Source organism: Acinetobacter sp. CIP 102529 (assembly GCF_000368325.1).
GTDB classification, from domain to species: Bacteria; Pseudomonadota; Gammaproteobacteria; order Pseudomonadales; family Moraxellaceae; genus Acinetobacter; species Acinetobacter parvus.
Genome location: NZ_KB849355.1, coordinates 989,255 through 1,042,070 on the forward strand (window position 1 = coordinate 989,255; position 52,816 = coordinate 1,042,070).

General features: G+C 41.9%; 55 protein-coding genes, 3 tRNA genes, 1 other RNA gene and 2 pseudogenes (1 of these 61 only partly in view). 26 read left to right on the forward strand and 35 right to left on the reverse strand.

Annotated elements, in window-relative coordinates; translation table 11 throughout:
• From F972_RS09960 to F972_RS09990, 7 genes are all read right to left on the reverse strand, one after another.
• Positions 1–483 carry the 5' portion of a class II glutamine amidotransferase gene (locus F972_RS09960; RefSeq protein WP_004682790.1) on the reverse strand. The gene continues 366 nt to the left of window position 1, outside the view, so the window shows 483 of its 849 coding nt (coding positions 1–483); the start codon lies at positions 481–483; the stop codon falls past the left edge of the window.
• Between the two features lie 98 nt (positions 484–581).
• Positions 582–1,358: a GNAT family N-acetyltransferase gene (locus F972_RS09965; protein ID WP_004757387.1), complete on the reverse strand. Its 777-nt coding sequence runs from the start codon at positions 1,356–1,358 to the stop codon at positions 582–584.
• A gap of 123 nt (positions 1,359–1,481) precedes the next feature.
• On the reverse strand, positions 1,482–2,381 hold the full coding sequence (gene argB / locus F972_RS09970; RefSeq protein ID WP_004682793.1) for an acetylglutamate kinase: 900 nt from the start codon (positions 2,379–2,381) through the stop codon (positions 1,482–1,484).
• Between the two features lie 14 nt (positions 2,382–2,395).
• Positions 2,396–3,814, reverse strand: coding sequence for a phosphomannomutase/phosphoglucomutase (locus F972_RS09975; protein WP_004769655.1), 1,419 nt, complete (start codon positions 3,812–3,814; stop codon positions 2,396–2,398).
• Positions 3,815–4,007: 193 nt separating this feature from the next.
• The gene (gene dut / locus F972_RS09980; RefSeq protein ID WP_004682795.1) at positions 4,008–4,460 is read right to left on the reverse strand and encodes a dUTP diphosphatase; all 453 of its coding nucleotides are present in this window, start codon (positions 4,458–4,460) and stop codon (positions 4,008–4,010) included.
• A gap of 23 nt (positions 4,461–4,483) precedes the next feature.
• The gene (locus F972_RS09985) at positions 4,484–6,523 is read right to left on the reverse strand and encodes a UvrD-helicase domain-containing protein (protein ID WP_004757385.1); all 2,040 of its coding nucleotides are present in this window, start codon (positions 6,521–6,523) and stop codon (positions 4,484–4,486) included.
• A 223-nt stretch (positions 6,524–6,746) separates the two neighbouring features.
• On the reverse strand, positions 6,747–7,400 hold the full coding sequence (locus F972_RS09990) for a YiaD family glycine zipper/OmpA-like lipoprotein (RefSeq protein WP_004769658.1): 654 nt from the start codon (positions 7,398–7,400) through the stop codon (positions 6,747–6,749).
• A gap of 383 nt (positions 7,401–7,783) precedes the next feature.
• On the opposite strand from F972_RS09990, the gene F972_RS09995 reads away from it, so the two are divergent.
• From F972_RS09995 to F972_RS10020, 6 genes are all read left to right on the forward strand, one after another.
• Complete coding sequence (locus F972_RS09995) at positions 7,784–8,701, forward strand: acyltransferase (RefSeq protein ID WP_004682798.1); 918 nt, start codon at positions 7,784–7,786, stop codon at positions 8,699–8,701.
• Between the two features lie 23 nt (positions 8,702–8,724).
• Positions 8,725–9,786 carry a hypothetical protein gene (locus tag F972_RS10000; RefSeq protein WP_004682799.1) on the forward strand — a complete coding sequence of 354 codons (1,062 nt, stop codon included), beginning with the start codon at positions 8,725–8,727 and terminating at the stop codon, positions 9,784–9,786.
• A 119-nt stretch (positions 9,787–9,905) separates the two neighbouring features.
• The gene (minC, locus tag F972_RS10005) at positions 9,906–10,625 is read left to right on the forward strand and encodes a septum site-determining protein MinC (RefSeq protein ID WP_004682800.1); all 720 of its coding nucleotides are present in this window, start codon (positions 9,906–9,908) and stop codon (positions 10,623–10,625) included.
• A gap of 73 nt (positions 10,626–10,698) precedes the next feature.
• Positions 10,699–11,511: a septum site-determining protein MinD gene (minD, locus tag F972_RS10010; protein WP_004682801.1), complete on the forward strand. Its 813-nt coding sequence runs from the start codon at positions 10,699–10,701 to the stop codon at positions 11,509–11,511.
• Positions 11,512–11,513: 2 nt separating this feature from the next.
• Complete coding sequence (gene minE, locus F972_RS10015) at positions 11,514–11,786, forward strand: cell division topological specificity factor MinE (protein WP_004676585.1); 273 nt, start codon at positions 11,514–11,516, stop codon at positions 11,784–11,786.
• Positions 11,787–11,909: 123 nt separating this feature from the next.
• Entirely contained in the window at positions 11,910–12,197 is a 288-nt protein-coding gene (locus F972_RS10020; protein WP_004676583.1) for a PA4642 family protein, read from the forward strand.
• A 45-nt stretch (positions 12,198–12,242) separates the two neighbouring features.
• Here F972_RS10020 and rhtC read toward each other — a convergent pair whose 3' ends face one another.
• A complete protein-coding gene (gene rhtC, locus F972_RS10025; RefSeq protein WP_004676581.1) occupies positions 12,243–12,860 on the reverse strand; it encodes a threonine export protein RhtC in 618 nt (205 codons plus the stop codon).
• Between the two features lie 127 nt (positions 12,861–12,987).
• A complete protein-coding gene (locus F972_RS10030; RefSeq protein ID WP_004682804.1) occupies positions 12,988–16,071 on the reverse strand; it encodes a DNA translocase FtsK in 3,084 nt (1,027 codons plus the stop codon).
• 293 nt (positions 16,072–16,364) lie between these two features.
• Between F972_RS10030 and trxB the strand changes: the two genes are divergently transcribed.
• From trxB to F972_RS10050, 4 genes are all read left to right on the forward strand, one after another.
• On the forward strand, positions 16,365–17,315 hold the full coding sequence (trxB, locus tag F972_RS10035) for a thioredoxin-disulfide reductase (RefSeq protein ID WP_004682805.1): 951 nt from the start codon (positions 16,365–16,367) through the stop codon (positions 17,313–17,315).
• A 111-nt stretch (positions 17,316–17,426) separates the two neighbouring features.
• Positions 17,427–18,983 carry a methyltransferase regulatory domain-containing protein gene (locus F972_RS10040; protein ID WP_004757377.1) on the forward strand — a complete coding sequence of 519 codons (1,557 nt, stop codon included), beginning with the start codon at positions 17,427–17,429 and terminating at the stop codon, positions 18,981–18,983.
• 90 nt (positions 18,984–19,073) lie between these two features.
• On the forward strand, positions 19,074–19,805 hold the full coding sequence (gene aat / locus F972_RS10045; RefSeq protein ID WP_004682807.1) for a leucyl/phenylalanyl-tRNA--protein transferase: 732 nt from the start codon (positions 19,074–19,076) through the stop codon (positions 19,803–19,805).
• A 28-nt stretch (positions 19,806–19,833) separates the two neighbouring features.
• A complete protein-coding gene (locus F972_RS10050; RefSeq protein WP_004682808.1) occupies positions 19,834–20,649 on the forward strand; it encodes an arginyltransferase in 816 nt (271 codons plus the stop codon).
• A 2-nt stretch (positions 20,650–20,651) separates the two neighbouring features.
• Here F972_RS10050 and rimI read toward each other — a convergent pair whose 3' ends face one another.
• From rimI to F972_RS10095, 9 genes and pseudogenes are all read right to left on the reverse strand, one after another.
• The gene (rimI, locus tag F972_RS10055; protein ID WP_010589318.1) at positions 20,652–21,110 is read right to left on the reverse strand and encodes a ribosomal protein S18-alanine N-acetyltransferase; all 459 of its coding nucleotides are present in this window, start codon (positions 21,108–21,110) and stop codon (positions 20,652–20,654) included.
• A gap of 101 nt (positions 21,111–21,211) precedes the next feature.
• Positions 21,212–22,096, reverse strand: a complete 885-nt coding sequence (locus F972_RS10060) for a metal-dependent hydrolase (RefSeq protein ID WP_004769662.1) — start codon at positions 22,094–22,096, stop codon at positions 21,212–21,214.
• Between the two features lie 221 nt (positions 22,097–22,317).
• Positions 22,318–23,028, reverse strand: a pseudogene (locus tag F972_RS10065) (metal-dependent hydrolase); the annotation flags it as partial.
• 290 nt (positions 23,029–23,318) lie between these two features.
• The gene (locus tag F972_RS10070) at positions 23,319–23,531 is read right to left on the reverse strand and encodes a metal-dependent hydrolase (protein WP_004757372.1); all 213 of its coding nucleotides are present in this window, start codon (positions 23,529–23,531) and stop codon (positions 23,319–23,321) included.
• Positions 23,532–23,811: 280 nt separating this feature from the next.
• Positions 23,812–25,002, reverse strand: a complete 1,191-nt coding sequence (gene tuf / locus F972_RS10075) for an elongation factor Tu (RefSeq protein ID WP_004674338.1) — start codon at positions 25,000–25,002, stop codon at positions 23,812–23,814.
• A 93-nt stretch (positions 25,003–25,095) separates the two neighbouring features.
• Positions 25,096–27,234 (reverse strand): elongation factor G, encoded by a 2,139-nt coding sequence (gene fusA, locus F972_RS10080; protein WP_004682813.1) that lies wholly within the window; start codon positions 27,232–27,234, stop codon positions 25,096–25,098.
• 177 nt (positions 27,235–27,411) lie between these two features.
• The gene (rpsG, locus tag F972_RS10085) at positions 27,412–27,882 is read right to left on the reverse strand and encodes a 30S ribosomal protein S7 (RefSeq protein WP_004638185.1); all 471 of its coding nucleotides are present in this window, start codon (positions 27,880–27,882) and stop codon (positions 27,412–27,414) included.
• A 160-nt stretch (positions 27,883–28,042) separates the two neighbouring features.
• On the reverse strand, positions 28,043–28,417 hold the full coding sequence (gene rpsL, locus F972_RS10090) for a 30S ribosomal protein S12 (RefSeq protein ID WP_004638184.1): 375 nt from the start codon (positions 28,415–28,417) through the stop codon (positions 28,043–28,045).
• 170 nt (positions 28,418–28,587) lie between these two features.
• Entirely contained in the window at positions 28,588–29,937 is a 1,350-nt protein-coding gene (locus F972_RS10095) for an EcsC family protein (RefSeq protein WP_004682816.1), read from the reverse strand.
• Positions 29,938–30,227: 290 nt separating this feature from the next.
• On the opposite strand from F972_RS10095, the gene F972_RS10100 reads away from it, so the two are divergent.
• The 3 genes from F972_RS10100 to F972_RS10110 all read left to right on the forward strand — a co-directional run bounded on the left by F972_RS10100 (position 30,228) and on the right by F972_RS10110 (position 32,516).
• Complete coding sequence (locus F972_RS10100; RefSeq protein ID WP_004757371.1) at positions 30,228–31,457, forward strand: beta-ketoacyl-ACP synthase II; 1,230 nt, start codon at positions 30,228–30,230, stop codon at positions 31,455–31,457.
• Between the two features lie 18 nt (positions 31,458–31,475).
• Entirely contained in the window at positions 31,476–31,928 is a 453-nt protein-coding gene (gene hemJ, locus F972_RS10105) for a protoporphyrinogen oxidase HemJ (protein ID WP_004676559.1), read from the forward strand.
• Between the two features lie 66 nt (positions 31,929–31,994).
• Complete coding sequence (locus tag F972_RS10110; RefSeq protein WP_004682818.1) at positions 31,995–32,516, forward strand: hypothetical protein; 522 nt, start codon at positions 31,995–31,997, stop codon at positions 32,514–32,516.
• 55 nt (positions 32,517–32,571) lie between these two features.
• Here the strand turns inward: F972_RS10110 and F972_RS16050 are convergent, their stop codons facing one another.
• Entirely contained in the window at positions 32,572–32,733 is a 162-nt protein-coding gene (locus F972_RS16050; protein ID WP_004676555.1) for a hypothetical protein, read from the reverse strand.
• A gap of 718 nt (positions 32,734–33,451) precedes the next feature.
• Between F972_RS16050 and F972_RS10115 the strand changes: the two genes are divergently transcribed.
• The 3 genes and pseudogenes from F972_RS10115 to F972_RS10125 all read left to right on the forward strand — a co-directional run.
• Complete coding sequence (locus F972_RS10115) at positions 33,452–35,077, forward strand: NAD+ synthase (protein ID WP_004757370.1); 1,626 nt, start codon at positions 33,452–33,454, stop codon at positions 35,075–35,077.
• Positions 35,070–35,264, forward strand: coding sequence for a hypothetical protein (locus F972_RS10120; RefSeq protein ID WP_004682821.1), 195 nt, complete (start codon positions 35,070–35,072; stop codon positions 35,262–35,264). Before F972_RS10115 ends, F972_RS10120 begins: the two co-directional genes overlap by 8 nt.
• Before the next feature lie 269 nt (positions 35,265–35,533).
• Positions 35,534–36,427: pseudogene (locus F972_RS10125) on the forward strand (hypothetical protein); the annotation flags it as partial.
• Positions 36,428–36,529: 102 nt separating this feature from the next.
• On the opposite strand, the gene F972_RS10130 reads toward F972_RS10125, so the two are convergent.
• The 5 genes from F972_RS10130 to coaD all read right to left on the reverse strand — a co-directional run bounded on the left by F972_RS10130 (position 36,530) and on the right by coaD (position 38,135).
• Positions 36,530–36,606 (reverse strand) — tRNA-Met (locus tag F972_RS10130).
• Positions 36,607–36,857: 251 nt separating this feature from the next.
• Positions 36,858–36,934 (reverse strand) — tRNA-Met (locus tag F972_RS10135).
• Between the two features lie 62 nt (positions 36,935–36,996).
• An RNA gene (gene rnpB, locus F972_RS14790) (RNase P RNA component class A) lies at positions 36,997–37,353 on the reverse strand.
• A gap of 26 nt (positions 37,354–37,379) precedes the next feature.
• Positions 37,380–37,643: a YfhL family 4Fe-4S dicluster ferredoxin gene (locus F972_RS10140; protein WP_004676546.1), complete on the reverse strand. Its 264-nt coding sequence runs from the start codon at positions 37,641–37,643 to the stop codon at positions 37,380–37,382.
• Complete coding sequence (gene coaD, locus F972_RS10145; RefSeq protein ID WP_004676544.1) at positions 37,644–38,135, reverse strand: pantetheine-phosphate adenylyltransferase; 492 nt, start codon at positions 38,133–38,135, stop codon at positions 37,644–37,646.
• A 129-nt stretch (positions 38,136–38,264) separates the two neighbouring features.
• Here coaD and smpB point away from each other — a divergent pair, with 129 nt between their 5' ends.
• On the forward strand, positions 38,265–38,741 hold the full coding sequence (gene smpB, locus F972_RS10150; RefSeq protein ID WP_004682825.1) for an SsrA-binding protein SmpB: 477 nt from the start codon (positions 38,265–38,267) through the stop codon (positions 38,739–38,741).
• Here the strand turns inward: smpB and F972_RS15460 are convergent.
• The 10 genes from F972_RS15460 to rluD all read right to left on the reverse strand — a co-directional run bounded on the left by F972_RS15460 (position 38,670) and on the right by rluD (position 44,104).
• Entirely contained in the window at positions 38,670–38,987 is a 318-nt protein-coding gene (locus F972_RS15460) for a hypothetical protein (protein ID WP_004682827.1), read from the reverse strand. The genes smpB and F972_RS15460 overlap by 72 nt on opposite strands.
• 126 nt (positions 38,988–39,113) lie before the next feature.
• Positions 39,114–39,659, reverse strand: a complete 546-nt coding sequence (locus F972_RS10155; RefSeq protein ID WP_004682829.1) for a hypothetical protein — start codon at positions 39,657–39,659, stop codon at positions 39,114–39,116.
• A 12-nt stretch (positions 39,660–39,671) separates the two neighbouring features.
• Complete coding sequence (locus F972_RS10160) at positions 39,672–40,133, reverse strand: hypothetical protein (RefSeq protein WP_004682831.1); 462 nt, start codon at positions 40,131–40,133, stop codon at positions 39,672–39,674.
• 8 nt (positions 40,134–40,141) lie between these two features.
• Positions 40,142–40,516: a DUF4124 domain-containing protein gene (locus F972_RS15465; RefSeq protein ID WP_004682833.1), complete on the reverse strand. Its 375-nt coding sequence runs from the start codon at positions 40,514–40,516 to the stop codon at positions 40,142–40,144.
• 7 nt (positions 40,517–40,523) lie between these two features.
• Entirely contained in the window at positions 40,524–40,808 is a 285-nt protein-coding gene (locus tag F972_RS10165; protein ID WP_004676536.1) for a hypothetical protein, read from the reverse strand.
• 72 nt (positions 40,809–40,880) lie between these two features.
• Entirely contained in the window at positions 40,881–41,009 is a 129-nt protein-coding gene (locus tag F972_RS16425) for a hypothetical protein (protein WP_262572252.1), read from the reverse strand.
• Positions 40,996–41,283: a hypothetical protein gene (locus tag F972_RS10170; RefSeq protein ID WP_228127131.1), complete on the reverse strand. Its 288-nt coding sequence runs from the start codon at positions 41,281–41,283 to the stop codon at positions 40,996–40,998. The genes F972_RS16425 and F972_RS10170 overlap by 14 nt, the downstream gene beginning before the upstream one ends.
• 94 nt (positions 41,284–41,377) lie before the next feature.
• Positions 41,378–41,944 (reverse strand): flavodoxin family protein, encoded by a 567-nt coding sequence (locus F972_RS10175; RefSeq protein ID WP_004676532.1) that lies wholly within the window; start codon positions 41,942–41,944, stop codon positions 41,378–41,380.
• 83 nt (positions 41,945–42,027) lie between these two features.
• On the reverse strand, positions 42,028–42,768 hold the full coding sequence (gene pgeF, locus F972_RS10180; RefSeq protein ID WP_004682836.1) for a peptidoglycan editing factor PgeF: 741 nt from the start codon (positions 42,766–42,768) through the stop codon (positions 42,028–42,030).
• 286 nt (positions 42,769–43,054) lie between these two features.
• Positions 43,055–44,104, reverse strand: a complete 1,050-nt coding sequence (gene rluD / locus F972_RS10185; protein ID WP_010589355.1) for a 23S rRNA pseudouridine(1911/1915/1917) synthase RluD — start codon at positions 44,102–44,104, stop codon at positions 43,055–43,057.
• Between the two features lie 70 nt (positions 44,105–44,174).
• Between rluD and F972_RS10190 the strand changes: the two genes are divergently transcribed.
• From F972_RS10190 to F972_RS10200, 3 genes are all read left to right on the forward strand, one after another.
• A complete protein-coding gene (locus F972_RS10190; RefSeq protein ID WP_004769671.1) occupies positions 44,175–45,227 on the forward strand; it encodes an outer membrane protein assembly factor BamD in 1,053 nt (350 codons plus the stop codon).
• Between the two features lie 119 nt (positions 45,228–45,346).
• The gene (locus tag F972_RS10195; protein ID WP_004757365.1) at positions 45,347–47,227 is read left to right on the forward strand and encodes a DNA primase; all 1,881 of its coding nucleotides are present in this window, start codon (positions 45,347–45,349) and stop codon (positions 47,225–47,227) included.
• 48 nt (positions 47,228–47,275) lie between these two features.
• The gene (locus F972_RS10200; RefSeq protein ID WP_004757363.1) at positions 47,276–47,509 is read left to right on the forward strand and encodes a hypothetical protein; all 234 of its coding nucleotides are present in this window, start codon (positions 47,276–47,278) and stop codon (positions 47,507–47,509) included.
• Positions 47,510–47,514: 5 nt separating this feature from the next.
• On the opposite strand, the gene hemA is transcribed toward F972_RS10200, so the two are convergent.
• Complete coding sequence (hemA, locus tag F972_RS10205) at positions 47,515–48,798, reverse strand: glutamyl-tRNA reductase (protein ID WP_004757361.1); 1,284 nt, start codon at positions 48,796–48,798, stop codon at positions 47,515–47,517.
• 79 nt (positions 48,799–48,877) lie between these two features.
• On the opposite strand from hemA, the gene F972_RS10210 reads away from it, so the two are divergent.
• The 6 genes from F972_RS10210 to F972_RS10235 all read left to right on the forward strand — a co-directional run bounded on the left by F972_RS10210 (position 48,878) and on the right by F972_RS10235 (position 52,816).
• The gene (locus F972_RS10210) at positions 48,878–50,596 is read left to right on the forward strand and encodes a tetratricopeptide repeat protein (protein WP_004769674.1); all 1,719 of its coding nucleotides are present in this window, start codon (positions 48,878–48,880) and stop codon (positions 50,594–50,596) included.
• Between the two features lie 4 nt (positions 50,597–50,600).
• Positions 50,601–51,182, forward strand: coding sequence for a lipoprotein insertase outer membrane protein LolB (lolB, locus tag F972_RS10215; RefSeq protein WP_004769675.1), 582 nt, complete (start codon positions 50,601–50,603; stop codon positions 51,180–51,182).
• 60 nt (positions 51,183–51,242) lie between these two features.
• Positions 51,243–51,476 carry a type II toxin-antitoxin system VapB family antitoxin gene (gene vapB, locus F972_RS10220; protein WP_004676517.1) on the forward strand — a complete coding sequence of 78 codons (234 nt, stop codon included), beginning with the start codon at positions 51,243–51,245 and terminating at the stop codon, positions 51,474–51,476.
• Positions 51,477–51,490: 14 nt separating this feature from the next.
• Positions 51,491–51,886 (forward strand): type II toxin-antitoxin system tRNA(fMet)-specific endonuclease VapC, encoded by a 396-nt coding sequence (gene vapC, locus F972_RS10225; protein ID WP_004757353.1) that lies wholly within the window; start codon positions 51,491–51,493, stop codon positions 51,884–51,886.
• Between the two features lie 23 nt (positions 51,887–51,909).
• Complete coding sequence (ispE, locus tag F972_RS10230) at positions 51,910–52,743, forward strand: 4-(cytidine 5'-diphospho)-2-C-methyl-D-erythritol kinase (RefSeq protein ID WP_171062530.1); 834 nt, start codon at positions 51,910–51,912, stop codon at positions 52,741–52,743.
• Positions 52,742–52,816 (forward strand) — tRNA-Gln (locus F972_RS10235). Before ispE ends, F972_RS10235 begins: the two co-directional genes overlap by 2 nt.

A 52,816-nucleotide genomic window follows, 5' to 3' on the forward strand; every position in this document is an offset into this window, starting at 1 on the left:
ACGCTCTAACAGGGAAAAGACTTTTTCGATACAAGGCTCGGTATAGCCAAATGTTTGAACCATTTGATCCAGCAAGTAACAGAATGCACGTTCACTATCGGTATTGCCCACAGGTTCAAAACGACCACTGAGTTGGGGATTAAAATCATGTAAATCGCCATTATGTGCAAAAATCCAATGCCGCCCCCATAACTCACGTAAAAATGGATGGGAATTTTCTAGCGTAATTTTGCCTTGTGTTGCTTTTCGGATATGTGCAATCACATTACGGGACTTAATCGGATAATTGCGAATTAAATCGGCAATTGGCGATTCAACCGCAGACTGATTATCGACAAATAGACGACAGGCCTTATCTTCAAAAAAAGCAATACCAAAACCATCACAGTGATCAGACGTGACACCAGCTCGTTGGGAAAAACCACGAAAAGAAAAGGTAATGTCTGTAGGGGTGGCGCAATTCATTCCTAATAGCTGGCACATATCTTCTAACTTGCTAACATCTATGCCTATTGTGCATGAGGTTCAGATGCCTTGTAAATCTGAATATGTGCGCACTATTGGATGAAGTGTGATAATTCCTACCGTTGCGCCATTTTATTCATCACAAATGAGGTGGCGATCTTGTTCACTTCCAGAAATACAAAATAATCCAGACATTTAAAATCCTCATCATAAAAGGCTTGTTTGGAGAGTCTGGACTGCATGCCCAAATAGGTTTGAAATAGCTTAGGCATCTTTTCATCCTGCGGAAAGCTGTAGTCAGGACGTTCTGGTTCAAAGGCACGCTTGGAACGAATGTCAATGCTTTGATGATCTGCCAACTGCTGAAGCTGGCGATGGGTATAATAGGCACGCGCCAGATTATCCTCCAGATGAATACTGACACAACCCATGAGATATTTGGCACGCATCGACCAAAGCACTTTAGGCGCAAGATTCAGCCACAACATGGATAATGCCTTGCCAGATCGAAACTGTGGATGTACACAGGTACGTCCAATTTCCAAAACGTTTGGTAAATGGGACAAATGAGGGATGATTTCAAATTCCTGAGCGCTGTAGCTCTGCCCAATTTCATGCCCCTGAAACAACTTGAGGCGAGTATAGGCAACAATTTCACCTGTCCATTTTTCACGTAATACCGCATGTTCACAGCCAAAATCATAAAGGTCCTGATCCAGGCCATCCTCAAAGGACAGTCCAAACTGGTGGCTAAACTGTGCTGCCCTAAAGCGTTGTACTTGTTGTAATTCTTTTAGATTATCCACCCACTCAAAACGAAACTGGTTTTGTGATGGTTTCTGGCGTAAAGGTGAAGTCAGTGTATGACGATACTGATTTAATTTTTCTAGCATAATGAAAGCTCCTTATGACTAGAGTTACCTTAAATCGCTTCAATGACACTTCAATGAATAAAACATGAACAGATGATGACGAAAAAAGAGACCTGTATGAGGTCTCTTTTTATTTGCAAAATCCTAGTGTTTTGCTCGATTGGTAATCAATGTTCCAACCCCATGATCGGTAAAGATTTCCAATAAGGTGGCATGTGGTACACGACCATCAACGATGTGTGCGCTGACTACACCACCTTTCACCGCATCCAGTGCACAACCCACTTTAGGAATCATACCACCATAGATCACACCAGTCTCAATCAGGCGATCAACTTCCTGCGTGCTCAGTCCAGTCAACAGGTTTTTATTCTCATCCAATACCCCTGTGATATTGGTCAATAAAATCAATTTTTCAGCACCTAGGGCTTCCGCAACCTTGCCTGCCACCAAGTCTGCATTGATGTTATAGGTATTGCCCTCTTCATCCACACCCAAAGGCGCAATCACTGGAATAAAGTCACCTTGGGTAAACATTTCCAGTACATCTGTTTTAACACCTGTGACTTCACCCACCATCCCCAAATCAATTTGAGTGACTGAACCGTCGGCTTCCTGTTTTTCCATCAGTAATTTACGGGCACGCAGCAAGTTACCATCTTTACCTGTTAAACCAATGGCACGGCCACCATGCTGGTTGATCAGGTTGACAATGGACTTATTGACGCTACCACCCAGCACCATTTCAACCACTTCCATGGTGGCGGCATCAGTCACACGCATCCCATCAATACGGTCAGATTCCTGTCCAAGACGCTTCAACAATGAATCGACCTGTGGACCGCCACCATGGACCACTATTGGATTTAAACCCACTGTTTTCAACAACACGATGTCACGAGCAAACGAACTTTCCAGCTCTGGATCAGTCATGGCATTGCCACCATATTTGACCACCAGCGTTTTTCCTGCAAAACGCTGAATATACGGCAAAGCTTCAATCAAAATTTTTGCTTTATCAATGCCGATATGCTCGTGTGGCATGCGCCCTCTCCTTATTAAGCCTGTGCGAGTTCTTGTGCAATTTGTGGATATTGATGTTGCAGCATAGAAACAAATTTTTGGCGAATCTCAGTTAACCGATCTGGATGATCTGCATCAAAGCGGACAGTGAAATATTCACCTGTGTTGGATGCTCGAATAATGCCAAAACCATCGTCAAAATCAAGCCTTACCCCATCAATTTTACTTAAACGAGCGCCTAAATGATGGCTGAGAAGCTCAATCTCATCCAAAACCTGTTTAGGATTGACCTCATGCGTACTGATATAGGTATCTTCGGTACAATATCGTTCAGGATAAATACTAAGCAATTCAGACAGACTTTGAGCATTGGACTGAGTGAGGTATTCCATCACTCGTAATGCGGCATACAAGCCATCATCGTAGCCAAAGCCACGTCCATCATTAAATACATAGTGGCCTGCATATTCACCACCAAATACGGCTGTACCTTGTGATTTGGACAAATAGGCACGCAGGAAACTGCTGCCCGTACGGATCATTTTGGCCTGACCATCAAGTTGCCCCACCGTATCAGCAACCATCCGAGAGCATTTCACATCAAATACGATTTCTTTATGCGGATGTTGTTGTAAGCATATTTGCGCAAATAAAGAGATGAGGCGGTCAGGACTAATAATATGTGCCTGTTCATCCAGCAATACGACCCGATCACCATCCCCATCAAGGGCAATACCCAAATCCGCTTTTTCAGCAATAATCGTGGCCTGCAATTGCTGCAAATGGGCAGCATGGGATGGATCGGGTGCATGGTCTGGGAAATGGCCATTCGCCTCACAACGCAATGCAATGACTTCACAGCCCAAATTCTGCAAGACCTGTTTGGCACAGTGTCCTGCTGAACCATGTAAGCCATCCAGAACAATTTTTAAGGGGCGCAGCAACTGAATATCATTCAGTAGTGATTGCTGATATTGCATACAATGTTGCGGATTAAACTGGTGAAAAACAGTCTCTACATGAAGATCACCATTCGTGGATAAAGAGACTTGGGCCAAATGCCCCACCTGTTGAATGGTTTCTGGACTTGGTGGTTCACCCTTTAGAATCCACTTGATGCCATTATCCGATTTGGGATTATGGCTGGCAGTCACCATAATCCCATTCCCACCAAAATCACGGGCAATGTAGTACATCATTGGCGATGAACAGCAACCGATATTAGTCACGTTCAAGCCTTGTTGTTCCAATACTTTTTGAATGATGTTGGCATAGCTTGGACTGGTTAAACGTGCGTCATAGCCAATCACAATTTGAGTCTGCTCAGCATATTTATATTGTTGGGCTAAAGCATATGCAATGGAACATATAATATCTGGGGTAAGATTTGAAAGTTTTCCGCGAATATCATAAGCACGAAAAATATTCAGAGGAAACGTTTGTTGTATATTCACAGCAAGCCCTCTATTCTCAACATTTAAGAATAATTAAAAAATATAGACTATTAAGTAAATGAGTAGTCCTTATTCAGAAAAATTAAAATAATGAATCAGCTGCTTTTTAATCTAATTTTAAGGAACAAGCAATATGAAAAATGCAACGTTTTTAAGCAAAACATTGCATTTAAAGTGATAATTAACGAAAAACTTACTGTTTCCCAGTATGTCCAAAACCACCTGCACCACGCCCAGTTGCAACAAATTCTTCCACTTGTTCAAACTCTGCCTGTACCACAGGCACTAAAACATATTGTGCCAAACGTTCACCTGGTTCCAGACGGAAAGTGTTTTGTCCACGGTTCCACACAGAAACCATCAACTCACCTTGATAATCCGAGTCAATTAAACCCACTAAATTACCCAATACGATGCCATGCTTATGTCCCAAACCCGAACGTGGTAAGATCAAGCCCGCAAAGTTTGGATCTTCAATATAAATGGCCAGACCAGTTTTGACCAGGACGGTTTCACCCGCTGCAATCTCAATCGCTTCATCTAAACAGGCACGTAAATCCAGACCTGCTGAACCTGTAGTTGCATAGGCAGGCATTGCCCACTCCTGACCTAAACGGGCATCTAATACTTTAACCTGAACTTTCATGACAAATTCCTACTGATGATTTATTAACGTTTCAATAAAGCTCTTAAATTGGCGAGATGCTGTTGAGCCTGTTCTTTCGGATCAACATTCGGGGCAAGTTTCTTTTTACGACCATGCCACTCCAGTTCATCCTGTGGCAATTCATCCAGAAAACGGCTTGGGGTCATCTGGCGCATCTGCCCACCATTCTTGCGTTGCTCAGCCAAAGTCAGGGTTAGACCCTGACGCGCACGGGTAATTCCTACATACATTAAACGGCGTTCTTCCTCAATCGTTTCAGCCGCAATCGAGTTTTTATGTGGTAATAGTTCTTCTTCTAGGCCAATCATGTACACATACGGAAATTCCAGCCCTTTCGCTGCATGTAATGTCAACAAATTCACCTTATCCGTGTCTTCTTCTTCCTGTTGCTGCTCCAACATATCCAGCAGCACCAGCTTGCGAATCACGCTTTCAATATTTTTCTCATCAACATCATCAGTGCGATTAATTAGATTTTGAATACTGGTATATAGACTTTCTATATTGTCGAGTTTAGTTTTTTCCTGTGCAGGAGTCGCAGCCTGTTCACGGACATAGTCGATATAACCCGCTTCCATAATCATCTGACGAACCTTAGGCACAGGCGCATCATCATCCAGTAATTCACGGGTAAAAGTGGCAATAAATTCGGCAAACTCATGTAATTGTGTGGCTGCTTTTTTTGGCAATACCATAGCTAAACGCTGGTCTGATGAAGCAGTAAGCAATGACAAGGTATTTTCCTGCGCAAACAAGCCAAGTTTTTCCAATGTCACAGGACCAATGGCTCGTTTCGGCGTATTAATAATACGCAAGAATGCACTGTCATCTTCTGGATTGATAATTAAGCGTAAATAGCTCATCACATCCTTAATTTCAGCACGGGCAAAGAATGATTGACCACCTGATAGTTTATAAGGAATCTGCATTTGGCGCAGTTGCGTTTCCAGAACCCGTGCCTGAAAGTTGCCACGATATAAAATTGCGTAGTCTTTCCAGCTTTTGCCATTCATTAGTTTATGCGTAATCAGGTCTTTCACCACCCGTTCAGCTTCATCATCGTCATTTAAACAGGTGATAATCCGAATGGTTTCACCATGTCCCTTGTCACTCCACAATTTCTTGTCAAAGATATGGGGATTATTGCCAATCACGGCATTGGCTGCTTTGAGGATACGGCTGGTGGAGCGATAGTTTTGCTCCAGCTTGATCACGTTTAAGTTATGAAAATCTTCTTTCAGCAACGCCATATTTTCAGGCTTGGCACCGCGCCATGCGTAAATGGACTGGTCATCATCGCCAACGGCGGTGAACTGCCCCATCACTCCAACCAGAAGCTTGACCAGGGTATATTGGGCGGTGTTGGTATCCTGATATTCATCGACCAATAAATAACGGACACGGTTTTGCCATTTTTCTCGCACCTCAGCATTTTCCTGAAGCAAGCGGGTTGGCAGCACAATCAAGTCATCGAAATCAACCGCATTATAGGCACGTAGGTTACGTTCATAGAGTTGATACAAATGGGCAAGCTGAACATCCTCAACCGTTTCACACACCGAATGTGCCTGTTCAGGGATGATGAGATCATTCTTCCAGTCTGAAATCTTCTTCATTGCCTTGGCAATGAGTTCCTTACTCTCCGCACCAGAGAGGTTGTCACGCTGCATCAAGTCCATCAGGATACGTTTGCAGTCATCAGCATCTAAAATGGAAAAATTATTTTTAAGCGGTAAATGTTTAAGTTCCAAACGTAATAAATTCAAACCAAAGGTATGAAACGTTGAAACAGAAAGCCCTTTGGCCTCTTCACGGGAAAGTAGTTTCCCCACACGCTCTTTCATCTCACGTGCGGCCTTATTGGTAAAGGTCATCGCGGTAATACGGTAGGCAGGTATCCCACATTGCTTCACCAAATAGGCAATTTTTTGGGTAATCACAGATGTTTTACCAGAACCTGCTCCTGCAAGCACCAACAAAGGCCCTTGAACATATTTCATGGCTTCATATTGCTTGTCATTGAGTTGACTACCAGTCGACATCTTTACATACCCCTCATTTTTGAGCCCGATTTTGCGAGACTAAGTATAGACATCTCCGTTTTAGAATCCTAATCCTAAATCTCAGGATATGTATAAATTATGATGCCTCGCTCAACTCATACGTCGCCACTCGTCGCACTAATTATATTAAAAGTTCCAACACCCTAATTTTAGGCAATAAAAAACCAGCCGAAGCTGGTTTCCCACAAATCAGTAAAGAAGATTACTGTTTTGCATAAATGCTGATTTCAACACGACGGTTTTGTTCACGGCCAGCAGCAGTGCTGTTGTCCGCAATTGGGTTTGATGAACCATAACCTTGCGCATCGATACGGCTCGCTGATACACCCTGACTTACCAAATAGCTTTTTACTGACTGAGCACGCGCTTGAGACAATGGAATGTTGATTGAGTCATTGCCTGTATTGTCTGTATAACCAGTTACAAGAATCGCACTCTGGTTATCTTCAGCCAAAGTTTGCGCCACTTTGTTCAAGGTACCATAGAAGTTTGGCTTAATGTTTGACTTGTTGGTGTCAAATGTAATGCTACCAGGCATAATCAATTGAACTGAACCATCTGCATTACGGCCCACTTCTACGCCAGTACCCTGCATTTGTTGACGCAGTTTTTTCTCTTTATTGTCAAGATACAAACCACCAGCGCCACCAAGCACCGCACCAATCGCCGCCGCACGGTTGTTTTGTGAAGCCTTGTTTGCATTACCTTTAGATATGCCATAACCTGCCGCAGCACCAATTATTGTACCTAGGGCAGCTTTATCATATTCTACGCCACCCATGTTATTACCTGTAGTTTGGCAACCAGAAAGTACCAATCCAGCCCCAACCAGTGTTGAAATTACTAATGCACGCATTGCGTAGCTCCTGTCTATGTATTTTTGTCTGATCAAATAATGAATGAGAAAATTCAGCTAGACCATTGATATTTTGTTAATAATAAACAATTTATTTATCTTTTTGTAATATTTTGATGCATTTTACTTCATAAAATCCTCATATTCTCTCCATTGTTTTCAATTTATCGGATTTCTAAAAATATGAGATATATGTTTCAATAAAAGTTTTTTAAGAACTTTATAAATGCTCGGTGCTTCACATATGATAAAGTGGATTAAAATTGCAGAAAATAGGTAAGTCCATAAAAAATGTCAACATCTTCAAATATACAATTGTATTTCAATTTCCGTTGTTTATAGTTGGAACATCTTTTTAAATCTCTGCACTCAAGGTTAGATTTATGTCTACTGCCCATAAAAAAGCATCCTTATTGCAAAAAGTCAGTAAAGGACTCACAGTTGGTTCAGTCATTACAGGAAGCACGTTTTTACATGGTCCCCCTGTTTTGGCACTCGGTTTTACCAAGCTGTTTAAAAAATCAAAAAAAATAGACGAAACCAATATTCAATTGGCCAATAGCTGGATTGGTGTAAACAACCACCTGATTGAAAAGGTGCTGCCAAACCTAAAGTGGGATATCAGCATTGATGAAAAGCTTGACCTGAATCTACAGGGCCGCTATATGATGATTTGTAACCATCAAAGCTGGGTGGATACCACAGTGAACCAGTATTTTGGTTTAAGCCGTATGCCCCTTACCCGTTTCTTTACCAAATGGGAACTTATTTTCATTCCGTTTGTGGGTCAGGCATTTAAAATCCTGGGTTTCCCGATGATGAAACGCCACACCAAGGAACAGATTGCAAAAAATCCTGAACTGAAGTCACGCGATATGTATGAGGCGCGCAAAGCCTGCGAACAGTTATTGAGCCAGCCGTTTACCCTTTTAAACTATCTGGAAGGTACACGTTTCACTCCAGAAAAGCATGCACAGCAGCAATCCCCATATAAAAACCTGCTCAAGCCTAAAGCAGGCGGTCTGGCATTGGCCTTGAATATTCTGGGAGATAAGATTGATGCCCTGGTTGACATGACTATTGTCTATCCAGACGGCGTACCAGACTATGGAGATTTCTGGCTTGGCGATGTTCCACGCATTGCAGTGGATTTGCGTCAAATTGACATTCCTAATTGGGTGGTTGGCGGTAATTATGAAGATGATCCTGTTTATCGGGAACGTTTCCAAAGATGGGTGGATCAGATCTGGACTGAAAAAGATCAACTCATTACTGCAATGAAATCCAAATATAAGCCATAATTTTTTTAGGGATTAAACAAGAAATGACCCAGCAGGACTCAGGACAAAACTCTAAATATAATAATGTGAATCCGAATAGTAAGTTTTTTAAACTATTCCTCGCCTATGATATTTTCATGGTCTTTATTATTGTTTTCAATCTATTCTGTCTGGGCATGAACTTTTTCCTCATGAGCAACATTGGGGAATGGTTTTTAAACACTATCCATCTTCCCAGTGTCCTTGAGTTCTATCGTACATATTTACATCCCTGGGTGATTACCACTGAAGCATGGTTTATTATTTTTTTAATCACTGAGCTGGCGGTACGCTGGCTACTCTCAATTGTGCAAAAACATCATGCACGCTGGTGGTTCTTTCCCTTTATCCACTGGTATGAAATCCTAGCCATTATTCCACACCTGCGTTTTTTGCGCTTATTTCGTGCAGGTATCATCGCCTACCGTTTATATGAACTTGGCTACAAGGTCATTCCAGACAATATCCGCATTAAGGCGATGTTTTATTACCGTGTCATCATGGAAGAACTGTCTGACCGTGTGGTGATCACCGTGATTGATGGTATAAGACACGAACTTGAAACCAGCTCCACGCACAAAAAGATTATCCACGACCTGGTTGATCATCATCGTGAATTGTTTACAATTACGCTTTCCTCCATGCTACAGGAATCGCTAGCCAAGGCATTACAGCAGCAACAGCCTGTGATTACTCAGAAAGTGGGTATCATCGTTAATCAGGCGATTGAGGATACACCTGAGCTGACACAACTGCTGCGTTTGATTCCAATTGTCGGGGGGCGGATTGAACAGCAGATTCAGAGTATTGGACAACGTCTGGGTGAGAATATCAGTGCGGGTTTAATTGAGCCATTTACAGCAGGTTCCCTGCATCGCCCCAATGAAAACTATCAACTTATCGCAGAAAAGGTCAGTGCACTGAACATTGACAACCAATATCTGGAACAGCTGGTGGAATCGGTGGTATTTGAAAGCCTTGAAGCAATACGAAAGCAGGTCAAGATCAAACAATGGCAGCAAACTTTGCAGGAATACGATCAATTGGATAAAAAATCAGAAAGTTGACAAGAAAATTTACCAATTATGCTAGAGAATTGCTGTAATTTGTTCTAGCATTTGCTCTTATTTACAACATATGCAGGGCATTGCCCTTATAGTGCTTAAGAAGCCCTGAAGGATAAATTATGGCTGATATACGGATTACGGGCAGAATGGTGAATTTTAGTCGACTAACTTTCGACACAAATGACCATGCTGCAATCCGACAGCAACTGACAAGCACACTCAATGAGAGTTCTTATTTAGGGACATTGGTCATTATTGACAGTACCGTCGAGCAAGAGCTGATTGCCCTGATCCAACTGTTAATTGATTTGGGTTTACAGCCAATGGCGGTGATCGATGGTATCTTGGGAGATCAGGCACGCGCAATCCAGTTCCCTGTTTTGCCTACCGATCAGCCCTTGCAACGCATCAAGGCCTCTAAAGAGCAGGTCGTTGACCATGCACCTGAAAAAACAGTCGATAGCACTGCAATACAAACACCACAAAAAAACACATCGGTTACCCATGTCACCTCATATCATGATGAGATTTTGCGTACAGGTCAGTCTTTGGTACAGGATCAGGGCGATATTATCCTGAATGCTGGCATGAATAGTGGATCAGAAGTGATTGCATCTGGAAATATTCACATCTATGGCAATGCCCGTGGTAGAGTCATTGCAGGCGCAGGTGGAGATGGCTCAGCACGTATTTTCTGCAATTCTCTGGAAGCGGAACTGATCTCGATTGCAGGAACCTATTGTGTGGCGGATGATATCCCAAAAGATATGATCAAAAAACCTGTACATATTTATTTAAATACCAAGCAAGAGCTTGAATTTGAACCCTTACAGTTTTAACTTAGCTGATTAAGTCAAAAAAGCACCAAAAAGCCCTTTTAGGGGCGTATGACCATAAATAGGAGTGGATTCGGTGGCCAAAATTGTTGTCGTAACGTCAGGCAAAGGTGGTGTAGGTAAAACTACAACAAGTGCATCTTTTGCAACAGGTTTAGCCCTACGTGGTCATAAAACTGTTGTGATTGATTTCGATGTGGGTTTACGTAACCTTGATTTGATTATGGGCTGTGAACGCCGTGTAGTTTATGACTTTGTGAATGTCATCAATAATGAAGCCCGCCTACAGCAAGCCCTGATCCGTGATAAAGACATTGAAAACCTGTTCATTTTACCTGCATCGCAAACCCGCGATAAAGATGCGCTGAGTGATGAAGGTGTGGCGCGCGTGATCGACGAGCTTTCACAGGAATTTGACTACATCATCTGTGACTCACCTGCGGGGATTGAGCGTGGTGCGATTCTAGCCATGTATCATGCGGATGAAGCCATCATTGTGACAAACCCTGAGATTTCATCGGTTCGTGACTCTGACCGTATTATTGGCATGCTGGACAGCAAGACCAAAAAAGTCGAACAAAATGAAGGCCGTATCCGTAAGCACCTGTGTATCACACGTTTCAACCCTGAACGTGCAGATAAGCAGGAAATGCTGACCATTGATGACATTTCCAAAGACATTTTACGTGTTCCGACTTTGGGCGTAATTCCAGAGTGTCCAAGCGTGCTACAGGCATCAAACGAAGGTAAACCTGTGATTCTTTATCCAGAAGCGAAAGCTGGGCAAGCCTATGATGATCTGGTTGCCCGTTTCCTTGGCGAAGACCGTCCTTATCGACATATTGCAGTGCAGCCAAAAGGTTGGTTGGCTAGACTATTTGGAGCGTAATTATGGCAGGATTCTGGAGTAAACTGTTTAGCGGTGATGAAAAACCATCAAGTGCACAAACTGCCAAAGATCGCTTGAAAGTAATTGTTGCATCTGAACAGGGCTTGGGTCGTCGTTTAGGGCAAGACAAACTTGATCAAATGAAGAAAGAAATCATGCAGGTCGTGAGTCGTTATGTGCGTGGTGTGGATGAACAGCATATCCAAATGCAGGTTCGTTCAGAAGCGAATATCGAAATGCTTGAGATGAATATCAATTTACCTGAAGAACGTTAGAAGTTTTTTCATTAGCGATTTTTCACAAATAAAGGCAGAATACGTGAGTGGATTTGGAAAGCATTGCTTTCATCCACTTCAAGGATTTTGCCTTTATTGTTTTATAAAACTGAGGAGATTGTCATGGCATTATCACAGCCAGCAACTTTCAATGAAGAATGGTCAGATGAGCGTGTGTTTGCCTACCTCAACCAGCTTCCACCAGCGGGTGTAAATGCTGACTTCCATGTGCTCTATCATGCATTCAAGCATATGCGTCCACATGACTATGAGCGTTTGATTACCAAGTTTCTGGCAGATGGCCGTGACCTGAATGCAACCAATCCAGAGGGGCAGCGCATCCATGATGTCATCGCACAGTATCCTCGTCAAAAAGAGGGTTTTCTGGAAGTTTTAGCGAAATTCGCTTAATAAAAAAAAGCCTGCATCATGCAGGCTTTTTCTTTATATCTATTATTATCGATTGCCAATCAGATAAACACCCAATAAAGTGAATATTCCACCAGAAATGCCATCAATCCATTTGGCAAAGTTTTGGTATGCAGTTCTAAATGTGGGCAAGGAAAAAACAAAGGCAACCAATAAGAACCACAAGGCTGTCTCAATTGACACAATAATAAAAAGCAGGGAATGATGCTGGTCAAATAAAGGATTGGCTAAAAACAGTGAAAATACACTACCAAAGTAAATAATCGCCTTGGGATTCGACAGGTTGGTGAGCAGACCTTTCATAAAGAATAGATAAGGTGATTGAGGTAGGACCATCTGTTTTACTGTTTCATCACCCTTTGAAAAGGCTGAGCGTAGCATCTGGAAACCGAGCCAGCATAAATACAGGCCACCTGCAATTAAAAGGCCCTGCTTTAGCCATGCCATCTTTTCAAAAATAATATTCAGCCCCATGAGTGCCAATAAAGACCACAACATCGCACCCAAACAAATACCGAGTACCACCAATACCGCATCTTTGCGGGAGCGACTAATTGCAGTTTGGGAAACTAAGAAAAAATCTGGACCAGGGGTAATCAATGCACAAAAATGAATAAAGATGAGCGTACATAATGCAACCCACATAGCCAAACCCAGTGTTAAAACCTTAAAGGTTTAGCTTAAATAAAAAACGTGATTATTACCATATAAAAACAAGAAAATAAAAACGACAAAGCCTCAGAATAGAGGCTTGGTTAATGCAATATGATCGTTAAACCAGAATATCCCGTTTGCCATTTGCTCCCATTGCACTGACAATCCCATTTTCTTCCATTTGATCAACAATACGGGCAGCACGGTTATAGCCCAGACTAAATTTACGCTGGATAGATGAAGTAGATACTTTACGGGTTTCCAGTACAAAAGATACACACTGATCATATAATGCATCCCGACTTGGATCACCCTCTCCATCCTCAAAACCACGGGATGTTGGCTCTTCGTCAAATGGGGTCAGGATTTCATCAACATAATCAGGCTCACCACGTTCACGCCAAGCATCACAGATACGGTTGACCTCATCATCACTGATAAATGCACCATGTACACGTTCAGGTTCAATCTTCCCAGGTCCAAGGAACAGCATATCACCATGACCAAGCAGATCTTCTGCCCCACCCGCATCCAGAATGGTACGGGAGTCAATTTTACTGTTGACACGCAGTGCCACACGGGTTGGGATATTGGCCTTAATCAGGCCTGTAATCACATCTACAGAGGGGCGCTGTGTCGCAAGTAGTAAATGAATGCCTGCCGCACGGGATTTCTGTGCCAAACGGGTAATCATCTCTTCAGCTTTTTTACCGACCTGCATGATCATATCAGCAAACTCATCGGCAACGATGACGATCGAAGGGAGTGGGGTCAATCGCGGTGCGCGCTCCCCCACAACCGAATCACTTGCTTTCCAGGTTGGATCAATCAGGTCCTCACCATTGGCAATCGCCTCTTCCACCTTGCGGTTGTAGTCATTAAGTTTACGGATTTTTAGGAATGACATTAGTTTGTAACGGCGTTCCATTTCATTCACACACCAGTTTAATGCACTGACAGCATCTTTCATGTCAGTCACAACAGGCGTTAACAAGTGTGGAATATCATTATAGTTGGCCAATTCAAGCTGTTTCGGGTCAATCAGGATCAGGCGCAACTGATCAGGTGTATATTTCAGCAACATCGAAAGGATCATCGAGTTGACCGCAACCGATTTACCCGAACCTGTAGTACCCGCAACCAGCATATGTGGCGCCTTGGCTAAATCGGTCAGTACAGGATTACCAGAAATATCCTTACCCATCGCCATACTAATTAAATTATTGGGATCACGATACGTTGGTGTTTCCAATAATTCGATCAAACGTACCATTTCACGGCTACTGTTCGGTACTTCAATGCCGATATACGGTTTCCCTGGAATCACCTCAACTACACGTACTGAAGCCATCGACATAGAACGCGCCAAGTCACGCGAAATATTGGTGACTTTGGATGCCTTGACCCCTGGTGCAAGATCAAGTTCAAAACGTGTGACCACTGGACCTGGCTGGGCTTCCACCACCTGTGCCTTAACGTTAAATTCCTGTAGCTTGATTTCCAGAAGCTCTGACAATCGGGCTAATTGTTCAGCAGTGAAGTTCACCTTTTTATTTGGATCAACATCATCCAGTAGTTCCAGACCTGGTAAGGTTGGCAAGTCACGGCGTTTCTGCGCCACCTGCATGGCACGGGACATTGGACGACCAAACGAATCGGTTAATGGCGCATCCAGATCAAAATCATCTTCAATATTCAGTTCTGCATCAGGTTCAGCCTTACCTGCGGTCTCCTGCCAGGCCTCAATAAAGGCTTCCTTGGAAAGTGTCTCTTTTGGTGCGGCGACCTCAATTGGCACTTTTACAAAAGCAGAGGACTGAGCATAACTTGAAGCTTGAGGTCTTATATTTTCCTGCTCTTCATCAACAAGAAGATCGTTAAACTCATCAAACGCTTCACTTGTAGAACTGTGCTTCTCTTCCTGAACAACATTTTGAACTGAAGACGCATGTGGCTGGACTACAATGGTTTGTGCCGATTCTGCGATCAATGCCTCTATATCGGCTTCAAACTCCACCACATTCACTTGTTCATGAAAGTTTGAATGTGCTGGAACATCTTGCGTAAACGGCGTATGCGTTGCAGTTTTATTATTTGGAACGGCAGCCAGCAACTCATCAAAAATTTGGTCATCATTCCAGTCTAAATTGCTACCGCTTTCTCTTTGCAAAGCAGGTTCAATCCGTTGAGACTGCATGGTATTGTAGGATGCCACATGCTGATCAGAATCATCGGCAGCCTTTAACAACGCATCAATCTCCTGTTTATGGCTGATATCATCGCTTTGCAGCGCACGCCATACCTCACCCGTCTGAATCAGGCGTTGGCTTTCCGCTTCCAGTTGATGTGCCTTTTGCAGGGTTTGTTCAAAATCCTCAATGACATGGGCTTCGTCTGACTGGACACTTTGCTGCTCTTTCGCAACCACATCCGCAAATAATCTTTCTGCCACCTGTTGATGATGTGAATCCTCCACTTTAGCTGTAGCAGTTTTATCATTTTGTACTAGATCAACTGCTTTCATCTCAGGGGGGCTGGTAACTGTAGCTTCTGCTTGCACTTTATTTTTAATGGCAGGTGTTTCTTTGGTCAATTGTTCAGTGAGGTCATAGGCCGACTCGGTCTGTGGTACATTTTTATAAAACAGGTCCTGCAAATAAGCGGGCGTATTTTTCAATGTCACCCAGGTTTTGTCCCACTGGATTCCAAATGCCAAGGTAATCAATACAATGCCAAATATCAGTAAGAATAAGGTTGCCCCATAAATCGTCAGCAACTGCGATAAACTCTGTCCCAGCTCATAACCGATAATGCCACCCGCCGCATTTTCCAGCGTGTCGGCTGGCATATTCCAGTGTAAATACAACAGGGTTGATAACGATAAAATCAGGAAAAACTGGGCCGCATAACGAAACGGGCGATTTAGAAAACTTCTTGGCCACCAGACCTGAATCGCTTCCATAAACAGGAATAATGGAATCAACAGGCTGGCCCAGCCTAGAAAGCCAAACAACAGGTCCGCAATCCAGGCACCTGCCACCCCACTGGCGTTGGAAACCTGCTGGGTATCACTGGAGATATGCATCCATCCTGGATCAAATGGTGTATAAGTCACTGTGGCAAGAAATAGGTAAATGCCAAAAGAAATCAAAAATAATGTCATTAAAAAGCGTTGTGCATAAACACTTGACACCGCAGTCATATACAGTCCTGTAACCCAATTCATTTATCATTAGAATTAATGAAGTTCATCAAGAATCTTCAATCAATACGCTCTCTATTATGCACTCGTTCTTACAAAAAAGATGCACGATTGTTTAATGTTGTTGTTAACATCGTGGGCGTGTTGACTTTATCGCAAAGCACTGGCGAAATATCAACAGCCCCATTGATGATATAGCCCAATTCGATTAAGTATATCAATATTATCCAACCCACTCCCCTGTGGATTCACGTATAATTTTAACAGTTTCAATATAAAAAGGATGTTCTTTAATGAGCGCTCGTCATTCACGGTTAATTATTTTGGGTTCTGGTCCTGCAGGTTATAGTGCGGCGGTATATGCGGCACGCGCCAACCTCAAACCAACGCTGATTGCTGGTTTGCAGCTTGGCGGTCAGTTAACAACGACCACTGAGGTGGATAACTGGCCAGGCGACCCAGAGGGATTAACTGGTCCTGTATTGATGGAACGCATGCAAGCTCACGCTGAACGTTTCGGTACAGAAATTGTCTATGACCACATCAATGAAGTCGATTTAAAAACCCGTCCATTTGTGCTGAAAGGCGATATGGAAGAATACACCTGTGATGCGCTGATTATTGCAACTGGTGCAACTGCACAATATCTGGGTCTGGAATCTGAGGCTGCGTTTATGGGTAAAGGGGTGAGCGCCTGTGCAACCTGTGATGGTTTCTTCTATAAAAACCAGAATGTCATGGTTGTGGGTGGCGGTAACACTGCGGTTGAGGAAGCACTTTATCTTTCAAACATTGCGGCCCATGTAACACTGGTACACCGCCGTGACAGCCTGCGTTCCGAGAAGATTTTACAGGATCATTTATTTGCCAAAGAAAAAGAAGGCAAGATCAGTATCATCTGGAACCATCAGGTAGATGAAGTACTCGGTGACAATACTGGTGTAACATCTGTACGTATCAAATCTACCCAGGATTCAAGTACACAAGATGTTCAAGTACAAGGTCTATTTGTTGCGATTGGACACAAACCAAATACAGAGATGTTTGAAGGTCAATTGAACTTACGTGATGGTTATATTCAAGTTCAAAGTGGTACTTCGGGTAATGCAACGGCAGCATCAATTGAAGGCGTCTTTGCTGCTGGTGACGTAGCTGATAGTATCTATCGTCAAGCGATTACCTCAGCAGGTTCAGGCTGTATGGCAGCATTAGATGCTGAGAAGTATCTTGATAATTTAAACTAATTTACATTAAGTTTAAAAAGCCACCATTTTTATGGTGGCTTTTTTTGTTAAATGATATGTACAATCAAAAACATGGCTTTATTTAACAACAATTATATTTTGGATGAATACATGACAACAACATGGACCAATGGCTACCAAACTGAAGTCAATTACACCTATGGATATTATCGTGATCTTAGCCCTAACTTCCAAAAATTCTGTTTACTTTTAAATGGGATAGATAGTCCAGATATTCAGACAAATCAAACACATTGTGAACTTGGCTTTGGGCAAGGTGTCAGCATCAACATACATGCAGCAAGTACTGATGCCAATTTTTATGGTACTGACTTTAACCCTGCACATGCAGCTCATGCCAACCAATTAGCACAACATAGCCAAACTAAGCCTTATTTTTTTGATGATAGCTTTGAAGAATTATTAAATCGAAATGATTTACCCATGTTTGATTCAATTAGCCTACATGGAATATGGAGCTGGATAAGCTATGAAAACCAACACATCATTTTGAAATTCATTCGTAAATATTTAAAACCCAATGGTATTGTCTATATCAGTTATAACTGCGTGACAGGTTGGGCTGCCAATATGCCTATACGCGAGTTATTTCATAGTCATTTTAAATTTAATAGCAAAAGTACAAACCCACTGCAAAAAGTAAATGAAGCATTAAATTTTAGCGAAGAACTACTTAAACAAAATCCAATCTTTGCTCAAAGAAATCCCAATGCTTTGCAAAAAGTAATCGATCTCAAACAACAAAATCCAAATTACTTAATTCATGAATATTTGAATCAAGATTGGCAATGCTTTTCATTTCAGCAAGTAGTCAGAATCCTAGATGAAATTAAATTATCTTATGCTGGGTCTACAGACTTAGGAACGCATCTAGATAACATTAATTTTTCAGAAGAACATCAGCAATTTCTAAATGCGATTGAACACCCGATTTTCAAAGAACAGTGCCGAGATTATTTTGCCAACACACAATTTAGACGGGATTTATTTATTCGAGGCAAGAATAATTTAACCCCATTACAAGTCCAAGCAAAACTCCGAAAAACAGCATTTGTGCTTCTAACAGCCAAAGAGCAATTACCGAGTAGCATTACAGGACTATTGGGGACATTCAATTTGATAGAGGAAATTTATCAACCAATTGGCAATCGATTTGCTGAAGTTAACTATCAACCGCTCACTATTGCAGATTTAGAAGCTAGTTTTCCCGAGCTTCACTATGCAAAAATCTTAAATGCGCTCGTTATCCTGTGCCATCTTGGACTAGCTCAACCATGTCAAAATAATGAACCATCTCAAAAAATGTTCGAGCATTGCCATAATCTGAATCATTACATTTTAAAACAAGCGAGTTTTCATCAAAACTATGGTGTTTTAATTAGTCCAATCACAGGCATTGGTATACCGACTGAACATTTTCATCAATTATTTTATCGCGCTCACTTTATAGAGGGTTTAACGACTGCAACAGATTTTGCTTACTATGTGCAAGATGTCATCCAACAGCTTGGGTGGTTAGTTTTAGATAAAGATGGTCAAATGGTTTCAGATCAAGTTAAAAGCATTGAAATTATCCAATCTAAAGCCCAAATATTTTTAGAAAGTAAGAAGTTGGAAATCGCGAAACAATTGCGTTTATTTAATTAAATACTGATGATCGAATGGCGAAGTACTATATTTGCCATTCGACCTTTCTTAGATTAGTTTAATCTGAATCCTTTCCATATTCATTTTATTATGCATCAACTTCCACCCTCTCAATATATTTTTCCTGATCCTATTGAAGCTGATCCCGAGGGTCATGGTTTCATCTGCATTGGTGCTGACCTATCTCCATCGACTTTATTTGAAGCCTATACACACGGATTATTTCCCTGGTTTAATGAAGACGAACCCATTTGCTGGTGGAGTCCTGAACCACGCTGCATTATTCAGCCACACTCCTATAAACCTAGCAAATCCTTGCTGCGAAATATGAAAAAGCATGACTATCGCATTAGCATCAATCACGCCTTTGAAGATGTGATTCGTTCCTGCTCGCTGCCCCGTAGCTATGCCAATGAAACCTGGATTAGTGAAGATATAATCGAAGGCTATTGTTCTCTATTTAAGGCGGGTTATGCCTATAGTGTTGAAGTCTGGCAACAGGACAAACTGGTTGGTGGCTTGTATGGAGTCACCATCGGCAAAGGCTGTTTTGGTGAGTCCATGTTTAGCACCGAAACTGATGTTTCCAAGATGGCTTTCTACACCCTGATGCTGATTGGACAGGAAAATCAGTTGCCTTGGATTGACTGCCAACTGGTTAACGATCATCTCCTGAGTCTGGGAGCCAGTACAATTTCTCGCCAGACATATCTAAAATCGTTACAAGATGTAATTATTGCCCCCCCTATCAATTGGAAAAACTATCAGGAACGTGTATTTTCAAGTAAAACAATAGCAGTTAATGCAAAATTAGACGGTTAATGGACGAACACCTTGGAGGGACAGATTCATGAAATCATACCAACCCAAGTCCCTTTTAAATGACTTACAGTATTACATCACGCCACCGCACGACTGTAGTTACCTCGATAACAAGTCCGCGCGCATGGTGTTTCTGGACCCGATTCATCGGATTGATGTCGTCACCTTATCTGAACTTTCCCGTGTCGGTTTTAGGCGTAGTGGTGATTTTGTCTATCGACCAGAATGCCACTTATGTCGCCAATGTTTATCTTGTCGCGTTCCGATTCAAGAATTTAAAATGAATAGTAGCCAGAAGAAAGCATGGAAACGTAATCAAGATTTAAAAATGAGTATTTTGCCAACTTCGCAAGCCAGTCAACAGCATTATGATTTGTATGAGCGTTATATCAATGAACGCCATGCAGATGGCGATATGTATCCAGCAACATTAGATCAGTTTGAAAAATTCCTCATTCACAGTTGCACAGAAAGTTTTTTCATCGAATTATGGAAAGACCAAAAATTAATTGGTGTTTCAACCTGTGATTTAATGGATGATGGTTTATCTGCAGTTTATACTTTCTTCGATCCAGATGAACAACGTCGCTCCTTGGGCGTATTTGCGATTCTTAAGCAAATCGAATACGTTAAAACGCTGAATCTTGATTATCTCTACCTCGGCTATTGGGTGCCGCATTCATCCAAGATGAATTACAAATCCCAGTATACCCCGCTTGAGTTGCTGCTTGATGGACAATGGCGCAGACTTAACCGCCCACTCTCTGACAACGAAATCCAGCAACTTGGAAACTCATTGATGAGCACACTTCCATCTGAATGGAATAACCTGATTATTAAATAGCCTTATTGAAATAAGGCTGCAAAATCATCGGTGCATGTCTTGACCATAATCACGGCATGCTCCTTTGAACCATCAATATTTGGATAATAATTTTTTCGTAGATCAATCTGATGAAAACCTGTTTTTTCATATAGGTGAATTGCAGGAATATTACTTTCACGCACTTCCAGAAAAATCTGAACTGGATTGTTCTTTAACTGTTGAATTGAATAATCTAGCAACTCGTATCCAAAACCTTTGCCCTGTTGGTTTGGATGAATCGCCATCAGTAATAAATTGGCCTCATCTAGAACAGGCTGCAAAATACAAAAACCCACCACCTGATTGGCTTTTTCATAAACAGTACATTGGTAGGAGGTCAAGGATTCCTGAAACTGCTGTCTGGACCAGGGATGTGTTTGTACCAACCGCTCAATCTCAGCTACACGGTCTATATCACTTTCCTGCATCAATCGAATCACGGACTGTTACCTTATAAAATGCTGGTGCAGATTATCAGCAATTTAATGCAAAATTTGAATAAAAAAATGGGCAATTTTGCTTGCCCATTTTCTATTTATCATTAATTCAGGTTAAAACCCAGTTCAGCACGCCACTTATTTAACAGTTCAGTAGTATCATCATCATTTGGATGGAATTTAGGTTTTAAAAAAGCAAGCAATGTAGGAATCTGGCGCGTCATAAAACCTTTATAGCCATACATGAACTTGAGCATATATTTGGTATCTCGCCATGTAAGTTTGCCATCAGTTTTTAAAAGAGTCGCAGTGAAATATGACTGGGTAATAAAAATTAAACCCATTGCAATCACTAAAGCTAATGAACGCATAAAATAAGCTTTAAATCCTTGCCCATACATTGCTTCATAAACGTCAAATACCACCGCTTTATGCTCATTTTCTTCAACTGCATGCCACATCCATAAATGGTACATGGTCTCATCCATAAACATGGATTGAATATCTGGGTTAGACAATAATTCTTCAGCAATCGTTGATGTAAAATGTTCCAAGGCACAAGTACCCGTTAAACCAATCATCTCTTTTGTAAAACCAAATGGTTTTAATAATTTAGTACTTATAGCAACTCCATACTGAATCACTTTACCTGTTTGTGCCTCCAATTTGCGCACATCATAACCATAAGCTTGAGCAGCTGCATTAAAAGCCAAGTGTTCCTTTGAATGCATTGCTTCTTGTCCAATAAAAGCACTAATTTCTTTTTGTAATCGAGGATCAGCAAGTTTTGGATCATTTCTAACTGCACGGGTGCTATTCACAAAAAATTGTTCGCCCTCTGGAAACAGTGCTGAAAGTGCAGTCATAAAATGAGTTAAAGCAGCATCTCCATTTGCCCAATAACGTGGCACTTCGCCAAATTCAAAATCCATTCGGCGTACAGGAAAACTAGCGCCAGCGCGGTTTGAAATATTGACTTTAGCATTCATACTTTCTTCTCCTACTCAATGGATATATTTGCTTAAAAATTATCTATGGTTTATTTATACGCTTCTTTGAACGTATTAAATAAGTGCAGATAAGGTCAGAAAAGCATCATCTTAGGACATGTCAGTATGATTTAAAAAAGTCTATTCAATGTAATATTCAAAATTAAAAAGAGCAATTTTATTGCTCTTTTTACATAGGGTTAGCTAATGGAAGTTTTAAGTTAAAAACCTAATTTCGCCTTCCAATCTTTAAGTAATTGTACGGTATCTAAATCATTTGGATGAAAACGTGGTCTAAAGTAAGCCAACATTTCACCCGCCATACCTGTAATAATCCCTTTTGATGGACTATAAGCATATTTGTAAATCATGCCTAATTCTTTCAGATTTAGTTTTTTATCTTGTTGAAGTAGCCGTAAAGTAAAATAAGATTGAAGAATAAAGATTAAAGCCATAGCAAATACAAGTGCTGTAGTACGTAAACTATATGCTTTCAATCCAGTTCCAAATACTGACTCATAGACATCGTAAGCCACTGCTTTATGTTCATTTTCTTCAACTGCATGCCAGAACCACATATATGACATAGTCTCATCTGTCATTAAATCTTGGATGTGTTTATTGCGTAATAATTCAGAGGCAATCGTTGCAGTAAAATGTTCTAGCGCTGTTGTCGCCGTTAGATCAACCATCTCTCTGGTCATACCAAAGGGCTTGACGATTTTTGAAAAATTCTTAAGTGCAAATTGGATATACCGTCCCGTAATCTGCTCTAAAGATCTAACATCATGACCATACTTTTGTGCAGAAGCATTAAAATTCACATGCTCTTGAGTGTGCATTGCTTCTTGACCAATAAAAGCACTGATTTCTTTTTGTAGTTCTGCATTATCTTTAATAGTTGGGTGATAACGTACAGCACGTACAGCATCATTGACTTCCTCCCCTCGCTAAACCGAGGGGATTCCTACAGCTAGACGGTCAAGCCCGACCGCAAATCTTAGAGTTGGCTACCGCCTTGCAAGTCACACCTTGCGTCTAAGATTCTCATTTCAATACTGACTCTACTGTTAAGATTGTCTATTGACACGAGCCAGCTTGAGAGTGTGTTTGTTGAACCATCTACCAGTTAAGAAACTGCGTACTCGCAATTTAACTGTCCTAGCTGTTTTTTGTAGATGGTTTGATTTAACAGATGCTTCATTCTAGCAATTATGTCACCTTATATCCACCCCCTGAAGTGGGTGGTTTTACGGCGACTGGTGATAAATAATTTCTCGCCATCTGGGAATAATGCAGACAAACCAGTCATGAAATGAGTTAAGCCAGCCGAACCATCCATCCAATATTCTGGTACTTGATCAAAATCAAAATTCATACGACGTACTGGAAAACTTGCACCTGCACGATTTGAAATATTTACTTTAGCATTCATGCTACTGACTCCTTTTAAATGGAAAATTTCCATTTACTACTTTTGTTCATTTTCTTGTGTTTATATTACGGTTTTATTGCGATGAATTAAGTGCAGTTTAGGACAGCAAGGTATCAGTTTAGGACATGAGGAGGAAAATTTAATTAAGTATTAAATTTTTCGACGCAAGAGAGAAAAAGGATGATGAGTGAAATCATTTTTCTCGACGCAAGGAAACTTTGTCTAGCAATAGACATAAAAAAAACACCCCAAAGGGGTGTTTTTTTATCACTCTAGGCGATTATGCAGTTACTTTCGCAACAACACCAGCACCTACAGTACGACCACCTTCACGGATTGCAAAACGTAGACCTGGGTCCATTGCGATCGGGTGGATTAACTCTACTGACATCTCAACGTTGTCACCAGGCATAACCATTTCTACGCCATCTTGTAGTTTGATCGCGCCAGTTACGTCAGTTGTACGGAAGTAGAACTGTGGACGGTAACCGTTAAGGAATGGAGTGTGACGACCACCCTCTTCTTTAGAAAGTACGTATACTTCCGCATCGAATTTGGTGTGTGGCTTGATTGTACCTGGCTTAGCAAGTACCTGACCACGTTGTACGTCTTCACGCTTGGTACCACGTAGAAGAACACCACAGTTCTCGCCCGCACGACCTTCGTCAAGAAGTTTACGGAACATTTCAACGCCAGTAACTGTAGTCGTTTGAGTATCACGGATACCAACGATTTCAACAGATTCACCAACTTTAACGATACCAGCTTCTACACGACCAGTCACTACTGTACCACGACCAGAAATTGAGAACACGTCTTCGATTGGCATCAAGAATGCTTTATCGATTGCACGCTCTGGTTCTGGGATGTAAGAGTCAAGCGCTTCTACAAGTGCAAGAACTGATTTCTCACCATATTCGCCATCATTGCCGTTCAATGCTTGAAGCGCTGAACCACGGATGATTGGAGTGTCATCACCTGGGAAGTCATAAGTAGAAAGAAGTTCACGAACTTCCATTTCTACTAATTCAAGTAATTCTTCATCATCAACAAGGTCACACTTGTTCAAGAATACGATGATGTAAGGTACACCTACCTGACGAGAAAGCAGGATGTGTTCACGAGTTTGTGGCATTGGACCATCAGTCGCAGCACATACAAGGATCGCGCCATCCATCTGAGCAGCACCAGTGATCATGTTTTTAACATAATCGGCGTGGCCTGGGCAGTCTACGTGAGCGTAGTGACGGATTGGAGAATCGTATTCTACGTGTGATGTATTAATGGTAATACCACGTGCTTTTTCTTCAGGAGCAGAGTCGATTTGTGAGTAATCTTTCGCTTCACCGCCGTAAGTTTTTGCACAGATAGTTGCAATCGCAGCAGTTAAAGTTGTTTTACCATGGTCAACGTGACCAATTGTACCCACGTTTACGTGTGGTTTATTACGTTCAAACTTGGCTTTAGCCATGATGATCTTCCTTTATAAACTGCTCATGAGGGTCGCCCATGAGCACTTGGTTTTTTAACTAAATTTTAGTTGGGTAATATAGTAATCGAAAGATTACTCGTCGTCACCTTTTTTACCGCCAGCTTGGAACTTAGCGATGATGCCTTCAGCCACGTTACGTGGAGTTTCAGCATATTTAGCAAATTCCATCGAGTATGTCGCACGACCTTGAGACATAGAACGCATTTGAGTCGCGTAACCAAACATCTCAGCCAATGGAACTTCTGCTTTAATTGCTTTAGTTCCACCAGGAAGATCGTCCATACCTTGAACCATACCACGACGACGGTTTAAGTCACCCATGATATCGCCCATGTAGTCTTCTGGAGTTTCCACTTCAACTTTCATGATTGGCTCAAGAAGAACAGGGTCTGCTTTCATGAAACCATCACGGAATGCATAAGAACCTGCCATTTTGAACGACAATTCATCAGAGTCGACATCGTGGTAAGAACCGTCGAATAATGTCGCTTTGATACCCACAACAGGGTAACCAGCCAATACACCATTCTTCATACGTTCCTGAATACCTTTATCAACCGCACCGAAGAATTCTTTAGGTACAGTACCACCGACAACTTCTTCAGCGAATTGATATTCTTTACCAGCCTCTTCAACATCCATAGGCTCTAAACGAACATATACATGACCGAATTTACCTTTACCACCTGTTTGACGAACAAACTTACCTTCTTGCTCAACAGTCTTTTTGATTGTTTCACGGTAAGCAACCATTGGTTTACCAATGTTCGCTTCAACACTGAATTCACGCTTCATACGGTCAACGATGATGTCAAGGTGAAGCTCACCCATACCAGCAATGATCGTTTGGCCAGATTCTTCATCTGTACGAACGCGGAATGATGGATCTTCTTTCGCCAAACGACCTAAAGCAATTGACATTTTTTCTTGGTCAGCTTTAGTTTTTGGTTCAACAGCCAATGAAATTACTGGCTCTGGGAATTCCATACGTTCAAGCGTAATGACATTTTTTTCATCACACAGTGTATCACCCGTGGTGACGTCTTTAAGACCCACACATGCTGCAATATCACCTGCACGGATTTCTTCTACGTCCTGACGTTCATTGGCATGCATTTGTACAATACGACCAATACGCTCACGTTTAGATTTAACTGGATTATAAACAGCATCACCTTGTTTAAGTACACCTGAGTACACCCGAACGAAAGTTAGGTTACCTACAAACTTGTCATTCATGATTTTAAAGGCTAAAGCTGAGAACGGTGCATCATCAGATGCTTCACGCGTAGCTTTAGTTTCAGCTTTATCATCAAGCACACCTTCAATTGCTTTTACTTCCGTAGGAGAAGGCAAGAATTGAATGACAGCATCCAACATACGTTGAACACCCTTGTTCTTAAATGCTGAACCACATAACATCGGTTGAATTTCAGAGGCTAATGTGCGTGTACGAAGACCCGCAACAATATCTTCTTTAGAAAGATCACTTTCTTCAAGATATTTATCCATCAACTCTTCTGAAGCTTCAGCCGCAGCTTCAACCATCTTGGTACGCCATTCATTAGCTGTATCTACCAGATCAGCAGGAATGTCACCATATTCAAACTTCATACCTTGAGACTCTTCATCCCAGATAATCGCTTTCATCTCGATCAGGTCAACAACACCTGCAAATGTATCTTCAGCACCGATTGGCACAACGATAGGTACAGGATTACCACCTAAACGAGTTTTAACTTGCTCAACAGCACGGAAGAAGTTGGCACCTGTACGGTCCATCTTGTTGACGAATGCCAAACGAGGCACTTTATATTTGTTCGCCTGACGCCATACAGTTTCAGACTGAGGTTGTACACCACCTACAGCACAGTAAACCATGCAAGCACCATCAAGAACACGCATAGAACGCTCAACTTCGATTGTGAAGTCAACGTGCCCTGGAGTATCAATTACATTGATACGATGCTGTTCGAATTGGTTACCCATACCAGACCAGAAACAAGTTGTTGCAGCCGAAGTAATAGTAATACCACGTTCTTGCTCTTGCTCCATCCAGTCCATTGTTGCTGCACCATCATGTACCTCACCAAGTTTGTGAGATACACCTGTGTAGAACAAAATACGTTCAGAAGTTGTTGTTTTACCTGCGTCAATGTGCGCAGAAATACCGATGTTACGGTAACGAGTAATTGGGGTTTGGCGAGCCATGATGTCTACATTCCTAAATGTTATATTTAAAACAGGACGCATCAATTAAATTGATGCGTACAAATATTCAAGCAGGCAACTTAAATACCCGCAAAGCCCCCACTTTGGTAGAGAGCGATGTTGAATCGAGCTGCGGTACGCATGAATATTCTCCTGATTAGGGACTGTTTTATCCGCTTAGAAACGGTAATGAGAGAAGGCTTTGTTGGCTTCAGCCATACGATGCACGTCTTCACGTTTTTTGATCGCAGCACCTTTACCTTCAGCCGCATCTAGCAACTCACCAGCAAGACGTAAAGCCATCGTTTTTTCAGAACGCTTAGCAGCAGCATCTACTAACCAACGCATAGCCAAGGCAGTACGACGGGATGGGCGCACTTCCATAGGTACTTGATAAGTAGCACCACCAACACGGCGTGCCTTTACTTCAACCATAGGACGAACTTTCTCAAGAGTAGTCTCGAAAAATTCAACTGGGTCTACTTTGTTTTTTTCCTGAACACGTTCCAAAGCACCGTAAACGATACCTTCAGCAACAGATTTTTTACCATCCTGCATAACGTGGTTCATGAATTTAGCGATTGTTTGGCTGCTAAATTTCGGATCTGGAAGGATCTCACGAGCAGCGACTACGCGACGTCTTGGCATTTTAATACACCTAATATTATGACACTTCAGGATGATCCAGCAGTTGTACTAAGTGTCGTGTACATGACGCTGGCCTTACTATACGTCGCCTGAATTACAAATCTATGAAGAATTCAAACAAGCGAAACGCTAAAGGATTGCTTGGGCTATTTTCCTAGAATTACTTCTTAGGACGTTTCGCACCGTATTTAGAACGTGACTGGTTACGATCTTTAACGCCAGCACAGTCCAAAGAACCACGAACGGTATGGTAACGTACACCTGGTAAGTCTTTAACACGACCACCACGGATAAGAACAACACTGTGCTCTTGTAGGTTATGACCTTCACCACCGATGTAGCTAGACACTTCAAAACCAGAAGTTAAGCGAACACGGCAAACCTTACGCATTGCAGAGTTAGGTTTTTTAGGAGTAGTCGTATATACACGTGTACATACACCACGACGTTGTGGACAAGCCTTCAACGCAGGAACTTTTGATTTTTCAATCAAAGTTGTACGACCCTTACGGATCAACTGATTTGTTGTTGCCATTTGGCAATTCTCCCGTTATTAAACAACCTCAAAAAGAAAAACACCTCTTTTTGAGGGCACATAATTGTAAGCCAAGAAGTAAAAATGGTCAACATCTCACAATAGAGCAAATGCTGACCATTCCTAGTGTTTTTGTTGCGTTCTGATGTATGAATACATCATGAAACAAATTAGCTGTGTTTTGTTGACGCTGGTTCTACCTCAATTGGTTTTTGTTCAGCCACAATTTCAGGTTCATCTTCTGTGATTATCTCATCCTGCTGTGCAGTCAAGGCAGGTTGTTGTTCAGCATGTTCATGCTCTTCAACATATTGGCTTGCCAGTTGCTGGATACCAGTTTCCACCTTTTCCTCCACAGATGGCTGATCGGCAGCATTTTCTTTTGCCCGAACATCAACATGGGTAATCACATCATTTTTAGTTGCTTCCGCTGTAGACGGTTTATGTGATTCAGTTTCAATTGGATTTAACAGTTTTGGACTGGCCTTGCGAAGCAAGGCTTCGGCCTTGTAATAAGCAGCCAAAGGGGAAATCTTTTCATCTGGATGCTCATTTAAATAGAAACGTGCCGCACCAAATACTGACTGAGACTTATGCCCTACATCCTCAAGCAGTTTCCAGCTATAAAAGCTGCCCAATGCCGCACCTGCCACAGGAGTCAGCTTACCAATCACAGAGGCTTGGGGAATACGGTTGAGCCATCCCCACTTAAATTGTCCCTCATCATCAACTAGCCATTTCCTGATCATTTCAATATCGTTATTTGAACCCAACAATTGCTGGAACTGTTGCAGGTCATGGGTTTCCAGCATGGATTTCACGGCTTTCAATGTAAGTAGCAGGGTTTGCTTTTCCGCCACAAGGCTCAAATCAATTTCCTTGAAAATAAATGCAACAATTTCCTGGTCTGTGTCGCCATTGAGGTCAAAGCCATGGGAACGACCTGTTTGATATACAGTTCTCAATGCCAGAACTATTGAGGCAGGAATGTCTATTGCCGCACCCCACACCCCTGTTGCACCTGTAATCAAACCCTGCACCGCAGCCAAAAGCTTGTTCTGTTCAATCAAGGCCTGACTCAGACGCTGGGAACGACCTGTATCCCTGGTGAGTTCAGCAATGTCTTTCACCCCTGCCTCCTCAAGAATTTTTTCTGTTAAAGAGGTGTTTGAACTAAACTCATTTAGCCACTGAAACAGGTATTCAGAGACTTTTTCCCCAAGGTCTGGCGATATAAAGGTGGCGAAATTATTGACCCGCGTGTAATGACGACCCAGCAACTGGTTTGACAGTTTAGGCAATTGCTGGCGCAGCATCTGTTGTGGTGTTTCATACCTTTCCACCTCAAATGGAGGTTTGAAGCGGGCACTTCCCTCAATCACATTTGATGAATGGGCGAGTTCCGCTGCGGAAGTCGTTGGGGCAAGCTGACGTTTTTGTAATTCTGAACTGAGCTTTTTAGCCACTCCAAAGGCCTGTGCCAATAAACCTGAAGATTGCTTATTTTGGGATTTTGTCATCAAATACCTCTGCTCTGTAATTGTGTGCATTTCTAGGTAGATACTAGGTTGAATATCTATTTATCTCAACTTTTATGTGTGTACTTTCATTACGTTTCGTCACAACATGACTGATATTTACTAATATTTACACAACTGGAAATAGGCATAAAATTTGCCATAAGAAATAAAAAACCTTTCTGCTATCATGGTGTCATTCACTTATAAGCTGTTTTAATCGTTATATTCTCCTGATTTATGAATAACGATTATCGTACATAGCTTAGCATTACCATAAAAGGGATCTGTAAATGAAACGTGTTGTAATCACTGGTATGGGCATCAACTCATGCATCGGCAACTCTTTGGAAGAGGTTACTCATTCTTTAAAAAATGGAATCTCTGGGACACGTTTTAACCCAACTTATGCTGAACTTAATTTCAAGAGCCATGTCAGCGCGGCGGCTGTTCAAGATTTTGATGGCATTGACCGTAAAATTAAACGTTTTATGGGTGTCTGTGCCATGTATGCCTACAATGCGGCGATTGCGGCGGTAGAAAATGCAGGCCTTAAACAGGAAGACCTGGCCAATAACCCACGTTATGGGATTACAGGTGGTAGTGGCGGTAATTCAACCGCCTCTGTTGCTGAAATGGTGAAACTTTTAGAGGAAAAAGGCGCACGTAAAATTGGACCTTTCTTTGTTCCACGCAATATGAGCAACACCATTACTGCAAACGTTGGTGTGTCATTAAAACTTCAGGGTATCGCTCACTCCATTACCAGTGCATGTGCGACATCTGCCGATGCGATTGGCTATGCTTACAACCTGATTCAACTTGGTAAACAAGACCTGATGCTGGCAGGTGGTGGTGAAGAAGATCACTGGTCTCAAAGCCTGCTTTTTGATGCAATGGGCGCATTGTGCTCTAAATATAATGATAGCCCAGAAACAGCTTCACGTCCTTATTCAAAAGACCGTGATGGTTTCGTCATTGCAGGCGGTGGTGGTTTCGTTATTCTTGAATCACTGGAACATGCTCAGGCCCGCGGTGCTAAAATTTTGGCGGAAGTTGTCGGTTATGCAGCGAATAGTGATGGTGCTGACATGGTTGCGCCAAGTGGTGAAGGTGCAACCCGCTGTATCCTCATGGCACTGGAAGAAGCCAAACAACATGGTGTTGAGCAGATTGACTATATCAACACGCATGGTACCTCCACCCCTGCTGGTGATGTGACGGAGCTTAAAGCAATCGAACGTGCTTTTGGTGAAGGTCAGGTTCCACCATTAAGTTCAACCAAATCCATGACGGGTCATAGTCTGGGTGCCGCTGGTGTTCAAGAAGCGATTTATTCTGTACTAATGATGCAAAATGACTTTATTGCACCAAATATCAACGTCACAGAACTGGATGAGGGCGCACAAGGTTTCGATATTGTACTTGAAAAACGTGATGCAAAACTGAATACTATCATGAGTAACAGTTTTGGCTTTGGCGGTGTAAACGCCTGCCTCATTTTCAAGAAGTGGGATGCATAATCCCACCTAGGATGATCGATGGATGCACCTTCTGATGCTTTCTTGTGGGTTAAAGCATTACATATTATCGCTGTGGTGTGTTGGTTCGCTGCATTATTCTATCTGCCTCGTCTTTATGTTTACCATGCGATGAGTGAAGATACTGTCAGTCATCAGCGCTTTGAGGTCATGGAACGTAAATTGTACCGTGGCATTATGTGGCCATCCATGATTGCCACACTCATCACCGCCCATTTCCTTGTGGACTGGGGGGATGCCACCAGACACTATCATGAAGCGTTATGGTTTTATCTTAAAGTCGGTTTGGTGGGTTTACTGGTGATTTACCATTTTGTATGTGGTTATTACCGTAAAAAACTGATTGGTAATGCCCACTACAAATCACATAAGTTTTGGCGGTTCTTTAATGAAATGCCCACCCTGATCCTACTTGCAGTGGTCATTTTAGTTGTGGTAAAACCTCAGTTTTAACTGGGGTTTTTCTTTTCAAGTGAAGATAATTCCCAACAATAATTTTAATCCCAGATATCATCAAATATGTCCCAGCCCACACAATCGTTGATACAGAGATTAGAAGCCAGATTTATTTCCAGCCTGATTGTCCATTTTAGGATAAATGAATTTGAATGTCGTGGACTCACGCAGGGTGAAGTGGAGATTGCACAGCAGGTTTTTGGCAACCTGATCAACTATGATCAAGTGAGAATTTTCAATACCCCCTATCTCCCCTGGCAGCCAGCCAATATTTTTATCGCACCGAATGGCAATTTATTCGCATGTCAAACCTCTTTCAGTGCAGACTATTCAAAATGCTCAATGGCATTACAGGGTGTTTTTATTCATGAGCTGGCACATATTTTACAATACCAGCAACAGACTAATGTCATTCTGAAAGGTGCAATTCTACAACTGGGCTATTATCTAAGTTTTAAAAAATACAATCCTTACTGTTATCAATTTATTCAGGGCAAAGCTTTTGAGGATTATAATATTGAACAGCAGGGTGACATTGCACGAGATATTTTTTTCAGGAAAATTCCAAATATCATTAAAAAATAAAAAGCCCCGTGATTTTATCCACAGGGCTTTTTAGGTAATTGGATCGCAATCTACTTTAAACAATAGAGCCTTTGCGAGCTTCTGGGCTGTGTTCATGACTATCATCCATTTCAGTCGTAAAATCCACACGCATTGCATCCTTAACAATTGTACCAACACGCCCTACGCCAATTACCAAACCAAATGCAACCACTGGAAATAAAATTACTGGAATCATTACTACTTACCTCTCATGTTAAAAATCAGGTTTTTCTGAACTTATTTAAGTTCCTGCTCTTGTTCTCGGAACATGACTGTACCAATACGACCAACAACCACAGCCAATCCTAAGGCAATTACAGAAAATCATACTACTGACATAGCGAATACCTCTTTTTTTCTGATCATGTATTACAACATGATGCTTCATTGGATAACAATAGTGTACACATGTTCACATTAATTAAGATAATAGCAGTGTACAGTTGTACACTCAAGCGTAGCAAAGTAACTCCCGACAAACGGTATATAAAATTTTAACAAATTGATTTAATTAAATTATTTTATAAAAACCCCACCTCAAATAAGTAAAATATAGTCATTTTTATTATTTTATGTATATTTATTGTACAAATTAAACTTTAAAATGGATTATCAGTACATATCATGTCCATACACCAAAATGAGCGGAAAAAAACTTTATAGCGCTATATGAAATTTCTTCACACTCATGCAGCATAACTACGCAAACATTGAGAAATGTTGCCGTTTTACACAGAAAAATTTGTTTTTTCTACGCAGAAAAATGTGCATTTAGTATATATTAGTAAACTTGTCATTTTTCTTTAAGATATAGAATGTCTGGCGCCATGATATAGCAATGTTTTTTAAAACCATACCTATATAAATCAAAAACTTGCATATCATAATTTGTTAAAACTCAGGATTAAGTTTGAATGAAAAATTTTAAAGTTGCCCTTGCTCAGTTCTCTCCGCATATTGGCAATATTGATGCAAATACTCAAAAGATGGTTGAACAGGCAAATTCAGCGAAACAACAACAGGCTGACTTGATCATCTTCCCAGAACTCTCCACGCTGGGCTACCCTGCTGAAGACCTTATACTTCGTCCGAACCTACAAAAACGAACCCAAAAGGCGTTTGCCCAGTTAAACGAAGTCAAAGATATTGTGATGGTGTTCGGTTTTGTGCACCAGACTGAGGATGGGAATCGCTATAACTCCGCCGCTGTAATGAAAGATGGTCAGGTTTTAGGTGTTTACAATAAACATAACTTGCCAAACTACGGTGTGTTTGATGAGAAACGTTATTTTCAGGAGGGTCACCAGCATCTGGTTTTTGAATATCTAGGGCATAAGTTTGGTGTCTTGATCTGTGAAGATGTGTGGTCACTCAATACCGTTAAACAGTTAAGCCAGCTCAATGTTGAAACTGTGCTGATCTTAAATGCTTCACCATATGAAGTCGGTAAACCACAGCACCGTGTACAAACCCTGAATGAGCTGGCAAAACAGCTTAGCCTGAATATTGTTTACGTGAATCAGGTGGGTGGACAAGATGACCTGATTTTTGATGGGTCGAGTTTTGTCAGCAATCATAATGGGCAGCTTGCCTTACAGGCCCCAAGTTTTCAGGAATCTGTTTATTTCGCTGAATATGATGCAAAACAGAAGCTGTTTAAAACCGCAAAAACCACGCCTCCCCTCGACACTTTTGCTGAAATTTATCAGGCATTGGTCATGGCAACCCGCGACTATGTGCAACGTTCAGGCTTCCCTGGCGTGATTCTGGGTCTATCGGGTGGTATTGACTCCGCACTCACCCTTGCGATTGCGGTGGATGCGATTGGCGCAGATAAGGTACAGGCTGTGATGATGCCTTATACTTATACCTCTCAAATGAGTGTGGAGGATGCGACTGAACAGGCACGCCGTATGGGTGTAACCTTTGGTATTGCAGAAATCCATCCAATTGTGAACAGTTTCATGCAAACCCTTTATCCATTCTTTGGCAATAGCCCTGCCGATGCAACCGAAGAAAATTTGCAGGCACGTACCCGTGGCACTCTGTTGATGGGCTTATCGAATAAGTTTGGCAACCTTGTCCTTTCCACAGGTAACAAGTCGGAAATTTCAGTGGGTTACTGCACATTGTATGGTGATATGGTGGGTGGTTTCTCTGTACTCAAGGATGTGTATAAAACCATCGTGTTTGAGTTGGCGAAATATCGCAATACTTTGAGTAAAACACCTGTTATCCCTGAACGTGTGATTACACGTCCACCATCAGCAGAGTTACGCCCAGACCAGAAAGATCAGGATTCTTTACCAGCCTATGATGTACTGGATGCGATCTTGTACGCCTACATTGAGGAAGACCTGAGTCAGGCAGACATCATTGCCAAAGGCTATGAAGCTGAAGTGGTCGAGAAAGTTATTCGTTTGGTTGACCGTAACGAATACAAGCGTCGCCAAGGGGCAATTGGACCACGTATCAGCTCGCGTGCGTTCAGTCGTGAACGCCGTTACCCTATCGTCAATGGATGGACTGCGAATGACTGAACAGATTGTTTCTGAAAAGTCACAACACCTTGCTCAAGCACTTTTGCTTGAGCAGGTGGCATTTTATAAAAACCAACTGACTACCCAGCTTTCTGCTGAGTTTTTTCAACAGTTTATCCAGCTTTTTATCCGAATAGCCGTAAAACCTCGGGATTTAGCCCGAGGATATAAGGCTGCAATCCGCTAGTCCCTCTTGTGGGGATTAGCTAGGATTGCTAAAAACATTTGAATCTAGTAATCCATGTGCTATGATAATTACGTTGTATATTTTTAGTCAGCAGACTGATACAACACGAAAAAAACAGTTTTCCCCATTGTAATCCGTGCACTCTTTGCAATCCGAAAGGTAGGACTACATTGGAATAAGAAGCAGAGAACTATAGTATCTGTTTCGTGGCAGGACATTGCCATCTAGCAGTAGGAATCCCCCTCCTTTAGGTGGGGGAGGATGTCAAACAACATGCGCCAGACATCCAACTCAGGGAAGTTGTTGAACTGGAGCAAATTCAGGCTGTCGTTAAGCGTTATGCCTTTGAAATGCAGCTTGGTGCAGGGTTACTGGAATTTATTGGTGAGATTGCTCAACGGCTGCATGTTTTTTCTTTACAGTCTTCAGCAGAATTACAAGACTTATTTTCAGATCAGCAGTTTGAAATATGGCTTTCCAAATTTCTGGAACTGGAAAATATCCGCCACTATCTCAACCACTTCCTTAAAGAAAGTCCCTCTATTGAGCAATTGTGCCAGTACATTGCCACCACAACCTTGCAGAACAAGTTGCCAAAACTGTTTTCACAGGCTGATGAAGACAGAATATCTGAAAGCAAGTATGAATGGCAGCAAAAACTAAAAAGCTTTTCATACCGCCAGCAACAACGAATTGAGCAGAAACTGGAAGAAAGCATAGGCAAATTTATTCAGGAGCAACTGGCTGATTTAAGCCTACTGTCTAATGATGACATGGAAAGTCTTGCCCGCAATGTTTGGGATGATAACAAGGCCAAGCCGCTATCAGAATACACCAAACAGGTGACTCCATTGGATGTTGAAGAATTCTTTGTGATGATCTATGAATACTGGAAAGAATTACGCCAGTCCTCTTTCATACAAGAGCTGATCCTGTACGGTGTAAAAGTCTTTTATGATTTCTATAAAGATGAAAGTCTGGAAGATATTTTTGCAGCAATTGGTCTGGAAGACACAGATTTACTCAATGAGGCTGTACGTTTTTATCCAAAAGTTGTAGCCGCTTTAGACGAGCATGGTGTATTAGAGCCAATCATTACATTAATTCTAAAACCGTTCTACGAAAGCCCACAGACCTTGGCGACCATCGAAAAACATTTATAGCCTCTACATAAACCAGAACAACGCTGTTTTGGTTTGAAACGACAATAACAGGCAGCATCATATAGATAAAAAGAAACCACGCAGGAGCGTGGTTTTTTAAAATGGTGGCTATGACGGGACTTGAACCTGTGACCCCCGCATTATGAGTGCGGTGCTCTAACCAACTGAGCTACATAGCCATAAACTGTGAGCGCATTATCTAGTGTTCCGTATAGCTGGTCAAGTCTATGGTTTTGAAAACACGAAACATATGCGCAGTTTTTAGTCTTTTAATTTCCAACTGATCAAATTTCAACAAACATTTAAATCAGCCTAAAAATCCAGGGAAAGCATGTCTTTTATACAGTGAGAAAATTGATATCCTGAACAGCACAGCATATTTTAAAAACAACAGACAAAAAGAGACCACGCAGGAGCGTGGTCTATAAAATGGTGGCTATGACGGGACTTGAACCTGTGACCCCCGCATTATGAGTGCGGTGCTCTAACCAACTGAGCTACATAGCCAAAAACTGTGGGCGCATTATCTTAACTTTCACTACATACGTCAAGCGTATTTTTCAAAAAATCTTGGAAGTGGGCCTATAAGCTGGGTTCTGTCGAAGACGATCATTCCTCTAGGCGTACAATCACTCATACGCTCAAGCGACCTACCCGAATCCGATGCGGGTCACACCTAATGGATTCCTATTTGGTCTTGCTTCAGGTGGAGTTTACCATGCCATGAACTGTTGCCAGCCATGCGGTGCGCTCTTACCGCACCCTTTCACCCTTACCTCACGAATGAGGCGGTCTACTCTCTGCTGCACTTGTCGTCAGCTCACGCTGCCTAGGCGTTACCTAGCACCTTACCCTTTGAAGCCCAGACTTTCCTCCCCTGCTTCAGTCACGAAGACCTCCACAGCGGCGACCGTCCAGCCCACTTCGTGGCGCATCTTATCAAAGTTAGCAATTAATTGCTCGCATTTTTTTGTGCAGTCAGCTTCTTATATTTATCCATGAGCTCATCATGGGATTCAGCATGCTGAGGGTCAAGCGGAATACAATCGACTGGGCAAAACAACTGGCACTGTGGCTGATCATGATGGCCTACGCACTCTGTACAAAGTGCAGGGTGAATCTCATAAATCAGCTCACCCATATAAATGGCTTCATTCGGACATACAGGTTCACAGACATCACAGTTAATGCATTCATCTGTAATATATAAGGACATTTACCAACCTTGTTGATGTTTTCGTTCAAATGCCTCAACCACAACGGCAGGCACAAACTTGTTCACATCACCTTTTAAACGGGCAATCTCTCTCACCAGCGTCGATGAAATAAATGAGAATTGCTCTGAGGGTGTTAAAAATACAGATTCAAAATGTGGATCAAGCTGACGGTTCATATTGGCCAACTGGAACTCATATTCAAAATCTGAAATTGCTCTTAAACCACGGAGTACCGCTGTTGCACGCTGCTCACGGAAGAAATTGACCAACAAGCCATCAAAACCCACAAACTCAACATTATTCAAATGGCTCAGTGATGCTTTTGCGAGTTCAACACGTTCTTCTAAACTAAACACTGGATTTTTATGATGTCCAATTGCAATGGCCACCACAACTTCATCAAACATTTTTGATGCCCTTGCAACCAAATCAACATGTCCATTGGTAATTGGATCGAAAGTCCCTGGATAAATCACACGTGTTTTAGACATGCGTTGTACTCTAATGAATGAGATAAGGGGTGTATTTTAACAAATGTTCGGGCTAAACGCGAAATTCCTAAACGATGGAAAAAGATTGCGTTTTACGGCACAATAGATGCAATTGTGGAAGTTTGAATTATGGTTAAAGCAACAGTCGTAAAAAAACATAGTGGTGGCACGATTGCTCAAAATAAAAGAGCACGCCACGATTACTTTATTGAAGAAAAATTTGAGGCAGGTATGTCTCTCCAAGGCTGGGAAGTAAAGTCCTTGCGTGCGGGGCGTATGACACTTTCCGAAAGTTATGTCATCTTTAAAAATGGTGAGGCCTTTTTATTTGGTTCACAAATTCAGCCGTTATTGTCTGCATCAACGCATGTGGTTCCTGAATCAACACGTACCCGTAAGTTGCTTTTGTCTCGTCGTGAGCTGGAAAAGCTTTTGGGTGCAGTGAATCAAAAAGGTTATTCATGTGTGCCGCTTGCCTGTTATTGGAAAGGTCATTTGGTTAAGCTGGAAATTGCGCTAGTGAAAGGTAAGCAGTTACATGACAAGCGTGCCACCGAAAAAGATCGTGACTGGCAAAGGGATAAGGCAAGGATGTTGCATAAATAATTTTCTAAAAAAAAGTGGGACCACCTCTAAGTTTCCGCTATCTTTTGTTGATTGTTGAATCTTTGCGGAGAGCATTGCGTAGCTATCAGCTGCTTCTGCTAGTTCCTTTACGCCTAACCCCATTCCAAGCGCAGCCATTGCGCCCACAAGCGCATTAACAGCAAACTTTGCGCCGTTAATTCCTTGGTCAAAGCCTGTTGTGTTGGCTTGTAAGTTCAATAAGAAATCTAAGCTATTTGTAGCCATACAACTTTCCTTTAGGCATAAAAAACCTGCCATTGCTGACAGGTTCGTTTAAAACGTATTACGGTTTGTTGGTTGAATTAGGTATTAAAAACCCGACTATTGGTCGGGCTTACATTTCAAGATAAATCAACTTCCAGCCTTTGTGCAAGTTAGATAAGATTCATTCTCAAAATCCAATATAGTTTTTTGTTGAATCTCAGGCGTGTTAAATCTTGGTTTATCATATGCACTAATAACCGTTAGCCTTAAGACTTCTTGAAGTGGTTGAGGTGTGGTATTTACAACCTTTTCAACTATCTCCGACATTGGTACTCCATCTTGCCGTTTCTGCATAATAATTCTTGCTAATTCTGACATTGATTTGCATCGAGATGATAACTCCTCATTACTTATTGCGGCTTTTTTGCTGGGAGGCTCACTATTAACCGTATTCTGTTCAGGCTCTATCTTATCACTAGGTTCAATACGACTCTGTTCTTGTTGGGCTTTATCTCGAACTTCTTGAGCTAATCTTGCTTGATTTTCAGCTTCAATCTGTGCCATTTTTTGATTATGTTGCTGTGTTTGCTGAGCTAAAGCTTCTTCTCTCGCTTTTCGATCACTATTTGATTTCCAAACTACGCCAATCATTATCAGAACAATAATAATCAAAATAATATAAATTCTATTCATAACACCGCATCATTAGTCATAAGGCTTAAACTGAGTTCCACAACGCAAACACATCCATGTTTTGGAATAGTTGGATAGTGCTGTTTTGTTTTGGGATTCCATTTTTGCATAAAGCTTAATTAAGCCCCAGATTAATAAACCCAACAGCGGAGCACAGATAATAAAATTTAAAATACCATCCATTAATTTAGGCTCTGAAAAAACACTTAAAGCCCCTTTTAGTAATGGCATGGCGAACATTAAAAATAATACCACAACCACAATCTTTGGCATTGAGCTATTTTTTGGTGGCGCACACCCAGCAGCCAGATGTGATTGTGATGCAGATCGCCCACGACCACCTCCAACAGATATTCGACCGCTTGTAGAAACACTAACACCGCCGAAGCCACTTTGACCAGTTCTACTTCCACCTGCCCAAATCATAGCTAAAGTTTTAGTATTTTTAGAATCACAGCTAGGACAATTTGACATCTTATAATTTACCTTTTTGATGCGCGATGATATGGCTGTACATAGGTGCCATCTTTTCTTGAATAACCAGAAACATACTGATTTTTACTTCGACTATCACCGCTATAACTTGAGGATGCGCCAGTGTAATTTGTTCTATAACTCGAAGCAGAAGAACCATAACCACTATAATTCGATGATGATTCTATACATTCTTCCTTTAATTTATCCTTAAAATTAACTTCTTGCCCATAGTTCAAACAGGAAACCTTTTGTTTTGCTTTTATGTCCTTACACGGCTTATCCTGAAAAACTGAATTCCCATTAACTTTGCATTGATAAACTTGAGCATTAGAAGTGGCAGAAAACAAGATTAAAGAAAAACCAATTATTAGTTTTTTCATCTTCTTCTCACTTATTCTTCACATCAATTTTAAATATCTGACCTTTACACACCCAAACCGTGTAGGCTTGCATATCAATATCGTACTTATATTCTGTAGCAGCACAAGAAAAACGTCCATCTTCATAGACAAAAAATCTTGGTCTAGGTTTGCCCATCTTTTGCAGCAAACTTTCTTCACTATCACCAACTGTCACAAGTTCGGTAGATGAACGCATTGAATTAGTTTCACGCGCAAATACACTTGTAGATAATAAAAAGGAAACAACCCCTAATAATAAAAACTTTTTCATTGTGTTATCCGATTGTTATTAATCTCACACAATTTAACAAATGATCGAAATGAAGTCATTAACAGATTTTCATTATTTTTCTAATTGTTTTATGGTCTTATCCCACTCCTGTTTATTTGATTGCATCGCAATACGCACCGCCACAGCAGTATTTTTAATATTCTGTAGCTCATTTTTTTGAGCCGCTTCAATGTATTTCAAAAATGCGCCATGACATCGTTAAAATATCATCTGGTCTATGACCGCAACCAATCAAGTATTGAATCGAATCAAACCAGGTGGACTCATTGACCTCGGTTTTTGATCTACTTTGTTGTTTCTCTTTCTTAAAGAATGCTTCATTCACTTGAATGATTTTTAAAACCAGTTCAGCAATCACATCCTGATTTGCAATATGTTTTGAGAAAGCTTGTGGGTCAAGCGAAGTCACCATTTTCCCCATTTCCATAAGATATAACTCATTGAGATGTGTCATAGTATTCGTCGTTAGAAAACAATTATTGTGACATTATTTCAATGAGTTATCTATTTTTGTCGTGTACAGATATTATTCTTATACTCTATTGATTTTACTTACTTTTAAATTTTAGTTCCGCCAGATATTTCCCAAACTTTCGTGCAGTTTCCAAATCACCTTCAGGTGGTGTGATTTCAACACTGGCATTATCAGATTGCGTCATTAAACCCAAAAAACTAGACATACGATTAATATCTAAAGGGCTTCGTCCCGTTGGCATAAAAGGCAAGCCTGCCCATAGCATCCCATGTTGCATCGCAAACAAATTAATTTGCTGTAATACCGCCAATTTGTCTCCGCTGAGACCACCACCGTTAGTAAAACCAGCAGCCAATTTGCCCTGCCATGTGCGAGCCAACCAGCGTTTAGAAGAATCTTCCATGAACTGTTTCAAGGCAGAAGTTAAGCTTCCCATATAGGTTGGACAACCCATCACGATCACATCAGCCTGGTCTAATAAATCCCACTGCGGCGCAGCCACAGAAAGCAGATGCACTTCTGCACCTACCTGCTCGGCACCCTGAGCGATGTATTGTGCAACTTTGGCTGTATGTCCATAAGGACTATGGTAGATCACACAAACTTTGATTTGGGGAGTAATTTGCTCAATAACAGACATGGGAAATTTAAAAACCAATGAATTAGATCAAGTTTAACATTTTTAAACACGACAAGGCGAATCAACCACGCAAAGGATGCAATTTATTGCATAAATACAAATGTTGCCATCCGTCCAGTTTTTGCATCACGGCGATAAGAAAAGTAATCTTGGTCTTGTTGATATGAGCATTGATCACCACCAAGCACTATTTTCACCCCCAAACGATTTAAAATAAATCGGGCAATCGCATATAAATCGGCTTGGTATTTATCCTCAACTTGACCAATAATAAAAGCGCTTTCCAGTTCAGGATATTTTTCACAGAAAGCCACCTTTACTTCTGCTCCCACCTCAAAACAAGGCTGACTAATGGCTGCACCCAACCATGCCCAAGCGGGTTGAGACTTCATTTCAACAATCGTATTTTCAATAATGCCACTGGCCAAACCACGCCAACCCGCATGAAGATTAGCAACTTCGGTGCCATTGGCATTGCCCAAGACCACAGGAAGACAATCCGCAGTCATCATCATTAAGGCATGACCTCTGCGCTGGGTGACCAGACCATCGCCCTCAAGCGCAACAAATGAAATCTGTTCATTCACGGTATGGCAAATGGTGCTGTGGGTTTGCGTCATCCAGGTAATTTTATCAACACCATATGCAGATAATTCATTTAGCAAGATCATACGATGCTGCTGAACCCGTTGCGGATCATCATTGACATGCAAAGCCAAGTTAAAGCCAGTCAGGTTTTGGTTACTGGTCGCAATTGCCTGAGCATGTTCAATACGCGTTTGCCCCACATACACACCTTTAGGCAAACCTTGTACAAATTCCATCAATGATTCCTTGCTTAACGTGATTTTGACAAAAATATGATATTCGGAAACGTCATTCGCAATTGTTCGAGACAGGACTTCATGAATAAGATGTTGTTTCTGCGATCTATTAAACTGGCTGCTAGTCGTGAACGAGTTTTGCGAATGACAATGGGTTTGCTTACTTTTGCCAAAACAAAAGTAAGTCCAGCGGAAAGCTTATCCTGAAATTCGATGAGAACCCAGCAAGACTCCGTTAAGATATTTTTCAATAAATTAAGTAATATTTACGTCGAATTCAGTTTACTTAGTAAGCTTCATTTTCACGACGTAATACTTCAACCAACTGAGTGAAATCTTCTGGCCACGGTGCTTCAAACATCATCTCCTCACCTGTACGTGGGTGAACCAGACCAAGTTTGGCTGCGTGCAATGCCTGACGTTTAAAGCTGCGCAGCATATCAATTAATGCTTCCGATGCACCTGCTGGAAAACGTACACGATTGACATAAACAGGGTCCCCAATCAAACCATGTCCGAGGTAACTAAAGTGTACACGAATCTGGTGGGTACGCCCTGTTTCCAGTTGTGCCTGAATACGGGTGAAGTCACGGAAGCGTTCTTTGACATTATAATGTGTTACCGCATCACGCCCACCTGGCAAGATCGCCATTTTGACACGGTCTACAGGATGGCGCTTGATTGGCTCATCAATGGTGCCACCCGCAATAATATTGCCATATACCACCAGATCATAAACACGGTAAACGGTTTTCTTTGCCAGTTGTTTACTCAATGAAAACTGGGCCTCAAGATTTTTGGCAACCACCAGCAAACCACTGGTATCTTTATCAATACGATGTACCAAGCCAGCGCGGGACAGTTCCGCCAGTTTCGGTGCATGGTAAAGCAAGGCATTCACTAAAGTGCCTGTTGGATTGCCTGCACCTGGATGAACCACCATGCCCACTTCTTTATTAATGACGATAATATCGTCATCTTCATAGACAATATTGAGTGGAATATTTTCAGGCTGGCTTGAGGTTTGTGCCTCAAGCTCAACCTCAAGGGTAAGCAGTTCATTGCCCTCACAACGGTACTTCGGCTTTACGATGTTACCATTTACCAACAGATGACCATCTTTCATCCATTGCTTGAGTTTTTCACGGGAAAACTCGCTCCAGACCATCGCTGCAACCTGATCAATCCGTTGGCCTAAATAGGTTTCATCAAGTTGAATTTGCAACGATAAACGTGTTGCAGTTGAGTCAGAATTATGATTATCTGCATCGACAGAATCTTCGAGTAAGAAATCTGTTTCAGAGAAATTTGAATTGGAAGATTGTGCTGAAGTCATTTGATGATCGGTACAAAAATGGTTTAATAGCACCATTGTAGCTTATTGTCCCAAAAACAGAGGAATTTTTATGTCGCTACCCCATTATAAAATTACGATACTGGCACTATCTTTAGGCGTAGCGTCTGCATTTGTGGGCTGTAGCAGCAATCCAAGCAAGAAAGATGTGGTTGATAAAGGACCACAATCCAGTGAACAGGTTTATTTTGAAAAAGCACAAAAGTCACTTGAGCGCAATCAATATACCGATGCGGTAAAGTCGCTTGAAGCCCTGGACACCTATTATCCAACTGGACAATATACACAGCAGGCACAGCTTGAACTTCTTTATGCCAAATTCAAACAAAAAGATTATGAGGGCACGATTGCACTGGCGGAACGTTTCATCCGTTTAAATCCGCAACATCCAAATGTTGATTATGCCTATTATGTTCGTGGTGTCGCCAACATGGAAATGAACTACGATAGCCTGATTCGTTATACCTCACTGCAACAGTCACACCGTGATGTCAGCTACATCAAAGTTGCCTATCAAAACTTTGTGGAATTGATCCGCCGTTTCCCAAGTAGCCAATATTCTGTCGATGCGGCGCAACGCATGAAATATATCGCTCAGGAACTGGCTGAGAGTGAGATGAACGCAGCGCGTTTCAATATTCAGCGCAAAGCCTGGTTAGCTGCTGCTGAACGTGCACAATGGGTAATTGAACACTATCCACAAACTCCACAGACACCTGAAGCTTTGGCAACCCTAGCCTATAGTTACCAAAAGCTTGGTGATACAGCGACCTCCCAACAATATGTTGACATCCTGAAGCTTAACTATCCAAATTTAGTTAAATCGAATGGTGAAGTTAATTTACGTGCGGCACGTAAAGACAGTAGTTGGGTCAACCGTGCAACTTTGGGCTTATTGGGTCGTCAATCGAAAACTGTGGATAGCAAAAATATAGAAGCCAATACTGAAATGGAAAAACGCAGCCTCACCAACCGTTTGAGCTTTGGTTTACTGGATAAGCCTGAAACATCAGCACCTGTTGAATCGGCAGTGCCTGCACCTGCAAGCAATCCTGCACCTGCTGTTATTGACAACAATCCAAGCGAGGAAGATGCCGCAAATTAATTTGCAGTCATCTGAATGCACCAAACAGGCAAGCCAACCCTTGCCTGTTTTTCATTTTATGCAACAATGATGCTGACAAATCATAAAGATGTCCCCCCAGTTTTAAACGGTTAAACCCTATGGCAATTCCACAGCATACGATTGATCAAATTCTGGATCGAACCGACATTGTCGATTTGATTGGTCAACGTGTGAAGTTAAAAAAGACTGGGCGTACTTATTCAGGCTGCTGTCCTTTCCATCAGGAAAAATCACCTTCATTCCACGTCTACCGAGACAAGCAGTATTATCATTGCTTCGGCTGTCAGGCCAATGGCAATGCCATTCGTTTCCTGATGGATATTGATGGTCGAAATTTTGTCGATGTGATCAAAGAACTGTCCAACAAGACAGGCATCGACCTCCCCAAAGACAATCAGGACAATAAAAAACTATCCTATAAGCGTAGTCCGCAACAGGTTGCTGCACCACAACCTGCACCAGCACAGAATAATAGTCCAACTTCACCAGCCATCCCTGAATCCATCGACGATCATTTTGTGGATATGGATCGTTATATGGATGACCCTTTTGCACAGTTCGACCCATCATTTACGATGGATGAACAGGTGCAGGAAGGCAATCTCTATGATCTTCTGGAAAATATTGCACTATTTTACGAACGCCAACTTCCCAACAGCCAGAAAGCACAGAATTATTTTAGGCAACGGGGCTTATCTGCCCAAACCATTCAGTTTTGGCGCTTGGGTTATGCACCAGAAGATTGGCAGCATCTGGAAAAAGCTTTTCCCCAAGATATTGACGGGCTAAAACAACTTGGCTTGATTCGTTCCAGTGACAGTGGTCGGGATTTTGATTTACTGCGTGACCGCGTGATTTTCCCAATCCGTGACCATAAAGGTCGTGTGGTGGGTTTTGGTGGCCGTGCCTTAAATGATGAAATCAAGCCCAAATATATCAACTCACCTGACTCGGAAGTGTTCCACAAAAACCAGCTCCTTTATGGTTTATATGAAGGGCGTAAACTTAAGGCCAATGACTGGCTGATGGTGGAAGGTTATATGGATGTGATTGCGCTACAGCAATATGGCATCTCTGGTGCGGTGGCAACCCTGGGAACAGCCAGCAATGCCGATCATTTAACCACCCTATTTAAACAAAACTCACGAATCACCATTGCATTTGATGGTGATGCAGCAGGGCAAAAAGCGGCACGCCGTACTTTGGAAATTGCCCTGCCCCTGCTTAACGATGGCCGTGAATTAAAGTTCTTTGTACTGCCGAATGAACATGACCCCGACTCGCTCATTCGTCGGGAGGGTTTGGAAAATTTTCAAAAGCTACTGCAACAGGCTCCTTTATTGTCAGACTTTGTGTTTGCGCATTTAACAGGGCAACATGATGTTAGTTCTCCCGAGGGTAAAAGTCTGGTGATGGGTGAACTGCGTGAATTAACCGAACTGTTACCTAAACATGGCTCATTTCGTTATTTGCTGACCCAGTCTTTCCGTGAAAAACTGGGTTTGGGTAAACGTTTTACGCCTCAAATCAGCCATGATGCATCCCTGTCTTTTAACATTCATACCAAAGATGAGGATTTTGCCATTGCGATCTTAATGCACCATCCATTTTTATATATTCACTTTGAAGAATTACGTGCAGTCATTGACCACACTGAACTGTTGGCTAAAATTCTAGCCTCATTAAATATTGTGTTTGATGATTTACCCGATGATCAGGAATTGGCAACCTATTATGTACTGGGTGCCTGTAGCAACTACAGCCATGAAATTGCCGATATTATGCAGCGTACCGATATTCAGTCACTTACACAGGCACCTGAAATTGCAGATAAACTGGCGAAAGAATACGCTTTAGGACTTCAGGAAAAATACTTGCGCTTAAAACTCAAATCACCAATTTCTCTCATTGAGTCGCGAAATTTACGCCAGCAACTCAATGAGTTAACCAAGCAGATTGGTTTAAGGTTGTTGTCTTAATCCATTGCGTAATGATCGTTTCCTTTTATCAAATCTCTGCTACACTGAATGCAAACCAGCCCTCAGGAATATCTACTGGTTGAACAAGATACTGCTGAAGTTGAAGTATTGCGTCGCCGTACCAACTGGAAAGCTGAGCACTATTTCATGGGTGATGAGATTAAACTGGATTCAATTGATTTAACCATCAAGGTGGCAGATATTTATGATCGGGTTAAAAATACTGATGTATTGGAATGGCTAGAAAAACAAGCTAAACAAACAACCACTGAACAAGAATAGAATATTTATTGTCTCGGCTTACGCTCATGTTCAAACACATACTGTAAATGTTGCTGTAACCACTCAAAATAATCTGGATTTTCAGCCTTGGCAGCCTCTCTTAATAAGATAGAGGTTGGATGCATGAGCTTTTGTGTTAAGCGATGCGCAAATTCCTGTAGTACCTGCTCTGCATCATGTCCATGCTTTAACGACTCCAAGGCATGCAGCAATTCTTTTTGGCTTACTTCCTCACTGTGCTGGCGATAGGCCTGAATGGTGCCACTCGCCTCCTTGACCTTTTGCTGGGTCATCAATTGGGTTGCCAACTGATTGACCATAATCTCAGCTTCTACCGCCGCTTGACGGCGTTGTGCCAGATTCTCATCAATCACGCTTTGCAGGTCATCAACGCCATATAAATAAACGTTGTCCAGTGATTCAACCTTTGGATCAATATCACGCGGAACAGCCAAATCAACCATGAGCATTTGCTGATAACGGCGTTTTTTTAATGCTATCTTAACATCCGCATAACCAATCACTTGATGCAAACTGCCCGTACAGCTTGAAACTACATCGGCCCGATGCAGGTTCTGTGCAAGTTCTGTAAAAGAGATAATTTCAACATCGACCTGATGTGCAATTTCCTGTGCGAGCAAATCAGCGCGTTCACGACTACGGTTACAAATGATAATCTTGGCCACCCCCATTTCCGCCAAATGCTTGGCAACCAGACTATTCATTTCCCCTGCCGCAACCACCATAACGGTGAGATTTTCTGGATGGCTAAACACTTGTGAAGCCAATTGCGCAACCGCATAGCCCATGGAAACCGCATGGCTTCCTACAGAAGTTTCCGAGCGAACCCGCTTTGCCGCATAAAAGGCATATTCAAAAACACTATTCAGCTCAGGCGATACCGTTTCCGCATCTTTGGACAATGCCAATGCACTTTTAACCTGCCCTAAAATCTGTGGTTCACCCAACATCAGTGAGTCCAGACCACTGGCAACACGCATGAGATGTGTAACCGCCTGGGCATTCTCGTAACGATAAACATGATGAATTAACTGTTTTACATCAATATTATTCACCTGGGCCAGCCAATTCAGGACGCTATCCGCATCTTCCGTCATGGCATACACTTCGGTTCGGTTGCATGTGGAAACCACCACCATGTCTTTCAGTGAAGAATGCTGGCGTTGTTTAAGCAATAGCTGGGCTAATCGCTCTGCATTGAAAGCAATTTGTTCGCGAAGCTCAACAGAAGCTGTCTGATGGTTGACACCCAATGCAAAGAAAGACATATCAGATCATCATTTCGCTAAATTTATGTTATTGTGCAACATCGGTGTCATAAAAAGCATTACTTTGGATCAATAAAAATTGCGTCAGCTACATCGCCGTACCTATTTTAACGGCAAGACGATTAGACGGTATTCTACCACAATCTTGTTGTTAGGTAGTATGAACGCTTATGTCTCCGCACAAGCAATACATGATATGTATGCTGACCAAAGCTTTGAACATGCCCTACAACAGAGCATGGTTGCCGAATTTTCCCTTGCCTATGACGATATTGCAACAGCCCTGCACAACTATACCGTGCTTGCCATTCGCAGCAATTCCACCATCATTAAGCAACGTGCCTTAGATGTTGCTCTGGAATACAACGATCTACAGGCAGCCTTGGACATTGCCACGCACTGGGTTGAGCAGGAACCTAAAGATGTGCCTGCTTTGTTCTATTTATCGCATATTGCCCTGAAAACACATGAATATGAACTTGCGGCCAAGACACTGGACAAGATTTTAAATATTGACCCAACCGCCGATTTGGAACAAATTCTCGCAGGTATTGCACCTGAACAGGCGCAAGATCGTGAAGTTCTGCTCAATGCCTTACGCGCAAGCAAAGAAAAGGACAACCCCTCTATTTTAGCGTTAATCGCGGGATTAGAGGCACAGGATGGCTTATATGAACAAGCACTGAGCAATATTAACCGCGCCTTACGCAAACGTTCAAAATCCACCAGCTTTATCCTGATGAAAGCCAACTTACTCATGGCTTTACGCGATGATACCGCCACACAAAAATGGTTTGCCAAGGCCAGTCGTAAAAACAGGAATAACCTTGATGTCCGCTTGGCTGAAGCACGTTACTACATCCAAATCAACCAGCAAGAGGAAGCTTTAGACAAGCTTGAAAATATTATTAAAGACCATCCTCAGGCTGAGGAGGCTCTGTTTATTGCAGGCCTAACCAGTATTGACCTCAAGCAATATGAGAAAGCGGAACAATATCTGGTTGATTTACGCTCTTCGGCAAAATACCAGAATGAAGCCTATTATTATCTTGCGATTAATGCACAGCGCAAACAGCATTATGAAACGGCAAAGGCCTATTATCGTCTTGTTGATGGCAGCTTGTATATCGTGTCCCGCCGAAACATGATTGCGATTTTTGAGAAGCAGGAACAACTAAATGATGCATTGCGTTTCCTGACTCAGGAACGGGTCAACTATCCTCAGCACGCCAGTTTTCTTTATCAGGCCCAAGCCGACATTTTAAAGAAAATGGACAATAAAAAAGCGGCCCTGACCCTGCTGGATGAAGCGATCAAGAACATTCCAGATGACCCAGAGCTGATCTATGCTGAGGTGTTATTGCTCGACCCATATACAGATCGGGATAAACTGGATAAAACACTCAAACAGCTATTGGCAATCGAACCAAACAGTCCAACCTATCTGAATGCCTATGCCTATACCTTGGCATTGCAGAATCGCCGCTTAAAGGAAGCGCGCAAATATGCTGAACTGGCACTGGAATACGCACCAGAACAAGCCTCTATTCTGGATACACTTGGTTATATTGCCTTTTTACAAAATGATTTTGATACCGCAGTTCAGGCGCTACAACAAGCCTATAGTATTAGTCAGAATGTGAATATTGGGATTCGCTATGCCAAGGCGCTGTATATGCAGGGTTCACTCGCCCAATTTAGCGATGTGTTACAGCAACTGAAACAAAAACATGCAAATGCCCCACAATTACAACAACTTGATGGGTTAATCTTACCTGTAACCGTAAAAAAGAGTTAACCCCATGCGTTTGTTTGCAAAAATATGTCTGGCCACGTGTAGCAGTAGTGTGTTGTTTCTCACTGGGTGTCAACATTTAAGTCAACCGAATAAAGTGATTGCCTCACCACAGCTACAAGATGAAAACAATTTTAACTTACAGGGCAAAATTGGAGTGCGCACCCCACAGCAGTCAGGTAGTGCATTCTTTACATGGCTACAGCAACAAGATCAGTTCGATATTGAACTCACAGGCATTTTGGGAGTGGGTAAAACCCAGATTCAGGGTAAGCCTGGCGAAGTGACATTGAATAGCGCCAAAACGGGCTTAATTACCGCAGCCTCTCCTGAAGAATTGCTGGAAAAAGCCACAGGTTGGCAAGCGCCGATTATGCATTTAACCTACTGGATTCAAGCCAAACCAGCCACAGCAAACGCCCAGATCACCAAAGATCAAAACAACCGTTTAAAACAACTGATTGAAGATGGCTGGACGGTTGATTTTAGTTATAACGACACCCAGACCTTGCCCAACAAGCTTTTGTTGAAGCAGGCACTTGAGGAAGATCAAGAAAACCGTATTACAATGGTTATTCAGAACAGATAGTGTTTCATTCAACATTTTGGGATATACTAAAAACATATACTTCCAAATAGGTGTATCACGATGGAAAAAGCAACGATCTTTAAAAATAATCGCAACCAAGCGGTACGTTTGCCCAAAGCGGTTGCTTTTCCTGAACATATCAAACAGGTAGAAGTGATTAGTATTGGAGATACACGAATTTTAACCCCTATTGGAAAACGCTGGGAATTATGGATGAATACGCCATCACAACTGACCGAAGATTGTTTTCAGGAACGTGAGCAACCGATTGTGCAAGAACGAGAAAGTTTCTAATCATGTTGAAATACATGCTGGATACCAACATCTGCATCTATGCGATTAAGAAAAAGCCGATTGAAGTCATCCAACAGTTTTCCAAGTATCAGGATTATCTTTGTATCAGCTCGATCACCTTAATGGAGTTGTATTACGGTGCAGAAAAATCATCCAATCCCCAAACCAATCTGACTGAAATTGAAAAATTTGTGGCAAATCTGATCGTCCTTGATTATGACAATTATGCCGCAGCACATACCGCACAAATTCGGACTGAACTATCAAAAACAGGCAAAACTATTGGCAGTTATGATGCCATGATTGCAGGGCATGCCCGTAGTCAGGGATTCATTTGTGTCACCAATAACATACGTGAGTTTGAACGTGTGGCTGGATTACGTCTAGAGAGTTGGTGGGTGCAGTCTTAAATGTTACGGAAGCAAATATGACCATTTTACGTGTCCCATCCCCTGCCAAGCTTAATTTATTCCTGCATATCGTGGGTCGCCGTGACAATGGCTACCATGAATTGCAGAGTATTTTCCAACTGATTGATCTTTATGACTGGATCAGTTTTGAGGCCATTGAAGAAAATCAGGTTCAGATTGAGGGAGTAGCCGAAGTAAAACTGGAACAAAACCTGATTTATCGGGCTGCACAATACCTGCGTCCACACGCCAAGACACCCTGTGGATTAAAGATCTCAGTGGAAAAAAATATCCCGATGGGTGCAGGTCTGGGTGGCGGCTCATCCAATGCCGCAACCACATTGATTGTACTGAACCAATTATGGCAGTGTGGGTTAAATGATGAGCAACTTGCAGCCTATGGCGTACAGCTTGGCGCTGATGTTCCAATTTTTATTTTTGGGCAAAATGCATGGGCTGAAGGAGTGGGTGAACATTTATCATTCATAGACTTAGCTCAAAAACAATTCATTGTTTTAAAACCTGACTGTTTTATCAGCACTCAACTGCTTTTTTCACAAAAAACATTGACAAGAGATACCAAGCCCACTACATTTTGCGCCTATCAGTTAGAACCTTCTCTTTTCGGAAATAACTTTGAACCTCTGGCTCGACAGTTATACCCTGAAGTTGAGGAAGCAATGCAATATCTGGATCAGTTTGGTCAGGCAAAGCTTACAGGTACAGGTGCCTGTGTTTTCACTGAAGTAATTCAGGAAATGAATGTAAAGCAAATTTTGCAAAATGCGCCTTGTAAAGCATACTTGGTGAATGGTTTGGCAGAATCGCCATTACGGCATTTCAAGGTTACCGATTAGGGGCGTCGCCAAGTGGTAAGGCAGCGGGTTTTGATCCCGCCATCCGTTGGTTCGAATCCAGCCGCCCCTGCCA

Coding starts and splice junctions, on each gene's coding strand:
- F972_RS10030 (WP_004682804.1), bottom strand. CDS start 16,071: ATGACTGCGGTGTCAAGTGTTTATGCACAACGCTTTTTAATGACATTA.
- rluD (WP_010589355.1), bottom strand. CDS start 44,104: ATGACTTCAGCACAATCTTCCAATTCAAATTTCTCTGAAACAGATTTC.
- coaD (WP_004676544.1), bottom strand. CDS start 38,135: ATGTCTAAAACACGTGTGATTTATCCAGGGACTTTCGATCCAATTACC.
- F972_RS10000 (WP_004682799.1), top strand. CDS start 8,725: ATGACCCAGCAGGACTCAGGACAAAACTCTAAATATAATAATGTGAAT.
- F972_RS16050 (WP_004676555.1), bottom strand. CDS start 32,733: ATGATTCCAGTAATTTTATTTCCAGTGGTTGCATTTGGTTTGGTAATT.
- fusA (WP_004682813.1), bottom strand. CDS start 27,234: ATGGCTCGCCAAACCCCAATTACTCGTTACCGTAACATCGGTATTTCT.
- F972_RS10160 (WP_004682831.1), bottom strand. CDS start 40,133: ATGTCAAATTGTCCTAGCTGTGATTCTAAAAATACTAAAACTTTAGCT.
- minC (WP_004682800.1), top strand. CDS start 9,906: ATGGCTGATATACGGATTACGGGCAGAATGGTGAATTTTAGTCGACTA.
- F972_RS10175 (WP_004676532.1), bottom strand. CDS start 41,944: ATGTCTGTTATTGAGCAAATTACTCCCCAAATCAAAGTTTGTGTGATC.
- hemJ (WP_004676559.1), top strand. CDS start 31,476: ATGGATGCACCTTCTGATGCTTTCTTGTGGGTTAAAGCATTACATATT.
- F972_RS10140 (WP_004676546.1), bottom strand. CDS start 37,643: ATGTCCTTATATATTACAGATGAATGCATTAACTGTGATGTCTGTGAA.
- vapB (WP_004676517.1), top strand. CDS start 51,243: ATGGAAAAAGCAACGATCTTTAAAAATAATCGCAACCAAGCGGTACGT.
- lolB (WP_004769675.1), top strand. CDS start 50,601: ATGCGTTTGTTTGCAAAAATATGTCTGGCCACGTGTAGCAGTAGTGTG.
- F972_RS10170 (WP_228127131.1), bottom strand. CDS start 41,283: ATGACACATCTCAATGAGTTATATCTTATGGAAATGGGGAAAATGGTG.
- dut (WP_004682795.1), bottom strand. CDS start 4,460: ATGAAAGTTCAGGTTAAAGTATTAGATGCCCGTTTAGGTCAGGAGTGG.
- trxB (WP_004682805.1), top strand. CDS start 16,365: ATGAGCGCTCGTCATTCACGGTTAATTATTTTGGGTTCTGGTCCTGCA.
- F972_RS10095 (WP_004682816.1), bottom strand. CDS start 29,937: ATGACAAAATCCCAAAATAAGCAATCTTCAGGTTTATTGGCACAGGCC.
- F972_RS10195 (WP_004757365.1), top strand. CDS start 45,347: ATGGCAATTCCACAGCATACGATTGATCAAATTCTGGATCGAACCGAC.
- F972_RS10115 (WP_004757370.1), top strand. CDS start 33,452: ATGAAAAATTTTAAAGTTGCCCTTGCTCAGTTCTCTCCGCATATTGGC.
- F972_RS10110 (WP_004682818.1), top strand. CDS start 31,995: ATGTCCCAGCCCACACAATCGTTGATACAGAGATTAGAAGCCAGATTT.
- F972_RS10155 (WP_004682829.1), bottom strand. CDS start 39,659: ATGAATAGAATTTATATTATTTTGATTATTATTGTTCTGATAATGATT.
- tuf (WP_004674338.1), bottom strand. CDS start 25,002: ATGGCTAAAGCCAAGTTTGAACGTAATAAACCACACGTAAACGTGGGT.
- F972_RS09995 (WP_004682798.1), top strand. CDS start 7,784: ATGTCTACTGCCCATAAAAAAGCATCCTTATTGCAAAAAGTCAGTAAA.
- F972_RS09985 (WP_004757385.1), bottom strand. CDS start 6,523: ATGTCGACTGGTAGTCAACTCAATGACAAGCAATATGAAGCCATGAAA.
- smpB (WP_004682825.1), top strand. CDS start 38,265: ATGGTTAAAGCAACAGTCGTAAAAAAACATAGTGGTGGCACGATTGCT.
- F972_RS15465 (WP_004682833.1), bottom strand. CDS start 40,516: ATGAAAAAACTAATAATTGGTTTTTCTTTAATCTTGTTTTCTGCCACT.
- F972_RS09990 (WP_004769658.1), bottom strand. CDS start 7,400: ATGCGTGCATTAGTAATTTCAACACTGGTTGGGGCTGGATTGGTACTT.
- minE (WP_004676585.1), top strand. CDS start 11,514: ATGGCAGGATTCTGGAGTAAACTGTTTAGCGGTGATGAAAAACCATCA.
- rpsL (WP_004638184.1), bottom strand. CDS start 28,417: ATGGCAACAACAAATCAGTTGATCCGTAAGGGTCGTACAACTTTGATT.
- F972_RS10190 (WP_004769671.1), top strand. CDS start 44,175: ATGTCGCTACCCCATTATAAAATTACGATACTGGCACTATCTTTAGGC.
- argB (WP_004682793.1), bottom strand. CDS start 2,381: ATGCCACACGAGCATATCGGCATTGATAAAGCAAAAATTTTGATTGAA.
- F972_RS10070 (WP_004757372.1), bottom strand. CDS start 23,531: ATGAATGCTAAAGTAAATATTTCAAATCGTGCAGGTGCAAGTTTTCCA.
- F972_RS15460 (WP_004682827.1), bottom strand. CDS start 38,987: ATGGCTACAAATAGCTTAGATTTCTTATTGAACTTACAAGCCAACACA.
- F972_RS10100 (WP_004757371.1), top strand. CDS start 30,228: ATGAAACGTGTTGTAATCACTGGTATGGGCATCAACTCATGCATCGGC.
- F972_RS09965 (WP_004757387.1), bottom strand. CDS start 1,358: ATGCTAGAAAAATTAAATCAGTATCGTCATACACTGACTTCACCTTTA.
- rhtC (WP_004676581.1), bottom strand. CDS start 12,860: ATGTGGGTTGCATTATGTACGCTCATCTTTATTCATTTTTGTGCATTG.
- F972_RS10050 (WP_004682808.1), top strand. CDS start 19,834: ATGAAATCATACCAACCCAAGTCCCTTTTAAATGACTTACAGTATTAC.
- F972_RS10060 (WP_004769662.1), bottom strand. CDS start 22,096: ATGAATGCTAAAGTCAATATTTCAAACCGCGCTGGCGCTAGTTTTCCT.
- vapC (WP_004757353.1), top strand. CDS start 51,491: ATGCTGGATACCAACATCTGCATCTATGCGATTAAGAAAAAGCCGATT.
- pgeF (WP_004682836.1), bottom strand. CDS start 42,768: ATGGAATTTGTACAAGGTTTGCCTAAAGGTGTGTATGTGGGGCAAACG.
- F972_RS10200 (WP_004757363.1), top strand. CDS start 47,276: ATGCAAACCAGCCCTCAGGAATATCTACTGGTTGAACAAGATACTGCT.
- F972_RS10040 (WP_004757377.1), top strand. CDS start 17,427: ATGACAACAACATGGACCAATGGCTACCAAACTGAAGTCAATTACACC.
- aat (WP_004682807.1), top strand. CDS start 19,074: ATGCATCAACTTCCACCCTCTCAATATATTTTTCCTGATCCTATTGAA.
- rpsG (WP_004638185.1), bottom strand. CDS start 27,882: ATGCCAAGACGTCGCGTAGTCGCTGCTCGTGAGATCCTTCCAGATCCG.
- hemA (WP_004757361.1), bottom strand. CDS start 48,798: ATGTCTTTCTTTGCATTGGGTGTCAACCATCAGACAGCTTCTGTTGAG.
- F972_RS10165 (WP_004676536.1), bottom strand. CDS start 40,808: ATGAAAAAGTTTTTATTATTAGGGGTTGTTTCCTTTTTATTATCTACA.
- F972_RS10020 (WP_004676583.1), top strand. CDS start 11,910: ATGGCATTATCACAGCCAGCAACTTTCAATGAAGAATGGTCAGATGAG.
- F972_RS10120 (WP_004682821.1), top strand. CDS start 35,070: ATGACTGAACAGATTGTTTCTGAAAAGTCACAACACCTTGCTCAAGCA.